Genomic DNA, 55,361 nt, shown 5'->3' with positions numbered 1-55,361 from the left:
CAGCTGGGTGTCAATGCAGCGATCGATGTGCCAGCTGAGCCAGGCAATGTGGTTCGCCTGGGGCCCCGGACGCCACAGCAGCTGATCGCGGTCCAGTCCCTGCAGTGCGGTGGGCAGACCCTCGAGGACCCGTTCGAATGCGTCAGTGATGATGTCGATCGCGTCGATGCTCATGAACCCATTGTGCGCAGTCACCGGAGTGTCCAGATGTTCTGGGGCGGGCCTGCGCTCATCGGTAGAGTGCCTGCGAGAACTCTCGAGAGGACCCGCCATGCGGCACGAGATCCACCGCCACGCCGACCGCGCCAGCCACGATCGGACGCGGCTCGACGCCCTGCTGGACGCGCAGTGCTTCGGTACCTTGTCCGCCGTCTCGCCGGACGGCGATCCCTGGGCCGTTCCGATGGGCTATGCCAGAGTCGGTGATCTCATCGTCATGCATGGCTCGACCGGTGGCGGACTGCTGCGTCTCGCCGCGGCGGGTGCTCCGGTGGTGCTCACCGTGGCTGCCATGGACGGCTATGTCGTGGGCCACAGTGCACAGGCCTGCTCGGTGAACTATCGCTCGGCCACCATCCGCGGGCAGCTGGTCAGCGTCACCGGCGACGAGAAGGCCGCGCTGCTGGACGCCTACACCGATTTCTACTTCCCGGGTCGTATGGCCGAGGTCCGTCCCCACACCGCCAAGGAGCTCGCCGCCACGTTGTTGCTCACCTTGCAGATCGGCGGGGAGAACTGGCTGTTCAAGCAGCGGTGCGGTCAGGCCAGCGATCCGGGCGAACCGAGCGAGGTGTGGGGAGGCGTCGTCGGATTGCGCACCCTGCCGGCAGAACCCGAGCGGGCGCCGTGGTCCACTGCGCCGCTGCCGTCGTCGGTGGCGCGCCTTGTCGAACGACTCAGCCGCGAGCCCGGTACTGGGCAGTGAGATGACTGCCGGCATGCAGGGCCGTGTCGGCGGGCAGGAGGTAGTGCACCTCACCGCTCACCTCGAGCACCGCTGCGCGCCGACCGCGCAGTCGTAGCGTCCACGAGGCCCTCGGTGCGCTGCGGTCCACTGGAAGGTAGTCGTGCTCGTCCAGCCATGTCACCAGCGCTTCGAGCGTGGGGACCAGTGCCGGATCGATCTCGGCGCGGTTGTCGTCCTGCGCCTCGTCGGGCATCGTCGAGCGGTCCAGGCTCACCGTTCTTCGGCGCCAGTCCTCCTCGTCATCCTCATCGTCCGCAGCGGTGCCGGGGGTGTCGCCGTGTTGGCCGGCGCGGGCTGCCCACACAGTGGTGATCCCCGAGACGATGAGCGCCGCTGCCAGCACCAGGCCCAGCACCTCCCGGTTCGTGGCCCACGCCAGGACCAGGATCGCGCCGGCTGTGATCTCGGCGACCCCGGCAATGCGGATCGTGACCGGGCGAGGAGGACGCAGCGCACGCATGGGGGCAGTATCGCATCGCCGGGGAAGCCCGTGGCCACGCACCTGCCGGCCCCTCGCCGAGGCCGTGCTCCCGGGTGGCAGGTGATCGCCAAGCGGTGTTGCGCTGACAGGAGAATCGAGCCGACAACACTAGAAAGTTTACGTTTCAACGATATAGGCTCGGCGCCGGCACACGGCATGAGCGCTGTCATGACCGGTTGAGGTCAACGTCAGGAGGAATGGCATGAAGGTCGGAATCATCGTCGGAAGCGTGCGTACCGAGCGTCTTGGTGAGAGCGTGGCCCAATGGGTGTACGAACTCGCAAGTCAACGGGGCGACGCCGAGTACGTACTCATTGATCTCGCCGATTTTAGGCTTCCGGTGTTCGATGGCGACTCGCCCATGCGCTCGCACAAGCAGTACGCCAAGCCCGAGGTGCAGCGCTGGAGCGACGCGATCGACGCGTGCGATGGATACATCGTCGTGACTCCGGAGTACAACCACTCGGTGCCGGGCGCATTGAAGAACGCGGTGGACAGCCTCGGGCCCGAGTGGCTCGGCAAGACGGTCGGCTTCGTCTCCTACGGCGCAGATGCCGGCGTGCGCGCCGTGGAGCACTGGCGCCAGATCGTGGCGAATTTCGAGATGCATGACATCCGCTCTCAGGTCTCCCTCGGCCTGTTCACCGATTTCAACGAGAACGGCTTTGCTCCGCAGGAGCGCCGCTCGGGCGAGCTCACCCGTGTCCTGGACTCTCTTGTCCCCGTCTCGGTGAGCTGAATCAATCGGCGGCCCGGCATCCGGCGGATTCTGCGATCGGATGCCGGGCTGTGCTGCGCCCAGTTCAGGCTGTGCACTTGACGCCGGTGGCGTGCACCGGGCAATAACCGTTCGGGTTCGCCTCCAGATACTGCTGGTGATAGTCCTCCGCGAAATACCAGGTCGGCGCCGGCTCGATACTCGTCACCGGAGCGCCGTATCCAGCCGCGCCCAGATTGCTGGCATAGGCGTCGCGTTCGCGCACGGCGATGGCCATCTGTTCCTCGCTCGTGGTGAACAGGGCTGAGCGGTACTGGGTACCCACGTCATTGCCCTGCCGGTTGGCCTGGGTGGGGTCGTGGTTCTCGAAGAAGACTCTCACGAGGGCCGCATAGGTCGTCGTCGAGGGATCGAAGACGACGCGCACCGTTTCGGCGTGCCCGGTGCGTCCGGTGCACACCTCCTCGTAGCTGGGATTGGGTGTGGTCCCGCCCATGTAGCCGGCGGCAGTGCTCAGCACCCCGGGCTGGCGCCAGAACAGTTTCTCGACGCCCCAGAAGCAGCCTGCCGCGAAGTAGGCGGTCTGGGATCCGGGGAAGGCCTTGTCCAAAGGATCACCCGTCACCCGGTGAAAGACCGGCATGGCCAGCACCGGGGTGGCGCGCCCGGGCAGGGCGTGGGCAGCATCACCCGGATGGGTTCTCTCAAAACGAAGCATTCGACAAGCGTAACCCGCGCCCTGCGGCCCGCCGGGATCACGCGCGCGAGCGCGCAGCCGCTTCACGGCGGGCGAGAACCCGCTTGATGACGAACGCCCCGAGCAGCCAGCTGCCGAGCGCCCCGACACACCACACGAGCAGAACGCTTGCCGCCCAGGCCGTGAGCCCACTGATGCGCATCCCACCTGGGAAGCGGGTGGCGATGAACAGCGAGAGCAGGGTGGATACGAGCCCTATGCCGCCGAGGATGGCAGGCGCGTGCTTGCGGGCGAGGTTGAAGATGAACGGCGACAAGATAGCCTGGGATGCGGTGAACACCCCGACCGCCAGCAGGAAGCCCGCCAGCGCAACGCTCACACCGTCGATGAGCCAGGCGGCGAGGAGCAAGGCCACCGCCGAGGTCACCAGATGTGACGCGACGGTGAGCAGAAACCTCATCATGTCCCTTCCCCCTGTCGTCGATGCGATCGGGACCGATGTCCCGCAACCGGATCCACTTCAGGGCACCGGCACCGCCCACTGCGGGCGATGGGCCGCCCGGGCGCCTGCCCGTCAGCTGGCCGGAACAGGCTGCGGTGATACTGAACTGAGCATAGGCACCCCCAGGGGTGCGGTGGGCTACTTTCCGTTGAGGTCCCAGTCGATGGGTGCGCCGCCCTGTTCGCCCAGGAGAGCATTGGCCCGGCTGAAGGGGCGCGAGCCGAAGAATCCGTGGCTCGCGGACAAGGGGCTGGGATGCGGGGATGCGATGATCGGTACGTTGCCTGCCCTCAACAGCCCCGACAGGGACTGGGCGTCGCGTCCCCACAGAATGGCGACGAGCGGGCCGCCGCGGGCCACCAGGGCATTGATGGCGGCCTCGGTGACCGGCTCCCAGCCCTTGTTGCGGTGCGACGCCGGCCGGCCTGGACGCACTGTCAGACATCTGTTGAGCAGCAGGACACCCTGCTCGAACCACCCGGTGAGGTCGCCATGGGGCGCCGGGGAAATGCCAAGATCGGACTGGAGCTCCTGGTAGATGTTCACCAGGCTGCGCGGCAGGGGACGCACGGAGCGTTCCACGGCGAAACTCAACCCGATGGCATGACCTGGTGTCGGATAGGGGTCCTGCCCGACGATGAGCACCCGCACCGCTGCCATCGGGCGGCTGAACGCGCGCAGCACCTTGTCGCCCGACGGGAGGTAGCCCGCTCCGGAGGCGATCTCGGCACGCAGGAATTGCCCCATCCGGTGGATCTGGTCCTCCTGGCCGGCCAATGCCTGCGCCCAGTCAGCGGCCATCAACGAGCTGATCGGTTGGACAGACACGCAACCTCCTGGTGGGCCGCCCCGAGGAGCGGACGGGGCTGGAATGGCGCTGACATGGGTACTGGGCCCGAACAACGCTAGTCTCTCGCAGCGCCTGCGCTGCGCCGCGATGCCCCTTGGCGTCGTCGACGTGGCCCGTGCACAGGGTGGGGCACACTGGGGAACGACCATCCGTCATAAAGCGAGGAAACCCATGCCTGCATTTTCTCTGGGCCGGCGCAACAACTGGCGTAATCGTCTGGCTCGCCTCGATGACGCGGTCGACCCGGATGATCCCGCTCTGTCTCCTGCAGGACGGCGCCGGACGGGAACAGATCCCGGAGGCGAGGACAGCTTGGTTCCCAGATCGCTGCGCGCTGCGGCGGCGTGGTCGTGGCGCCTGCTCGCCGTGGCGGCGGCGGTGGGGCTGGTGTGGTGGGTCGGCGGTGAGCTGTCCGAGGTGGTCGTGCCGCTCATGGCCGCCCTCCTGCTCAGTGCTGCCCTCGCGCCGCTCAACAGCTTTCTCCGCAAGCACCGCTGGCCCGCCTGGGCCTCCTCGCTGTTCAGCCTGTTCGTGCTGGTGCTCATCCTGGGGGGCCTGCTCACATTGGTCGGCACCCAGATCGCCGTTCAGTGGAGGGAACTGACCCAGCAGGCGGTCAGGGGACTGCAGAGCTTCCTGACCTGGCTGGGCACGGGCCCGCTGCACATCAGCCATGAGCAGGTCAACGGCTGGCTCGAACAGGCCCGCCAAAGACTCGTGACCTCGCAGAACGAGATTGCCAAGGTCGCAGCCGCGGCAGGATCAAGCATCGGACGGTTCTTCACCGGCCTGGCCATGGCGCTGTTCGCCACCTTCTTCTTCCTCAAGGACGCGCCGATGATGTCGGCCGGGATCAAGGCGAGCGTGCCGAAGGGCTCGCGGGCGGCCCTCATCCCCGGCCTGGACGCCGGCTGGCACTCGCTGGTCAGCTATGTGCATGCCGCGGTCATCGTGGCAGCGGTCGACGGTGTCGGTGCAGGACTGGGCGCGCTGTTCCTCGGCTCAAACCTATGGCTGGCGATCACGGCGCTCACCTTCGTGTGCGCCTTCATCCCCATCGTCGGCGCCCTCCTGTCGGGCGCCGTCGCGGTCCTTGTCACGCTCGTCACCCTGGGGCTGGTGAAGGCGATCATCATGCTTGTCGTCTTCATCGGCGTGATGGAATTGGAGGCCCACATCCTGCAGCCGCTGCTGCTGGGACGTGCCGTCTCGATCCACCCGCTCCTCGTGCTCGTCGGCATCGCGGTGGGCATCAACGTGGCGGGCATCGTCGGCGGTGTCTTCGCCATTCCGATCGTTGCCTTCGCAACCGGCGTCGTGCGCTCGCTGCGCAATGGCGATCCCGACAGTCCGGCATCCGATACGGCGATCGGCAGCGCTGCACCACCCGGCACCCCACAGGATTCCACTGCCCGGCCGGCGTCCGCCGCAGATCTGGACACGCCCGCTGCGCCACCGGCGACCTCGCCCTGAGGCCACCCTGAACGCCCGCCTGCTGCTGGGTAGGGGCAGTGGTGGGCCCTATATTGGCGCCATGAGCCAATCGCCCGGGCTGGAAGCCATCTTGGCCGATCTTGCCGCTGGAGTCATCGACACCACCGAAGCTACCCGACGCATTGAGGCGTTGAGCAGCAGGAGCGCACCCGACACCGATCCCTACGACGACCCGGCCCCAGCCCGGGACGAATATGCTGCTGGGCGTGCGCAGTACGCCCAGCACGCAACCGAGCGTGCAGGGCAGGCCGGCCAACAGCCGGCACGGGACCAGTCCGAGAGGCAGACGGACGGCTCCGATGAGCCGGCGGCCCAGCAGGCGAGCACCGCACGGCCCGAGGCGCAGCACGCCGCCGAGGCAGCGCCGAGCCCGGCGGCCAGCACCTCGGCGGGCACAGTGCGCCGCATCGTCATCCGCGCCACCGGTCGTCTCGTGCGGGTGATCGGCGACCCCTCGGTGCCCAGCGCCGAGGCGCACGGGCCGCACACGCTGCGCCGAAATGGTGAACTGCTCGAGGTGACGAGCGAGTCCGACATCGGTCCGAGCCTTCGGGGTTTCTCGATCGTCAATCCCCCCAGGTCTGCCGAGGATCTGCGCCGGCTCGGTTTCGGCCCTGAGCTCGTGGTGCGCGTCAACCCGAAGATCGACGTCGACGCGGAGATCACCGGCGGCGGCCTCACTACCGTCCAGGTACCGCGGCTGGGACGCATCCGGGTCACGGCCGGCGGGGCGAATCTCGCAGATGTCGTGGCCGTTCGCGATGCCCTCGTGCAGGCCGGCGGGGCGACGGTGCGGGGTCCGATCAGCGAAGGACGCAACCGGGTGAGGGTGGAATCGGGCAGTCTCAGCGTGGGCCTGTACCCGCAGGCCAATGTGACCGTCACGGCACAGGCTCGGCTGGGCATGGTGAGCTGGCCCGAAGGCCAGCCCAAGCAACTCGACGAGTACGTTGCGGGCAATGGCGCCGCCCGCCTGGACTTGAGCGTGATGATGGGCCACATCAGCGTCCGCGACGAGCAGGCGCCCCAGGCCGAGACCGATGACCAGGAGTCCCAGCATCAGTGGTGGGAGGTCTGGCGGCACTGAGGACGAGCGCCACCGGACCGGGAGCCGTCTGCCTCCCGGTCCGGTGGCCTGTCGGGGCCCTTGCGAAATCGGCCAAGGACCCGGCCGTGATCGCGGTGCACGCCCTACGGTGACCGAGTACCCGGCCCCCTCTGTTTTGATCAGGCCTGCTTGTCTTGGTCAGGCCTGCTTCTTGGGCTTGCTCGCGCCACCCAGGCTGACGAGCAGCAGGCCGCCAGCCAGGGCGAGGTTCTTCTGGAATGCGATCCGCTCGCTGACCTTCTCCGAGCCCTCCTTCTCCCAGAAGCGGTGGCCCGCGAGGGTGGTCGGGAGCAGCTGGGCTGCGAGCACCAGCGCTGCGGCGCGCGGGAACACGCCGAGGGCCAGGGCAGACCCGGCCACCGTCATCGTGATTCCGTTGATCTTGGTGAGCTGGGCGGCGGGCAGATCGGGAAGCGCGTCGGTCACCTCGCGAGGCAGGCTGGCGAACAGTGCCTCGGTGGCCGGTGCGATCGCCTCGGCGTGCTGGGCGGCATTGAGGCCGCCGGTGACGAACATGGAGGCCAGCATCGAGCGAGCCGCGAACCGGGGAAATGACATGGAGAATCTCCTTCTCAGGTGAACGGGACAATCCTGCCGTGCGTTCTGGCACATTGGAAAGCCGAGTTCGGACGAATCGGCAGGCTTCGCTCCCGGCTCACCGGGAGAGGGCCTCGACCTTGATGATGGTCACGGACAGCTCCTTGCCGTTCGGGGCCTCGTAGCTCACGGCGTCGCCCACCTTATGGCCCATCACTGCTTGTCCCAGGGGTGACTGCGGGCTGAAGACCTGGGTGGTCAGCGAATGGTCGACACCCATCATCTCGCGGCTGCCCAGCAGGAAGACATCGGAGTCGTCGGGGTCGCCGTCATAGGCGACTGTTACCGTGCTGCCGGCTGACACCACATCGGGAGCTCCCTGCGGCTCGCCCACCTGGGCTTCGCGCAGCATCTGCTCGAGCTGGCGGATGCGCAGTTCCATCTGACCCTGCTCTTCGCGGGCCGCGTGGTAGCCACCGTTCTCCGACAGATCGCCCTCGGCCTTTGCCGCACCGATCTTCTTGGCAATCGCGACGCGACCATCGCCCTTGAGGTAGTCGAGTTCCTGTACGAGCTTGTCGTACGCGTCCTTCGTCATCCAGACGGTCTGCTTGTCGGTCATTGCCCCAGTTTAACGAGACCGGGATCCGTCTCCCTCCTTGATTCGTCTCCTCGAATCGGTATCGGTAGGAGGGCCCCGCCCAAGGAAGGCACAATGGGTCCATGTCACGTAGTGCCCTCAGCCCAGACGGAGACGGCCTCCGGCTCATGCACGTGCACGCCCACCCCGACGACGAGTCGAGCAAGGGTGCCGCGACGACGGCGAAGTATGTCGCGGAAGGCGTTGCGGTGATGGTCGCCACCTGTACCGGGGGCGAGCGGGGCAGCGTGCTCAATCCGGCGATGGACCGGCCGGAGATTTGGGCGGACATGCCGCGCATCCGCGAGCAGGAGATGCGGCGGGCGCGGGCGATCCTCGGCGTGCAGCAGGTCAGCCTCGGATATGTCGATTCCGGGCTGCCCGAGGGCGAGGATCCCGATCCGCTGCCCGAGGGCTGCTTCGGGCTGATGGATCCCGAGGCGGCGGCTGCGCCCCTGGTCCGGGCGATCCGCAGTTTCCGTCCTCAGGTGGTCACCACCTACGACGAACACGGCGGCTATCCCCACCCCGATCACGTCCAGTGCCATCGGGTGACGATGGCGGCGCTGCGGCAGGCTGCCGACCCCCAGCTGTTTCCCGAGTACGGTCCGGCATGGACGGTTGACAAGCTCTATTACCAGCTGGGCTTCAACCGCAAGCGGTTCGCTGCGCTCGACGCCGAGATGCGCCGGCGTGGTCTCGAGTCGCCTTATTCCGAGCGACTGGCTGCCTGGGAGAACTTCGACTACGAGCAGCGCATCACCACCCGGGTGGATTGCGCGGACTATTTCGAGGTGCGCGACGACGCGTTGCGCGCCCACGCCTCCCAGATCGATCCGAACGGCCAGTGGTTCGCCATCCCACTCGACATCCAGAAGGCGGTGTGGCCCACCGAGGACTACCAGCTGGTGTACTCCCTTGTCCCGGTGTGCCTGCCCGAGGACGACCTGTTCACCGGGCTGCGCTCGCAGTCACGACGTCCCCAGCTGGCCGATCTGCTGGTCTCCTGAGCCGGTCGTGGGCGGCTCGTGGGCGGGAATCGCGAACTCCTGATCCCCGCCCACGAGCCCTAGTCTTGACCCATGGCCAACCGACTCGCTGCGGCGTCCTCCCCCTATCTGCGTCAGCATGGCGACAACCCCATCGACTGGTGGCCATGGGGCCCCCAGCCTTTGGAGCAGGCGCGTGTCCGCCAGCTGCCGCTGCTCATCTCGATCGGCTACTCGGCCTGCCACTGGTGTCATGTCATGGCAGCAGAGAGCTTCAGCGATCCCGGCATAGCGGCGTTCGTCAACGAGCATTTCGTGGCCATCAAGGTTGACCGCGAGGAGAACCCCGATGTCGACCAGGTTTTCATGGCGGCGACCCAGGCGCTCAACGGCCAAGGGGGCTGGCCGATGACGGTCTTCTGCACCCCCGACGCCCAGCCCTTCTTCGCCGGCACCTATTTCCCGCCCACCGCCCGCGACGGCCTGCCCAGTTTCGGCCAGGTGTGCCAGGCGATGGCCCAGGCATGGCAAGAGCGCCGCGACGAGGTCCTGGAGACGGGGGCGCGGATCGCCACGGCGCTGTCCACGCCCACTCCCGAGGCGGGCCAGGCCACGCATGACGACGAGGACGAGGCACCCGACGCCGGGATCCTCCTTGGCCAGCTGGTCGGCGGCGTCGACCACGAGAACGGCGGTTTCGGTACCGGCCCCAAGTTCCCCCAAGCCCCGGTGCTCGATGCGCTGCTCGTCACCGGCGATCCCCATCAGGTGGAGGTGGTGCAGGGCACCGTCGATCACATCCTGCGCGGTGGCATCCATGACCTCGTGGGCGGGGGCTTCCATCGCTACGCGGTCGACGCCGCATGGCAGGTGCCGCACTTCGAGAAGATGCTCTACGACAATGCCCTCATGCTCGGCACGCTCACCCGCACCTGGCGGCGCACCGAGCTGGACAATACTGACCTTCGCGACCACATCGAGATGGCCGCGCGGGGCATCGTGCGCTGGCTCGACGAGCAGATGCGCATCGACACCGAGGCCGGCTGCGGATTCGCAGCCAGCCTAGACGCCGACTCCCTCGACGAGCACGGCGAACACGACGAGGGCGGCTACTATCTGTGGACCCCGGGGCAGATGGACGAGCTGTTCGACCGCCGCGACTCGCTGTTCGCCCAGGCCTGCTTCCATCTCACTCCCAAGGGCACGATGCCCGATCACCGCTCGACCTTGCGTCTGCACGGCGACCCGGACATGCCCCGTCTCGCACGCATCCTCGACACGATCCGCGACGCGAGGAATGGGCGACCCGCCCCGCACCGTGACGACAAGATCGTGGCCGCCTGGAACGGTCTGCTCGTGGACTCACTGGTGCAGGCCTCGATGGTCTTCGGGGAACCCGACTGGCTGAGCTGCGCGCGGGGGATCGTCGACCTGCTGTGGACCCTGCACGGATTCAGCGGCGAGCAGGCGGCGCGCACATCGCTGGACGGACATGCCGGGACAGCGCCGGCCATGCTGGACGACTGGGCTGGCTTTGCGCTGGGCTGTGCCCGGCTGGCCGGCGCCACCGGCGACCAGGAGCTGCTCGAGCGCGCCAGGCACGCCGTGGAGACAGCCTGCCGCCAGTTCGGCGCCGAGGACGGGACCTTCTTCGACGCCCCGGCCGGCGGCCCGTTGTACACCAGGGCTGCCGAGCGCACCGACGAGGGGACGCCTTCGGCGACCAGCATCATGGTGACGGCACTGGAACTCGTCGCGCTGCTCAGCGGCGAGAGGCAATGGTCGCAGCGCGCCCGGGCCGCCTCGCGCAGCCTGTGGCCGGGCCTGCGGATGAGCCCACTGGCCAGCGGCTGGGGGCTTGCCGACCTCGCAGTCGAGCAGGCCGCACAGGCCGGCATGGGCAGGGCCCAGGTGGTTGTCGTCGACGAGTCCGCCGAAACCCACGGCCTGCTCGCCCGGGCCGCCTGGCGACTCGCGCCCGAGGGCTCGGCCATCGTCGTGGGGCGTCCCGGCACACCAGGCTTCGGGGGGCTCTTCGCCGAGCGCGAGGCAATCGGGGGGCGGCCCACCGTCTATGTGTGCCGTAACCAGACCTGCTTCGAGCCGATCACCGACTACACGGCACTGCGTGACCCGCTGTGGCGCCGCGTCGTGCAGGCGACGCTATCGGGACATTCCGTGCGCGGACGCCGGATTGCCGATCTGGTGGCTGCCCGCGCCAAGGCTGCGGCCACCCTCAACCCGAACCGGCCGGCGTCCGGCGAGCTGCCCTCGGCCTGAGCCCTGCTGGAGGCTTACTTGCCGAAGCGCCGCTCGCGGCGCTGATAGGAGCGCAAGGCTCGGTAGAAGTCGATTCTGCGGAAATCGGGCCACAGGGCCTCGCAGAAGTACAGCTCGGAATGGGCGCTCTGCCAGGGAAGGAAGCCGCTGAGACGCTGCTCACCAGAGGTCCTGATGATGAGATCGGGATCGGGCTGTCCCTTGGTGTACAGGTGATCGCCGATCTGATCGACCTCGAGAGTGCGCGAGAGCTCCTCGAGGGTCGTGCCCTTCTGCGCCTCGCAGGCCAGCAGCGAGCGCACAGCATCGCGCAACTCATGGCGTCCGCCGTAACCGACGGCGACATTGACGTGCGTTCCCGCCCGCCCGCGGCTGGCCTGCTCGGCGTTGCGCAGCGTCTGGGCCAGCGCTGGCGGCAGCAGTTCGAGGTCGCCGACCGGCATGACGCGATAGTTGCTTCGGTCCACGAGGTCGCGGGTCAGGTGCGCAATTACCTCCATGAGCGGCCCCAGCTCGTCCTTCGCGGAGCGGCTCAGGTTGTCGGTGGACAACACCCACAAGGTGACCACGGCGATGCCGAGCTCGTCGCACCAATCCACGAACTCCAGAAGCTTGTCCGCCCCGGCCCGGTATCCGACATCGAGGGGTTGACCAGGGGCATTGGTGCGTGCCCATCGGCGATTCCCGTCGGCCAGGACGGCGATGTGCTGGGGCATCCGGGCCGGGTCGAGCTCGGATCGCAGCCGGTTCTCGTAGGTGGCGTATACCAGCCCGCTGGACGTGAGGCGGGTCCATGCCTCATTCACCAGTTCCCGCTTCGCCATGGGAGCAGCCTAGCCGCAGCATCGTGATGCAGGCCTGCTGGCGGGCCTGCCGTGAGTCGCCGGCAGGGCTGGCCGGCGGCCGATGACGCTAGCGTAAGTGCCATGACCAGGAGTGCGCTCCACCACACCGGAACGAAGCCTGCCGCGGTGCCGGTGACGGCCGGCGGGGTGCCCACGAAACCGCGGCTGCGGGGTTGGCTGCATGCCGCGATGACGCCTGTGATGCTGGTGGCGATCCTCGCTCTCATGGTGCGCACCGATTCCCGCCCAGGGCGCGCCGCGCTGGCGATCTACCTTGTCACGGCGCTCCTGCTCTTCGGGAACTCGGCTGCCTACCACCGCATCGTATGGAGCCGGCGGGTCTCGGCGCTGCTGCGGCGGTTCGACCACTCGAACATTGCGCTGTTCATCGCGGGCACCTACACGCCGCTGGCGGTGCTGTTGCTCACCGGTGCCCCCCGCGTCACTCTGCTCGGCGTGGTTTGGGGGTGTGCCCTGGCTGAGGTGGTGAGCCGCAATCTGTGGATGGAAGCGCCGCGGATGCTCTACACCGGCTTGTACATCGCCATGGGATGTGCGGCAGTGGGCTGGCTGCCGCAGTTGTGGCAGGCGGGCGGACCTGCCGTGGTGCTGCTCATTGCGGTCGGCGGGCTGTTCTACATCCTCGGTGCGATCGTGTACGCCCTGCGGAAACCCGATCCGTGGCCCAGCTGGTTCGGCTTCCATGAGCTGTTCCACACCGGAACGGTCATCGGGGCGCTGTGCCACTTCGCCGCCATCTGGGTTGCTGTGGGCCGCTGAGTGCCCCGATGGGCAATAACCCCTGGGTCGCAGGGGTCCGGGACAGGGGTGAACGCTGCGGGTCCGGGATGTGAACACTGGACAGTGCCGCCGTGGACACTTCCCCTCGACGCCTCCCGGCGCTTACCGTCGACGTGTGGAGGCAGCCAGTCTCCACCACGCCACCGATCGCGCTAGCCGATGCGCAGGTCGCTTCGGGAGCGCAGAAGGAGTCACCGTGCTCGCCGAAGACTCGACCGTCAGCGTCGATGCCCTTGCCCCCATGACGGCCGCCGCAGGGCAGGTCACCACCACCTATGTGCTGGACACCTCTGTGCTCATCGCCGACCCCCGCGCTCTGCAGCGTTTCGCCGAGCACGATGTTGTCGTGCCGCTCGTGGTGATCACCGAGCTGGAGGGCAAACGCCACGACCCGGAGGTGGGCTACTTCGCCCGCAGCGCTCTGCGGCTGTTCGACGAACTGCGCCAACGGTTCGGCCGTCTGGACGAACCCATCCCGGTGAACGACCATGGCGGGCACATGCATGTCGAGCTCAACCACACGAGCCAGGAGAAGCTCCCGGCGGGCTTTCGCCTCGGCGACAACGACACACGCATCCTCGCGGTCGCGCTGAACTACGCCAGTGAGGTCGATCGCGTCGTGCTCGTGAGCAAGGATCTGCCGATGCGCGTGAAGGCGGCCTCCATGGGTCTTGAGGCCCAGGAATACCGCAATGACCAGGTCACGGACTCCGGCTGGACGGGAATGGCCGAACTCGAGGTCGATGACGAGACGATCAACGCCCTGTTCGACGAGAACTGGGCCGAGATTCCCGAGGCGGCCTCGCTGCCGGTTCACGCCGGGCTGGTGCTGCATGGGCCGAACGGTTCCGCGCTGGCGCGCCGGATGCCGGACGGCAGGGCACGGCGGGTCCGCACAGACCTGGAGGCGTTCGGGCTCAAGGGACGCAGCGCCGAGCAGCGGGTGGCGCTCGACATCCTGCTCGATCCCGAGGTGGGAATCGTCAGCCTCGGGGGACGCGCCGGTACCGGGAAGTCGGCACTCGCGCTGTGTGCTGGCCTGGAGCAGGTGATGGAGACGCACCGCTACCAGAAGGTGATGGTGTTCCGCCCGCTGTACGCCGTGGGAGGCCAGGATCTCGGCTACCTGCCCGGATCCGAGTCGGAGAAGATGAACCCATGGGGCCAGGCCGTCTTCGACACGCTCGGCTCGGTGGCCAGCAAGTACGTCATCGATGAGGTGATCAGCGAGGAGATGCTCGAGGTGCTCCCGCTCACCCACATCCGGGGGCGCAGCCTGCACGATGCCTTCGTGATCGTCGACGAGGCCCAGTCGCTGGAACGCAATGTGCTGCTCACCGTGCTCAGCCGGATCGGCCAGAACAGCCGCGTCGTGCTCACCCACGACGTCGACCAGCGTGACAACCTGCGGGTGGGTCGCCATGACGGGGTGGCGGCCGTGGTGGAGCGGCTCAAGGGCCATTCACTGTTCGCCCATGTCACGCTGACCCGGGCCGAACGGTCGCCGATCGCCGCGCTGGTCACCGAGATGCTGGGCACCGAGAACTGAGCCTGGTGGATCAGCTCTCGTCGCCGGTCCGCGGCAGCTCGTCGTGGGGGCCGTGTTGTGCGCTGCGGGCCTCGTCGATGGTGGCCCGCGCACCGTCGAGCCAGCGCTGGCAGATGCCGGCCAGTTCCTCGCCACGCTGCCACAGCTTCATGGATTCGGCGAGCGGAACACCGCCTGATTCCAGGCGCTGCACGACCTCGGCGAGCTCGGCCCGGGCCTGCTCGTAACTGAGCTCGGGATCGGCTGGTTCGGATGCCGGTGAATGGGGTGTTGGGGGTTGTGACATGAGCAGTCCTTTCGGCCGCGATCAGCAAATGGGATCAGCGGATGGGAGATGAGGGGTCTTCGGCGATGGTCTGGTCGACCTCGACGACGAGCCGGCCGTCGGACAGATAGGCCATCAGCTGGTCGCCGGGTTCGGCATCGGCCACCGAGGCGATGGAATGGTCGTCGGGGTCGGTGAGGATGGCGTAGCCGCGCTCAAGGGTGGCCTTGGGCGACATCGCCCGGATCCGGGCCAGCGCATGGTCGAGCTCGGTACGCTCGCCCGAGAGCGCGCGGTCGATGGCGGCCTCCAGCCGGAAACGCGCCATGGACAGCTGCTCGACGTGGCCACCGAGCGCCGCGCCGGGGTCTCGCAGCACTGGGCTGGACTTGAGCCGCGACAATTCCTGCTGCTCGGCGTTGAGGTGGTTGAGGATGGCGACGCGCAATCGGTTGAGGTGCTGGGTCAGCTCGCGGGACTCCTCGGCGGCGTCGGGCACCACGCGCTTGGCGGCGTCGGTGGGAGTGGAAGCGCGCAGGTCGGCCACCAGATCGAGAATCGGGGTGTCGGGTTCGTGGCCGATGGCGCTGATCACCGGAGTGTCGGCGCCAGCCACAGCCCTCACCAGGGACTCGTCGCTGAAGGGGAGCAGGTCTTCAAGGGACCCGCCGCCGCGGGCGATGATGATCACCTCCACCTGCGGGTCGGCGTCCAGCTCGGCAAGGCCGGCCAGCACATCGGAGACGGAGTTTGGGCCCTGCACGAGAGCGTGACGCACCCGGAACCGTGCGGCAGGCCAACGGCGGGCGGTATTGGTGAGCACATCGCGTTCGGCCGCGGAGTTGGCGCCCGTGATGAGCCCGATGACATGCGGCACGAGGGGAAGACGCTTCTTGCGGCGCGGATCGAACAGTCCCTCGGCCTGGAGCTTGCGTTTGAGCTGTTCCAGCCGGGCGAGCAGCTCACCCTCCCCGGCGATGCGGATCTGGGCACATTCGAAGCTGAGACGCGCCGACTTGTTCCACACCCGGGGACGGATGCACGCCAGTACCGTGGTCCCCTCGGTGAGCGGTCCCGCCTCGTCGAGCACCGCCGTGGTGGCGGTGATGCTCGCGGACACCTCGGTGCTCACGTCGCGCAGGGTGAGGAAGTGCAGCGAGGCCCCGGCGCGACGGCGCAGTTCAATGACCTGGGCCTCCACCCAAACCCAGCCGCACCGCTCGACCCAGCCCTTGAGCATTCCCACCACGGCGCTGAGCTGTTGAGGGGTCTCCGGGGTGTTCTTGGGTGCCTGGGCACGCAAGGATCCGAGATCGACCATGACCCCACGCTAGCGGGCCGCTGTGACAAAGCAGTTGGGACGAGCGGTTGGGGCGAGCAGCAGGGACGATACGGCGGCGCTCCTACACTTGGCCCATGAGTGATGAGACGGGGCTGCCCCCAGACCGGCGAGTCCTCGTCGCTGCGCCACGGGGCTACTGCGCCGGGGTGGACCGCGCCGTCACCACCGTGGAGCGAGCGCTGGCCAGTTTCGGGGCTCCCGTGTACGTGCGCAAGCAGATCGTGCACAACAAGCACGTCGTGGAGACCTTGGAGAGCAAGGGCGCCGTGTTCGTCGACGAGCTGGCGCAGGTTCCCCGCGGGGCGCTGCTGGTCTTCTCGGCGCACGGCGTGTCCCCGGCAGTGCGTGCCGAGGCTGCACAGCGCGGCCTGCGCACGATCGACGCCACCTGTCCCTTGGTCACCAAGGTGCATCACGAGGTGACGCGCTTCACCGGGCGGGGACTGCCGATCGTGCTGGTCGGCCACGCCGGCCACGAGGAGGTCGAGGGGACGAGCGGCGAGGCGCCCGACAATGTCACCCTTGTCCAGAACGTGGGCGACGTCGACGCCCTGAGCCTGGACCCCGACAAGCCACTGATCTGGCTCAGCCAGACCACGCTGAGCGTCGACGAGACCCGAGAGATCGTGGAGCGGCTGAGGGCGCGCTTCCCGAAGCTGCTCGATCCCCCCACCGACGACATCTGCTATGCCACCCAGAATCGCCAGTCCGCGATCAAGCAGATCGCGGCGCGCTGCGAACTGGTGATCGTGGTGGGTTCGGCCAACTCCTCCAACTCCATGCGGCTGGTCGACGTGGCACTGGATGCCGGGGCGGGAGCGGCACACCGGGTCGACGATGCCGATCAGCTCGATCCAGCCTGGTTCGAGGGAGTCGCCACGGTCGGGGTGACAAGCGGTGCCTCGGTACCCGAGGAACTGCTCGACGCAGTGCTCATGCGCCTGGTGGAACTCGGCTACCCGCCGGCCACCGAGGAGGTCCTCACCGAGGAGACCATCGCCTTCGCGCTCCCGACCCAGGTGCGCCCGCCCATTCCTCGAGGGGACCGTCATCGCGGGGTTGCCCGACCCGACCCTGCCGCCCAGCTGCGCTAACCGGCCTGCGATGCGTCCTGGGCGCGCCCGGGGGTGGTGGCGTGCTCGACGCTGCTGGGCACAGGACCATCCCCGGTGGCGCTCTCGTGCCGGGCGCTGTGCGCCGCCCGCGGCAATCGGCCAATGGTGTCTTCGAGGAGGCTCGCGTTCTCGACGAGTTCGGGTGCAGTGAGCACCCTTGTGGAGGCCTCAACCGGGGAAGGCTGGGCGAGTTCCCCACTCGCGATGTCCAGATCCGTGAATTTCCGGGCGGTGACCAGAACCCGCTGCTCGAGCGAACCGACAGTGGAGTTGTAGGCGTTGACTGCGCCAGAGAGCGAGCGTCCGAGCTTGTCGAGGTGGCTGCCCATGACGGCCAGCCGCTCGAAGACCTCGCGGCCCAACGCAGCCACCTGCTGGGCCGACTGCGCGAATGCCGCCTGGCGCCAGCCGTGCTGGACGGCGCGCAGCATCGGGATGAGAATCGAAGGTGAGGCCAGGAAGATGCCGTGGGAGGCCGCGTACTCGTGAAGATCGGCCCGCCGGTCGAGTGCCACCTGAAGCAGCGCATCGCTGGGAAGGAAGAGGATCACCATCTCCGGGCTGGCGGCGTCGAGGCGCCAGTAATTCTTGGCGCCCAGCTGGTTGATGTGCGCGACGACGTTCTTCACGTACTGGTCGAGCAGCGCCTCGCGCCGGTCCTCGTCGTCGGTGGCGAAGGCGTCGATGAAGTTGCCCAGCGGGGTCTTCGCATCGACGAAGATCACCTTCCCGTCAGCCATCGTCACCCGCATGTCCGGTCGCTGTCCGCCGTCGTCCGTGTCGAAGGCCACCTGGGTGTCGAAATCACAGCGCTCCACCAGGCCGGCGATCTCGGCGACTCGCTTGAGCTGGGTTTCTCCCCAGGCCCCGCGCACCTGCGGCCTGCGCAGGGCAGTGACCAGCGCCTGGGTCTCCCGGCGCAGGCTTTCGTTGCTGAGTCGCACGGTGTCCACCTGGCGACGCAGGTCGGCGGCACTGGCTGCTCGCTCCCGGTCGAGCTGGGAGAGCCGTTCGGTCATCGCCGTGACGCTCTGCGCGAGGGGCGTCATGATTGCGCGGGTCTCGTCGAGCCGCTGGCGAGCCGTGCGATCCACCGACTCGGCCTGGCGCTCGGCTGTCTGGGCGGACAGCCTCTGGAACTCTTTCGACATGGCCTCCCGGTCGGCACGCAGCTGGTCGAGCTGGGATCGTGCCGCGTCGCGTTCGGCTCGGGCACTGGCCAGCTCGGCCGCTCCCGAGGTGCCACCGGCCTGCGCCTGCAGGCGTCCCAGCAGATAGCCCAGCACGACACCGATGACGAGCACGACCAGCGCGATGACCAATGACGTGGTGTTCATGGCTCAAGCCTGGCAGGCGGCACCGACAGTTTCCGCTGTCGGCCGACTCGGCCGGGCTGCTTCAATGGGAGCCATGGCACCGCGCAACGAGTTCACCGAAGGTTTCATCGATTTCCTGGCGGCCAGTCCCACCAGCTTTCACGCAGCCAGTGCCATGGCGCATCGGCTTGATGAGGCCGGATTCACTCCGCTGGACGAGAAGCAGGGCTGGGGCCAGGTGAGTGGGAGACACTACTTCGTTCGTGGTGGTGCCCTGCTGGCCTGGGTGGCCCCGGAGCAGCTCTCGGGCAGGGCGGCGTTCAGGATCGTGGGGGCACACAACGACTCCCCGGCTCTCAAGCTCAAGCCCGATCCCGGCTACACCGCTGCGGGCTGGCAGCAGCTCAATATGGAGGTCTACGGCGGGCCGCTGCTCAACAGCTTCCTCGACCGCGAGCTGGGTCTGGCCGGACGCATCGTCGAGCGCGATGGGAGCGAGCACCTGGTCCGTACCGGGGCAATCATGCGGGTGAGCCAGCTGGCGCCGCACCTGGATCGCAGCGTCAACGACAAGCTGAGCATCGACCGGCAGTTCCAGCTCATGCCATCCTTCGGGCTGGGCGAGGAGCCCGACATCATCGAGTTGTTGTGCGGGCAGGCGGGCATTGGGGTCGGCGATCTCGCCTTTGCCGAGGTCTTGAGCTATCCGACCCAGGAGCCCGCCGTGTTCGGCAACCACGAGGAGTTCCTGGCCTCGGCGCGGCTGGACAATCTGTCGTCGGTGTATCCCGCGCTGGTCGCCCTCGAGAGAATGACCGACAGCTCTGATGTGGCGGTGCTCGCCGCCTTCGATCACGAGGAGGTGGGCTCGGCGACGGCGAGCGGTGCCGCTGGCCCGATCCTTGCCGACGCGCTGGCACGGATCGCGCGCGGGCTGGGGGTCAGCGGTGATGCGTGGTACGCCATGCTTGCCCGCAGCTCGTGCATCTCCTCGGATGCCGCGCACAGCGTCAACCCGAATCACCTGGCGAAGTACGATCCGCAGACTTGGCCGATGATGAACCAGGGCCCGGCGCTCAAGGTGAACGCCCAGCAGCGCTATGCGACCGACGGGCCCGGCGCGGCACTGTGGCAACGGGCTTGCCGGGCGGCGGGCGTGCCGAGCCAGGTCTTCGTCTCCAACAACGACGTGCCGTGCGGCTCCACCATCGGGCCCATCACGGCCACCCGTCTGGGCATCTCCACAGTCGATGTCGGTATTCCCATCCTGTCGATGCACTCGGCCCGCGAGATGTGCGGAACGGCTGACCCCGGATATCTCTCGGGCGAGCTGGGGGCGTACTGGCAGGGTGCCTGAGCGGGCCACGGGAGCGGTGCCGGTGCGGGGCACGGGAGCGGTGCCGGTGCGGGCACGATGGCTTTGGCGTTGCGGGCACGGCTTCGGCGTCGCCCAGCGCCCCGGGTGGACGGGGCGGGGGAACGGTAACCTAGTCCGACGTGGCACTCACCATCGGAATCGTCGGTCTCCCCAATGCCGGCAAGTCAACCCTGTTCAATGCGCTCACCCGCAACGACGTTCTCGCGGCGAACTATCCCTTCGCCACGATCGAGCCGAATGTCGGCGTGGTCGGCGTGCCGGATCACCGGCTCGCCGTGCTCGGGAAGATGTTCAATTCGGCGCGGCTCGTGCCGGCCACGGTGAGCTTCGTCGACATCGCGGGGATCGTCAAAGGTGCCAGCAAGGGTGAGGGGATGGGAAACGCCTTTCTCGCCAATATTCGCGAGGCCGATGCGATCTGCCAGGTGACGCGGGTTTTCGAGGACGCAGATGTGAGCCATGTCGACGGCTCGGTCAATCCGGCCTCCGATCTGGAGACCATCACCACCGAACTGGTGCTGGCCGATCTTCAAACTGTGGAGAAGGCCCTCCCCAAGATCGAGAAGGAAGCCAAGATCAAGAAGGATTCGCGGCCACGCTACGAGGCATACCAGCAGGCCTACGACACGCTGAGCGAGGGCACGGGCATTTTCCAGGCCGGCCTCGACCCCGAGCCGCTGCATGATCTGTGGCTGCTCACGGCGAAGCCGTACATCTATGTCTTCAATTGCGACGAGGACGAGCTGGCGAACGAGGAACTCAAGGACCGGATGAGGACGCTCGTGGCGCCAGCCGAGGCGATCTTCCTCGACGCGAAGTTCGAGTCTGAGCTGGTGGAGATGAGCGAGGACGAGGCCCGCGAGTTCCTCACCGATTCCGGCGTCGAGGAGCCCGGCCTGGACCAGCTGGCGCGCGTGGGATATCAGACGCTCGGCTTGCAGAGCTTCCTCACCGCGGGGGAGAAGGAGTCGCGCGCCTGGACGATCCACCAGGGGTGGACCGCCCCGCAGGCTGCCGGCGTGATTCACACCGATTTCGAGAAGGGCTTTATCAAGGCCGAGGTGGTCAGCTTCGACGATCTGGTCGAATTCGGCGGCATGAAGGAATGCCAGGCTGCGGGCAAGGTGCGGCTCGAGGGCAAGGACTATGTGATGGCCGACGGTGACGTGGTCGAATTCCGCTTCAATGTATAGCTGCGCTGTGAGGATGACGCCCTCGGATGCGAGGTGGAACCATGGCCAGGCGGATCGGGGAGGGAGATCGGCATGACGTTGGCGTGAGCATGAGAGCCGGACAGAGTCACAGATGCAGACGATCTCCGATCTCAAGTCGCCCAGTCACCGTCCAGCGTCATCTTGCTGACGCCCGTCTCGACTGACGCAACGCGAGGCAGCTGCGCGCCAAGGTGTAGCGCACGTGCTACGTCCTAGTCATGAGTGCGACGGTGCCGCCGGAGGAGAGCCTTTCGCAGCGCGAGTTGCGCAACGAGTCCGGTCGCGTGCTCCGGGCTGTCAGTGAGGGGCGGTCCTTCGTGCTGACCAATCGCGGAGTACCGGTCGGTCGGATCGTTCCGCTCGATGCTCCGGCCCCCACCTTGCCGATCACGCGGCCAGCGAAGCGTCTCGGTGGCTGGGCGGCGCTGAGGCCTCCGCAGACCGAGAGCGATCGCGCGATGGCGCAGATCCCCGATGAGCTGCGTGAGGATCGAGTGTGAGCGACGTTCCGCTCGTCTATGCCGACGCCTCGGCGCTCGGGGCGCTTCTCGTCGCGCAACCGGATACTGAGGCATTGGCGGCTTGGCTCGACGAGGCGAACGTGCGGCTCGTCTCGAGCGATCTGCTCGAGACCGAATTGCGACGCATGGCCGTGCGGGAGGGGCGGGACCAGGCGAAGGTCAGCGCGATCCTCGACGGCGTGGGGCTTGCTGTCCTCGACAGGGCCACATACCGCTCGGCAGGATTCTTGCCGATCGCTATGCGCGTACGCTCGACGCCCTGCACCTGGAGGCGGCGATACGCCTGGACGCCCAGGCCGTTCTCACATACGACTCACGTCTTGGCGACGCGGCACGGGCGGCGGGGCTAGATGTCATCGCTCCGGGCACGACTGCACACCGTTCACGCTGAGGCAGTCTGATCGAGTTCCGCTTCAACCCCTGGTTGTGATGTCCGGACCGGTTGCCGAGGAGAGACGAGGCGAGGCCTCGTCCTGATGCTGCAGCGCGGTGAGTACCTCTGCGAGCAGCGGCTCGAGGGTCAAGATCGCCTCGTGGTCGTCGACTCCCGCGCCGTGCTCGAGGGCAGACAGGCGCACGAGCAGATCGGAACTCCTCCCGGCACTGAACTCGTCGGGAGCAACGTCCGGAGAAGCTGATGAGCTCGGCGTGGAGACGATGCTGGCCACTCCTGTGAGGAAGCCGACCGCGCGCTCGTATGAGGCTCCGCCGAGATACATCCCCGGACGCTTGGCGATCACCCGAGCGAGGTCCTCGGCCGAAGTCGACCACAGCGGCGCGTCCCGTGAGCGCTGATCATCGTCCATTACGATCTACTCCATCCCGTCCCGGTCAATGCCAGCGCTTCCGGTCTCGGCTGACCGCGATCTCAGTGCGGCCCGAGCGCCGAACTTGATCGCCTCACGCGGGATCCTCGCCGGGGGGCAGGCCGCGCTCGCGAAGGCCGCTGCTCAGCGGGTAGGCGTTCACTCGCCGGGCGGCTCAGGTAAGGTGTCGACCCTCAAGTATATCTCGCTCACGACGAACTCGCTATGTCTCGTCAGGCGAGCTGTACGCGCTGATCGCCCATCACGTACTCGATGGTGAGCCCGCCGCCGACGGCCTCGAGGTAGCTGCGGATCGTGCCGATCTTCGCGCTGTCGGGGTCACCGTGTTCGATCTTGGAGACCTGGCGCTGGCCGACGCCGATGCGCTCGGCGAGCTGTGCTTGGGTGAGCCCGGCTTGTTCACGCAGCTCGCGGAGGCGGTAGGCGCGGACCTCGGTGAGCATCCGCTCCTTGTGCGCCTCGACGCGCTCCCGAGCACCTGCGCGAGTTGGCCGACGAGGACAGCGCCGCGACCCTGGCTGAGCACTGTTCGTTCCTCCTGGAGAAAGCGATGCTCGCGTGGCCGAGCTCGCCCTGTCTAGACTTGCCGGATGCAGCTACCCCTGGATGGCCGGGTTGCAGTGGTGACCGGCGTCAGTCGCCGCCGCGGGATCGGCGCAGCGGTGGCGCGAGTGCTCGCCGAGATGGGGGCCAGCCTTGTCGTGCAGCATCATCGGCCCCACGACATGGCACAGCCGTGGGGTGCCGATGATCTCGGCGAGGTACTCGCGGACCTTCGTGACCACCTCGTTCCGGGCGCCGACCTGCACCATCTCGCGGCGGATCTGGCCGCCCCGGACGCTGCCGGCGAACTGATCGAGCACGCCCGCGAGCTCGCAGGCCCGCTCGACATCCTCGTTTGCGTCCACGCTCGATCCGGGGGCGACGCCTGCCTGGCCGAGATCACGGCCGAGCAGCTGGATGGGCACTGGAATGTCGATGCGCGCTCGGTGCTGCTCCTCACGCAGGCATTCATGCAGGTCCATGACCCCCATCGCGTCGGCGGACGGGTCATCTGGATGACCTCCGGGCAGCAGCAGGGAATCATGCCCGCAGAGATCGGCTATGCCTCGGCAAAGGCCGCGCTGGCGGGAGTCACGCGCACGGTCGCGGACGAGCTCATCGAGCAGGGCATCGTGATGAACACCGTGAATCCCGGGCCTGTGAACACCGGCTATCTCGATCCGGGGCAGGGTATCGACGACACCTCCCTGGAATCCCTCAAGCGCCGATTCCCCACTGGGCGGTTCGGCACTCCCGAGGATCCCGCCCGGCTCATCGGATGGCTCGTCAGCGATGACGCGCAGTGGATCGTCGGTCAGGTGATCAACAGCGAGGGCGGCTTCCGCCGGTGATCGGCTCGCGCCTGGAGCCGGGCGCCCCCCGGCACCGCCCTTGACGCCCGCCGGGGCGAGGGCAACCATGAGTTCTCGAGGCCCCACGGCCCCGGCACCCGACGCGGATGGCCTGCGCCCGGACACGCGACGGAGGATTCACCACAGATGCCCACCGACAAGCTCGTCACCGCTGAGACCGAGATCGCGGCGCCTGCTGGCGTCATCTTCGAGTTCATTGCGGACCCGGCTCGTCAGCCGTCCTGGGACGGCAACGACAATCTCGAGTCCGCAGACCCGGGCCAGCGGATCTACCAGCTCGGCGAGTCATTCGTGACGCTCATCACTTCAGGAGATGCCCGCGAGAACCACATCGTGGAATTCGAGGAAGGCCGGCGCATCGCATGGTGCCCCGGTCCTGTCGGTGGGGCACCCTTCGGTCAGCTGTGGCGCTGGGAACTCGAGCCGATCGACGCAGATCACACCCTCGTGCGCCACAGCTATGACTGGTCCGGTCTGCCCCCGAGCGAGGAAGCGCGCAGGCAGCGGGCGGCCAGGACCCGCCCGGAGAACCTCCAGGCCTCGCTCACTCGACTCAAGGCCTTGTCCGAGACCAGCAGCGAGTGAGCACGCCCGGGGACGCGCCAGAGCGCCGCCGGGGCGGATGTCCAGGCACCACCCGACGGAGCAGGACAGTACAGCGGAGCGGGGCAATACTCCGGAGCAGGGCAATACTGCGGAGCAGGACCGTACAGCAATGACCACATCCCCGCCTGTACCTCACCGGACCCAGCTGAGGCGCGGGCTGAAGAACCGCAACATCCAGATGATCGCGCTCGGGGGCGCCCTCGGCACCGGCCTGTTCTACGGCTCATCGGATGCCATCTCGGTGGCCGGTCCCTCGGTGCTCCTCGCCTATCTGGTGTCTGGAGCGGTCATCTTCCTCGTCGTGCGGGCGCTTGGTGAAATGTCCGTGCACGAGCCGGTGGCGGGGGCTTTCAGCCACTACGCCTACACCTACTGGAGCCCACGTGCCGGATTCGTCTCGGGCTGGAACTACTGGTTCAATTACATCGCCGTGTCGATGGCCGAGCTGTCGGTGGTAGGCATCTATATCGACTACTGGCTGCCCGGCGTGCCGCGGTGGGCGACGGCGGGGTTTTTCCTCGTTGTCATGACGGGGGTCAACCTGTTGGGGGTGAGGGCCTTCGGCGAATTCGAGTTCTGGTTCGCCGTCATCAAGGTGGTCGCGGTCATCGGCATGATCATCCTCGGTCTTGTCGTGGTGGTCTTCGGGATCACCAGGAATCCGAACTTGCCAAGGCCCAGTTTCGCGCATCTGGTGTCCGACGGCGGGTTTTTCCCGTTGGGGGCAAGGGGACTCTTGCTGGCCGTCCCGGTGGTGGTGTTCGCCTTCGGGGGCGTCGAATTGATCGGCATCACGGCAGGGGAGGCCAAGAATCCCCGGCGCACCATCCCTCGGGCGGTCAATCGGGTGATCTGGCGCATCCTCATCTTCTATGTCGGGGCGCTCGGCGTCATCATGGCGGTCGTGCCGTGGCGCCAGATCACTGGCCAGATGAGCCCGTTCGTCCAGATCTTCGGCACTGTGGGTGTCCCGGGTGCCGCCGATGTGCTCAACTTCGTGGTCATCACCGCCGCGCTGTCGGTGTACAACTCGGGGCTGTACTCCAATGGGCGGATGCTCTACTCCCTGGCCGAGCAGGGCAATGCGCCGCGCTGGCTCAGCAGGCTCTCGCGCCACGACATTCCGGTGGCGGGCGTGCTCAGCTCATCGGGGGTAACCGCGGTCGCGGTGGCGGTGATACTCATCTGGCCCGATTTCGCGTTCACCTATCTCATGTCCGTGGCCGTGATCGCCGGGATCATCAATTGGTCGATGATCATGATCACGCAGTGGAAATTCCGGAACAGCCTCACTGCCGATGAGGCCGCCGGACTTCGCTTCCGGCTGCCCGGCGGCCGCTGCTCCACGGTGTTCGTCCTGCTCTTCTTCGCCTTCGTCATCGTCCTCATGGCGCAGTCCCCCGGCTATCGTCCCGCCGTGATCGCCGGGCCACTGTGGGTGGGGGCGCTGGCGCTCGCCTATCAGCTGAAACGACGCCACCAGGAGCGGCGCGCCATCCCGTGAGCCCGTGGCCTACCGCCCTCAGGGGCTCACTGCCGCGGCAGTGCCTCCGGCGTCTGGGCACCTGCCGCCTGCGCGGCACGCAGGAATGCCACGGTCTGGGGCCCGGCCTCGGTGGGGACGCGCGCCTCGATCGTCTCCCCGCCACCCACGCAGCGCACGAAATAGCTGCGGGTCCCACCGGAGTCCACGAGCGCCACCGTGATTCGACAGTCGCGCGGCGCGATGGCGCGGAAGCCGTCGGTGACCAGCCCCTCGGTGAGTGCCAGTGCATCGCCCAGCTGTGCACTCGGCGCATCGACGCTGCGGCGCGGCCAGGCGCGGTACTGGCGCCGGGCGACCGGCAAGGTCCACCAGGAGAACGGCGTGATCACCGCGAACAGGAAGCCGATCGGCCACTTGCCGATGGCGAACATGAGGATGGCGAACAGGGGCGCGGCAATGAACCAGATCCACACCGTCACGAGCAGCAGCCTCGTCACCCGCGAAATCGTGATGGGGCGGGCCGAGGCGCGCCCCGGGCTGGAGCGGCGGAAGGGATTGCGTGGTGGCATGAGGGACACCCTACTGATGCCAGCGTGCGACGCGGCCGGCAAGCAGGCCGGTCGAAGACAATCCGGGTCTTTGCCAGGGGGCGGGGAGCCCGCTCACGGCGCCTGGCTCATGCCACGTCGTAGGTGACGCGCAGCAACCCGTCGGGTGAACTCACGTGGCTTCCGCGCACGGTGAGCAGGATGTCGGAGCTCACCTCGCCGAACAACCGGATCCCCTTTCCTAGGAGCACCGGCGCGAAGGCCACGGTGAGTTCGTCGATGAGCCCCGCGGCCAGGAATGACTGAATGGTCTGGCCGCCGTCCACGTAGACCCGGCGTCCCTCGTGACGCTCGATGGCGCGCACCGCATCGTCCACCGAGCGCGCCACCTCGACGTGACCCTCCTGCTCGGCGAGACCGTGGCTGAGCACAATCATCGGCCGCTCCTCATAGGGCCACTGGCTGAAGCTCATCGCCAGTTCATAGGTGGCCCGTCCCATGACGATCACGTCGATGCTCGGAAAGAAGTCCTCCCAGGTCAGGGCCGGCAGACTGCTCGTGGGCTGGGCATGAATCCTCGGGCGTGGCCGGCTCAGCCACGCGATGTCGCCGTCATCGCGGGCGATGAAACCGTCCAGACTCGCGCCGACAAAAACACAGCCCTGCCACGTGCGATTACTGCTCATCGTGCCTCCATCACAGTGCGCGTCATTGCGCCGTATCGGCACCGCCGGCCCGGAAGTCGGCGATGACGATCTTGTGCATCCGAAGCAGGGCCTCGTAGCTATGGGGAATCGCCATGAGTTCATCCATGTTCTGCGGCACGATCTGCCAGCTCACCCCGAATCGGTCCTTGCACCAGCCGCACTGCTCGGCTTCCGGCACAGCTGACAGGGCATCCCACAGCCTGTCGATCTCGGCTTGGTCAGCACAGTTCACGACGAGCGAGACTCCCTCGTTGAAGGTGCACTCCTGGGGGCCGCCGGCATCCATGATGACGAACCACTGACCTGCGAGCTGGAAGTCGGAATACATGATCGAGCCGTCCGCCATCTCGGCCTCGGGTGGATAGGGCGCAACGGTACCCACTCTCGAATTCTCGAACAGTGAGGTGTACAGCTCGATGGCCTCGTGGCCCTGGGCCTTGTTGTGGGGGAACATGAGGCTCGGGGTGATGAAAGGACGCGGTTCGGAGTCGGGATTGCTGAGGATGAGCTGCCAGGTCATTCCGTAGCGGTCCCGAAGCCAGCCGTAATGGGCTGAGAAATCGTAGGAGTCCAGCTCCATGAGCGCCGTGCCCCCCTCCCCGAGGGCAGCCCACAACTCATCGAGATGACGGCGGGCATCGGCGTCGGTGCGGGGATCGAAGTGAAGCATCATCGAGATGGAGTGATTGATGGCGAACTCCGGGCCGGCATTGATCGCGGAGAACGTCATGTCGCCGAGGCGGAAGGTGATCTCGAGTTCCTGCCCGGCGAACTCCTGCTGGAAATCGAGGAGTCCCTCGTGCGGATAGCGGGTGACCGTGATCTCCTCGGCGTCGGGGAAGGCTCGCAGGTAGAAGTCGACGGCCTCGCGGGCGGTGTGGTCGAACCACAGGCTGGGGATGATCTTCTGGGGCATGCGGTGACGTTACCCAGGACATGCCGGGCCATCGGTGTGACGGCGATAAATGTTGGCTGATTTCGCAGGAATCAGCGCACCCACAGCCACACGGCCAGCCCGAGCCCAGCCACCCCGATGCTCCAGCGCAGCGCTGGCTCGGGGATGAGCCGTTGCACCATCGGCCCCAGATAGCCTCCGGCCGTGCACCCGATACCGAGGGCCAGCGCCGCCCACCAGTTGATCGAGCCCGAGAACACGAACAGCAGCATCGCCGTGAAATTGCTGATTCCCAGCAGCAGGGACTTCACGAAGACCGACTTGTCGAAGGACATCTGCGAGGCCAGGGCCGTGACCGCAAGGTAGATGACACCTGCACCAGCGCCGAAATAGCCGCCGTAGATGCACGTCATGAACAACAACGCAGGGTAGATCCAGGCGGGGAGGGGACGCTCGCCGTGCAGGGTGAGGATGGCTGGCGAGAACACCAGCAGCCCTGAGGCCAGCAGGACGAGCCATGGCACGATGCTCTGGAAGCTGGCTTCCCCGCCTGCCAGCAGCAGCCCGCCCCCGGCCAGCCCGCCGACAGCGGCAATGCCGCACTCGCGAAGTGTTTGGCGACGTTCCGTCTTGAGATAGAAGCGCGCCCCGCGTATCGTCGACCCGGCGCTCGCCCCGACCAGCGCCACCGTATTGGTGACATTCGCAGCGATAGGAGGCAGCCCCACTGCCAGCAGCACGGGATAGCTCACGAGTGAGGCCAGTCCTGCGAGGTAGCCGACCAGGCCAGCTCCCACACCGGCGACGATGAGCAGGAGGAAGGTGAGAGCTGACACGGGGATCAGGCTATCCCGGCCCCGATTCGCCCACCGCACGCCGGACCAGCGTGGCTTGATTCGCCGCGACACCGGACGGCGACGTAGCCTGCCTAAGCGTGGATGAGCAGGAAGGCCGAGAGGACATTGGGCAGCTCGGCGAACAGATTCCCTGGGCAATGCAATTGGTGGTCTACCGGGACCGGCATCTACCTGCCCGTGAGGTCGATGTCTGCGAAGCTGCTGCTCGCGCCGTCGTCCGCGTGCTCGACGACCCGCGCAGCCAGCCCGGAGGTCCCTGGTACGAGTCCGTGAAGCACTGGTCGGACGGCCGCATCCGCAAGCTCGTGCGTCGCGCCGACGGCAAGCGCTGGACCGATGTGCAGGAGCTGGACGGTGTGACGGTGATCCAGCCCGGAGCGCGGGGATACGGCGAGGCGCGCGTGCGGGCCTTCGTGCCGGGGCCGGTGCGTCCGCTCGTCAAGGCGCTCGACAAGCTCCAGGTCTCGGGCACCCATTTCCCGCCAGAAGGTCTCAGCCTCGCCACCACGGCGCTGGCCGTCGTCGAGGTGACCCCACATGAGGACATGACCAGCGGGAAACTCGCCGCCCAGTGCGGGCATGCCGCCCAGGGGCTGTACGAGCTCGCCGATGCGGCGCAGCGTGCCAGCTGGCGCGCCGACGATTTCCGGGTCGAGGTCCGTCACCCGGGGGCAGGGCAGTGGGACCGCTCGTCACGGCAGGTGAGCATCGTCGACGCCGGCTTCACCGAACTGGACGGTCCGGCCGAAACCACCCGTGCCAGCTGGCGGGCCAGCCTGCGCTGAGGGTCGTGCTCGCAGGCATCTGCTGAGAGCGTACTCATCGGCCCATGCCGTGTGCCGGCAGATGCCCTCGGGCGCCGCACGCCCTCTAGGCTCGAGGGGAACCCCCCGAACGAAAGGTTCGACCATGAGACTCGATCGACGGTCCTTGTTGATGGCCGGGGCCCTGGTGACGCTTGCCGGCTGCTCCAGCTCGAATCCCGTGACCGGAGCATCGGCTGGCACCAGCGCATCGAAGGCGGGGCTGGTCGTCGGCTCCCAGCAGTACTACTCGAACGAGATCATCGCCGAGCTGTTCGCCCAGCGCCTCGAAGCTGCCGGTTTCACGGTGACCCGTCAGTACCAGATCGGTCAGCGCGAGGTCTATCTGCCCGAGATGGAGGCGGGTCGGATCGATGTGATGCCCGAATACGGCGGCAATCTGCTTCAGTTCTACGACAAGAACGCCACGGCCACCGATGCGGATGGCGTTCACGCCGCCCTGGCCTCGGTGCTGCCCAAGGGCCTGCGTGTCCTGGACCGGGCGGAGGCGACCGATCAGGACTCCTATACCGTCACCCGCGCGACGGCCGACAGATATCAGCTCGCCTCGATCGGCGACCTGGCCAAGCTGGGGCGCACTGTCACCGTGGCAGCGAACTCCGAGTTCGCATCCCGGCCCTACGGGCCCGATGGGCTCCGACGTGTCTACGGGGTGGAGGCCACGGTGACCGGTGTCGAGGATTCAGGCGGCCCACTCACCGTGAAGGCCCTCCTGGACGGAAAGGTGGACGCTGCCGACATCTACACCTCCGATCCGGCCATCGCCAGCAACAACCTCCTGGTGCTCCTGGACCCCAAGAACCTCATCCTGCCTCAGAATGTCACCCCGCTGGTCTCGACGGCGGTCGACGACAAGGCTGCCCAGGCGATTGGGTCCGTCACGGCCAAGCTCACGACGGCCGAGCTCCAGTCCCTCAATGCCCAGAGCACCACTGAGCAGAAGAAATCCTCCGAGATCGCGAAGGCGTGGCTGAGTTCCCACAATCTCGGCTGAGTTCTGGGACTGGCATCCGAGGTCAGTTCCCGGGGCCAGATTCTCCGCTTGCCCGGTCCGGGTGCGTGCCGGTCCCGTCGTGGTCCGTATCAGCGGCCGGGGTCTTGGTAGTGCTCGGCGGTCGTCCCGGTCTGGCCACCGGTGGCACATTGCTGGGCAGCCGGCCGGCGCGGCGCAGGGCATCGCGCAGCGCATATTCGACCTGTGCGTTCACCGAGCGCATCTCGTCGGACGCCCAGTGCTGGAGTGCCTCGTGAATTCTCGGGTCGAGGCGGACCAGAACGGCCTTGCGCTCGCTCACCCCTGGTCCGCCTCACTGGTACAAAGTGCCGGCATTGACGACCGGCGTGGCCCGCGACTCGGAGCACAGCACCACGAGCAGGTTCGAGACCATCGCTGCCTTCCGCTCGTCGTCCAGGTTGACGATGTTCTGGTTTTCCAGGCGCTCCAAGGCGTTCTCCACCATGGACACCGCGCCCTCGACGATGCGCTCGCGGGCCGCGATGAGAGCGGATGCCTGCTGGCGTTGCAGCATCGCCTGGGCGATCTCGGGTGCGTAGGCGAGCGTCGAAATGCGAGCCTCCACCACTCTCAGCCCCGCCAGCGCGATCCTGGCCCCGACCTCGTGAGCCAGCTCATCGGCCACCGAATCGGTGGCGCCCCGCAGCGTCTCCTCGCCGTGTTCCGCGTTGTCGTAGGGATGGTCTCCGGCAATTCGGCGAAGCGCCGATTCCGACTGCACGGCGACGAACTCCTCGGCCTCCCGCACGGCAAAGACACTCTTCGCTGTGTCGGCCACCTGCCAGACCACAATGGCCGCGATGTTCACCGGGTTGCCGTCCGCATCGTTGACCTTCAGATCATTGGTGGCGAAGTTGTTCACCTTCACCGAGACCTTGCGGCGGGTGGTGAACGGAACGGTCATGAGCAGGCCGGTGCGCCGGATCGTTCCGATATAGGCGCCGAACAGCTGGACGACACGGGTGTCGCCTGGACTGATGACAGTGATGCCGGTGAGCAGCAAGACCCCGAGGATGAGCAGGGCAACCCCCAGCCCGGTGCCCGACGAAGCAGCCAGCCAGGCGCCCACCACCACGAGGACGAGGCTGACAAGCAGGGCGAGGGCACCATTGACCGACCATGCCGTACGCTCAGCGATCTCGACGCCGCCGGGGGCCTGGGATCCGGCGCTCGGGTGGCTGTGTGGTGCCTGGCTTGTCGCCGGGGTGGGATGGGTCATGACGGACCTTTCGTCGAAGTGTTAACAACTAGATATCACATTTTGACGGCGGTCATTCCCGGCAGGTCCTGCCACGGCAAAGGCGCCGCTTCCGGAGAGGGGTGACGCCCCCCGGATGCGGCGCCCTGCGATCAAGAGTTTCCAGACGAGCAGATCAGAGTTCGACGTCCTCGTGGATGGGGAGTTCGGGGAACTGGCCCAAGGGGGTGGACAGATAGCGGTCGCCGGAATCGGGGAGCACGACGATGATCTGCTTGCCCTTGTACTCCGGGCGCTTTGCCAACTCGACGGCCGCGACGAGCGCGGAGCCCGAGGAGATGCCGACGAAGATGCCCTCGGCCGTGCCGAACAGCTTGGCGTGGGCGAAGGAGTCCTCGTCGCTGACATCGAGGACCTCGTCATAGACGGACTTGTCGAGGGTCTTGGGCTCGAAGCCGGTGCCGATGCCCTGCAGGCCATGCGGGCCGGGCTTGCCGCCGTTGAGAATGGCGCTCTTGGCCGGCTCGACGCCGATCACCGTGAAGCTGGGCTTGCGCTCCTTGAGGTACTTTCCGGCGCCGGACAACGTGCCGCCGGTGCCAATTCCGGAGACGAGCACGTCGGCCTTGCCCTCGGTGTCCTTCCAGATCTCCGGACCGGTGGTCTCGTAGTGGATCTTCGGATTGGCCGGGTTGCTGAACTGATCGGGGACAAAGGAATCGGGATCCTGCTCGTGCAGCTTCTGGGCGTAGGCGATGGAGCCCTTGATGGCCAGCGGTCCGGGAGTGAGAATGACCTCGCCGCCATAGGCCTGGATAAGTGCCCGCCGCTCGACGCTCACGCCGGCCGGCAGCACGATCTTGACCTTGTATCCACGGGCGGTGCCAACGGCAGCCAGGCCGATCCCGGTATTGCCGGAGCTGGGCTCGATGATAGTTCCACCGGGCTTGAGAACACCACGCTCCTCGGCATCGGTGATCAGCGAGAGAGCGATACGGTCCTTTACCGAACCCGCCGGATTGAAGTATTCCAGCTTGAAAGCGATGTCGGCCTCCGGGACACCAGCAGCCTCAAGGTAGTGCGGGGCACGGACCAGCGGGGTGTTACCGATGAGTTCGGTGATGGATTCGTGAATTCCGGACATGCGTAACCTTTCGAAATGTATTCAGCGATTTGTGAAGCATTGGGGGGGAGTGTCACAGCACCACGAGGATCGAGCTGTGGGCTGTGAACAGGACCAGTGGTTGTGTCGGTTCCTCGCGACATGAGCTCAGCCCCGGGTGTGCAAGCACGCGGAGCGGGCTGGCGATCGACCGTTCAGCCGATGAACTCCCTGCGGTATGAATCACCGATCGGGTCCGGCGTCAAGGGCCTCGGAATGTGGAGTTTGCCCAAGGCGGTGAGAACTGCCCGAGAGAGGAACCGCGGCTGCGATCAGAGGCAGCGACAACACATCATGGCAGCCTCGACACGCACCAGCACGATGTGGCGTCGGGCATTCACATTAGCCATGCCCGAAATACTAGCCCACGACAAGGCGATGTCAATCCAGGGCTCGCCGCGGGTCGGCCGTGCTCAGCGATAACGCGGCGTGGCGTGCTGGTCGACGAGAGGTGGCCGCAAGTCCTTCGGGCTGGTGATCGACGGGTCGAAGCGCAGCGCCTGGGGGCATTTGCTGGGTGAATCCGCCTCGTGAGCGAGCATCGCACGCGGGCTACAGCGGGTCTGTGGGGGGCTTCACGGCGCCGGCCGGCGGCACATCTCGCAGGCGAGCACTGCGAGGGTGACGCCGAGCGTGGTGCCGGGGATGGGCGCCGAGGGGATGACGGTGGCGGCCGCAATGACGAGGACGCCGGCGATGACGAGCGCGGAACCTGTCCTGTTGAGCCCCCGGCGCAAGGTGAGCCACCAGACGCTGGCGATGAACAGCGCCACGGGGACTGTCAGAGTCCCGGCAGCCACCGGTGCCGAAAGGTGCGTCCGGTCGTCGGCAGCGTCGATGGCGACCTCGATCCCGGCAGAGAAGGCGCCGGCCGCGGCGAAGATGACGTAGTGGAAGTAGCCGAACAGGAGCGATCCGCGCAGGCCATCGCCGAGCTCGTGCTCTGTGGCGAAGTAGACCCACCACATCCCGGCAGCTGTCGCGAGCCCGCCTGCCGAGATGGCGAGCAGACGTGGCAGGGAGTGGCCCTCATTGAGTGCCTCGACGACGGCATTCGTTGCAGCGAGGATCGACTCCCCCAACAGGATCAGGGTGAACAGCCCGTACCGCTCCGTGATGTGGCGCGCATTCCAGGCAGTGTTGCCCCGTCGTTCGGCCCAGACCGGGACGAGCACCTCCGCCGCAGCGAGTACGAAGAAGACGGCGAATCCAACGGCCGGTGGACACGCCAGCCGGCCGATCCAGGCGGCCTGCACTACGGCAATGCCAAGAGCGTATCGGCGGGCCGTGCCCCGCAGGGCCGGGTCGCCGTGGCTGGCCCGGAGCCACTGCCCGACAAGGGCCAGCCGCATGATGACATAGCCGAAGGTGACAAGAGTGAAATCGTGATGCGCCATCGCGGACTGCGCGCCCGCGGCCAGAACGAGCACACCGCCCATCTGGAGGATCGTCATGATCCGGTAGAGCCAGTCGTCGACCGCGAATGAGGTGGCGAACCAGGTGAAGTTCATCCACGCCCACCAGATCGCGAAGAACACCATGAGATACGAGAGGGCTCCCGCGGCGACGTGCCCCTCGGACTCGATGTGGTGCAGCGTCTGGGAGGACAATGACACGGCGACGACGAAGACGAGGTCGAAGAACAGCTCGAGTGGGCTCGCGGCGCGGTGGGGCTCATCGGGGTCCCGTGGACGCATCGGCTGCAGGAGGAGACGAGGCCGATTCGTCGGGGACTTCGTTCGCGGGGCAGTGGTCATGGGTCTTCCTCGTGCTCGAGGGGTGTTGTCAGGGCAGGTTCGCATGGTGTGCCGCATGATGAGGCAGCTGCGCGTCCGTCCCGATCATCTCGGATTCTGCCCACCGAGGTGAATGCTCGAGGGGCCCTCGACGCCATGCGATCCGGACCCTCGCTGTGCGATCCGGACCCTTGCATCGTGGCGCTCGGCCATGGCGGCATCAGAACCTCAGGGCATCCAGATAGGCCATCACATAGCTGGGCGTCATCGAGTCGTCGATGCTCGGCAGGGTACCAAGCATTGCGCGCGCCTCGTCTCGCTGCCTGGGGCCTTGCAGCGCCGAATAGAGCAGGAGCAGGTCCCCGTAGGTCTGCTGGTAGCCCTTCGTGCCGAGCGCCTCGGTGAGATTGGCCCCGATTCGGCCCGGATCGGCGCCGAGATAGCCCGACGAGGGGCTGATCGGGAGGAGCAGGATTGCCAGCGCGGCTGCCGGTTCGGGTGAGAACCAGGTGGCGTAGTCGCGCTTGCCGCCCCAGTTAACAGGGGTGATCTCGTGCTCGAAACCGCGATACAGCGGGGCCGATGTGTCGATATTGGTCCAATAGGCCAGTGCCGAGGAAACCTCCAGGGCCTGCATCCACTGCGCCTGCGCGTGAAGGCCCGGATCGCCGCTCGCCTGTGCCCACAGGCTCAGGCCGGCCCAGGCGTTGACCGCTTCGCTGACCGATTCCTGATTGTTCCCGTCGGCGAACGGGGCTGTACCCGATGCCCACGAGTGGGAGGCGTAGGGGTCGAAGACCCGGCGCTGGGGGAAGGTGCCGGAATCCGCCGGTGAGGCAATATCGGCGGCCAGCAGCGTCATGACCGGACGCAGACCCTCGACGAGCCCCGGATCGTCGAGCGCCATCACCGCTGCCGCATAGAGGAAGTAGCCGTAGTGGAAGTGGTGGTCGTTGTACTGCTCGGCACCGAATGACGGGCTCAGGCCGACGATGCCCTTGTTGGTGGAGTCGTAGAAGAAGCACTCGCTCGTGCGCCCGGTGCAGCCCGAGGGTGCCGTCCAGGCGCCGAGCTGGGCCATGATCCGGGTCTTCAGCGCTGCCGCCTGCGATTCGGCCCCGACCTGCTTGGCCACCTCGTAGAGCTGGGTATCGCGATACAGCGCCTTGGAGCCGAAGTAGGTGTCGGACGGGTAGGGCGGCAGGGCTGCCGTGTCCACCCCCACCTGCTGGCGCAGGGCCGCCCTCTCGTCGTCCGACAGGCCCGACAGGTCGAGCGCGGCGCGGGCCGGGCGCCGCGTCGTCGTCCACTGCAGCGAGGTGCCCCGGCACAGCGTGAGGAGGCCATAGATGCTGTCATAGCTGCCGAGCGAGCAGCTGGTGCTGGTCAGCGCCGCCTGCTGGTGCGGCATGGCTGCGATCGCCGTCGGCGAATGATCGGCAGTGAGATAGCCCAGGGTTGTCGTCACCGAGGACTCATCGAGTGAGAACCCGGTGCTCGTGGAGACCAGCGGACTTGCCGCGAGTGCCGCGACGCTCGCCGCATCGCCACCGTCCGGCACCGGGAACCAGGTGGCGTGCGCACCGTCGGGAATGGTGAGCCCGGTGCCCGACAGTTCCAAGCCGGTGCCGGTGAGCGCATACTCGTGCGGTCCGGCGCCGAAGGTCCACAGATTCTGGGCCAGCTGCCTCATCTGGCCCGCCGGATTCGGCGAGATGCGCTGGGCGCCATGGGCCGTGAAGCTGACGAAGGGCGAGCCCTCGGCAATGACGACGGTGCCGAGCTCGGCTGTGCTGCGGCTCGCAGTGAGTGTGATGGACATCTCGTCATATCGGGTGAGCTTCCAGCTGTCGGCGCCGAGGTCGACGCGGACAGCGGGTTCATGGCCGCCCACGATCGATTTCGCCGAGGTGCTCACTGTCGGCAGACCGAAGGAGAAACCGGTGCCACTCAGCGCGAAGCTGAGCGGTAGCGGGAACACCGGCTGCGGATCGGCACCGAACACCAGGCCGGAGAACCAGCGGTTCGTCGGCTCGGTGAGTCCCTCACCGAGCCGGGCGGGCGCCAGATCTGCTCCCGGTCTGGCGCCCAGCATGGTGATCAACGGACTCAGCTGCGCTGCCGACAGGCTCGTCGCCGCCGGCCCGAGGCTGCCCCCCAAGGTCGAGGAGCCCGTGCGCCCCGAGGGGGTGCGCGTGGAGCCAGCAGGGCCTGCGCACCCGTAGACGAGCATCGCCAGGGCCAGGCAGCGCCCGAGCACGGAGCCGAACCGACCAGAGGTCACCGCAGACCTATCTTCGTGAGGAACTTCATGAAGCTGTCGGTCGGCCCGGCCAGGAACCCGTCGTCGCGCAGTGAGACGATCGCTGTCACGGGGCTGCCCTGCCGGGCCATCGCAGCATAGCGAGGATGGTTGAGGTCCTCGCAGGCGATGGTCACGTGCGTGGTGGTGCGGTATCCCTCGCTCGTCGTCACCGAGATGTCGCGGACCGTGCCGCCCAGAATCGTGTTGTCGGGCAGCACGATCTCCGCGCTGGCGCCTACTTCGACGCGCTGATACTGGGTCGGGTCCAGGCTGAAGATGGCCTCGACACTGCGGTCGCCATCGCCAATCACGGTTGCGAGCTGGGCTCCTGCGGACAGATAGGAACCCACCGTGGCGTTGAGATCGTGAACGTATCCATCGCGTACGGCCTTGTATGTGACGCTCGCGCTCGCCCGGTCGACGGCGAAGGCAATGTTGTCGCTCGGCTGAGCTCCCAGCGCGATGTCCTGCTTCAACTCCTGGCTCACCATGGTGAGCAGAGGCTGGCCGACGCTCACGCGCTGTCCTTCGCTGACCATCAGGTCGGTGACGACACCGCCGTATGCGGCGCCGACGGCGGCCGCGGGGGCGACCACCCGGGCCGTTTCGCTGGTGACCCGCGCCTGACGGTGGTTGAACAGGAGCACGAGCGCGCCTCCGATGAGGAGGATGACCACCAGGCCGATGACGAGCTTGAGGCGGTTTGCGATGGTCATCGTCAGTTCCCCCTTCGTGGGCTGTACTCGGAAGGCTGTTCGGGGTGACCCTGGTCGGGCGGTCCAGACCCCCGGTACGCGGGGTCTTCGTGCTCCGGTGCGCTACGAGGGGGCCCCTCATCGTGGGATCTGAGCAGCGGATCCGACTCTCCTTGGCTGTTGAGCGTGCCGGGTGCGGCGGTGAGCGCGGGCTGCGCGTGTCCCTCGGCGGCCGTGAGCTCGGCGTGGTCGTCGGGTGCCCACGAACCTTCCTGGGCCGCCATCGAGATGGACTCCTTGGCACGCACGATGGCACTGCGATCGAGTTCGGGCATCGGCTCGATGAAGGGATCCCCCGGCCGAAGCGGCTCGCGTGCGAGTTGTCCCCGTGCCAGGGCGCGCGCCTCCGCGGACTCCTGGATCCCGATGGACAGGAACGCTCCCAGTGCCACCGTATTGATGGCGAGCCACATCGTGGCGATATTGAAGAACCCGAGTGTGACGTCGCGCCAGATGGAGGTGCCCAGACCGATGAGCAGGATGGCGAACATGTAGATCTGGGGGATCATGAAATTGAAGGCCGATGCCCGCTTGCGCAGCGCACCGGTGGCCGACCATCGGGTGTCGATCCCGAGCAGGCCGTTGAACAGTGCCTTGGTATAGATCGGGAACGAGCACATCGACAGCACCAGCACCTCCCAGCGGAACTTCCCGAGCACCACGGTGGCCAGCGCGATCTGCAAGACATAGAAACCGGAATAGAAAAGCGCCCACTGCCACCATGTCACCGACATCATGTTCATAGGATGCAGGTCGAAGAAGATCTCGAGCAGAGGTACGGCCATGAGCAGTCCCGGTGCGATGCCGAGCAGGTAATAGCTGGCCGTCACGAAGTACATGATGCGCTGGCCCAGATCCAGGGTGCGCCGCGGTGCGAGCGGGTTGTGGGTGAACAAGATCTCGAAACCGCCGGTTGCCCAGCGCAATTGCTGCTTGCTGTACGACTCCACTGTATCGGGCACGTCGCCGACGGCCACCGTGATAGGGGTGTACACCGAACGCCAGCCCTTCTCGTGGAGGAACAGCGAGGTCCACACATCCTCTGACTTGGATCCGGTGTACATTCCGCCGATCTCCATGACAGCAGCGCGCCGGAACACGACATTCGTGCCGACGCAGAACGCCGCATTGAACTGATTCCTGCCGGTCTGGATGTATTTGTAGAACATCGTCTGCATGAATCCGGCGCCCCGCGACAGAATGTTGTGCATGTTCCCGTACACCTGGGGAGTCTGGACGAAGGCCACCCGGTCGTCGTGCATGAAGGGCAGGGTCTCCTCCAGCAGGTTCGGGCGCGCCACGAAGTCGGCGTCCACGATGACGAAGAATTCGCCCTTGGCCACGGTGAGCGCGCTGTTGAGGTTTCCCGCCTTCGCCCCATGGTGGGTGAGCCTGCGCAGATACGAGCAGCCCAGTCGCTGCGCCAGCTCGCGCACCTCGTCGGAGTCGCCGTCGTCGAGGATGTACGTGCCGTGGCGGCCCCTGATGTCCAGTGCCGCCCGAGCCGTCCGTTCGATGACGTCGAGGGCCTCGCCGTAGACCGTGATGAGCACGTCCACCGAGCGCACCCGGCCGCCGATCGTGATGGGCCAGCTGCGCGGATCGCCAGGGTTTGCCGAAGTGGCACCGATCACCGCGGGATCGAACATGGCGCGCTGGACCGGGTAGAAATAGCTCGGCCGGCTGCCCCGGGCCCCGGAAAGGATGATCCACATGGCCATCAGGGCATGGAAGATGAGGATTGTCTCGGCGATGATGACCAACGAATAGGGCAGTACATCGCCGCGATTCATCGGATTGAAAAGAAATACCGCGTAGGCAAGGATTCCGATCATGGCGAGCAGCGAGATGAGGCGCATGATCGGCGGATACATGAGGTGCGTCCGCTCCCGCTCCGCACTGATCGCGTCCGCGGTGACTTCGTTGAAGTGCTGCTCAAATCCTAAAGACACGTGTCATCACATCCGTCGATCGAGGGGTGAATGAACAGCCGAAAGGCTGTGGACCCTTGGTCGAATACCTGCTTCTCCCGGACGGGAGGAGAATCTCCAGACTCCAGACCATGATCCGGCTGCCGGAGACACGTGATACATCCGTAGCGTGGGCGATGCCCATTGCTCCATGCCGGAGCCCATGAATTGACGTAACGGTAGCATGCACTAACAGTTGATCAGCCTGTTCCGCTTCCTGAGAACTGGGAGAAACACCCAAGAATCAATCGTTTCGTGGACCGGGCAGGAGGGTAGCGAGCATGCGGTGCAGGGTCGAGGTGCACAATCGAGGAGTGGCGGATGTACCGATGACTAGGAACTCGGTCCTCGCCGACGTGCGTCTTCCCGCCACCCGCCGGCGCCCCACGCTGGCCGATCCGCGTCGCGCTGACAGCCCGCGCTGCGTGGGGCTCATCATGCACTCATTGGCCTCGCGGCCCGGCCGGATCGTGTCGATGGCCCAAGACATCGCAGCACAGCTGCACGCCCGCCTGCTCGTGGAGTTCACCTCGCTCGCTGACCCCGGCCATCTGCAGGCGGTACGCCTCATCGAGCGCGGCGCGGATCTCGTGGTGGTGGCCGGCGGCGACGGGACGATACGCCAGGTCCTTCCCGAACTGCTGGGCAGCCCCATTCCCCTGGGCATCATTCCGGTGGGCTCGGGGAACGTTCTCGCCGCGGCACTCGGCCTGGCGCCGGGGTCCCTGGCCGACCAGGTGGGCGCAGCCATCGCGGGCAGACTCCTCGACATCGACGTCGGAGAGGTCGTGTGCACCGAGGACACCGGCCGGACCACCGGGCCCGCGCTGTTCTGCTGTATGGCCGGGATCGGCCGTGACGCCGAGACGGTCCGAGCCACCTCGCGAACTCTCAAGAAGCTCCTCGGCCCGGCGGCCTATGGGGTGGTGGGGCTGGGCCAGGTGCTGCGCAGACCCCGGCCCATGAGCTGGCGGGTGGACACGGATCACTGGCAGACGGGACGGCACTGGACAGTGCTCGCGACCAACACACCGCTGGTTCCTGGCGCTCATATCGTGCCTGGCGGAGTGCTGCTCGCCGAACAGGCCCGGATGGACGACGGGCTGCTCGACGTCGTCGCCGTGGCGCCGCAGCGGCCCGATGAGTGGGCCGGTATCGCGGTCAAGGGGCTGTTCGGCAGCCCTGCCCGGGTGCCGGGCCTGGATTATGCCCAAGGGCCCACCATTCAGGTCCATTCGCCCGAACCGGTGGCTGTCCAGGCCGATGGGGACATCGTCTCGGCACGCTGCGTCGATTTCCGGGCCCGGATCGCTGGACGGATCAGGCTGCGGGTGGCCTGATCGGCTGGGCGGACGATCGATGAGCCCAGCTCAGCCGCCCCGCACGGCGGCGTGCACGATGTCGGCCAGCGCCGCTGCCCGGTGGCAGGACTGGTCGGGCCGGATGTCGATGCTGAGGACATCCTCGGGCCAGCCGGCATCGGCGCGAAACCAGCTCGGCCGAGGCCAGTACTGAGGCGCGAAGGCGCCTCGCCTGCCCAGTTCTTCGTCGATCTGGCTGGCCAGTTGGTGCCGCAGCAGCGGAAAGCAGGCCCGCCCAGGGTTGAGTGCCCCCAGCTGTGGACCCAGCAGGGCGCAGAACTGCGCATTGGCGTCGCGCCAGCGCCGAGCCCAGTGGAGCAGATCCAAAGACGCCAGGGCGGCGAGCGTTCCGGGCGCGGGTGCGGCCGGTGCCAGGGCTGCATCGAATGCCTCGTCAGCTGCGGCGATGGCCAGCCGCAGCGCGTGCGTCGCGCCGGGCGCCCCCTTGCCGCCGCGCTCGGGCAGCTGTTCGCGCTGTGCCCACAGCTGCTGCTCGCGCAGCAGGCGCGCGCCCCCAAGAGTCATCTGCTCGTGGCAGGTCCGGCGCCCAGGCAGCGGGCCAAGGTCGATCCCGGCGCCGTGGCGGGCACCAGCAGCTGCCGCGGCGTCGGGCGATGTGGCGATCCAGGCGCCTTCGGGCACCGGGAGGAGCTTGCGCAGGCTGGCCATCCGGATGTCGGCCGGCAGTGCGGGAGCCGGATTCACCAGTTCATCGAGCAGGCAGTGCGTGGCGTCCTCGACGACGAGATGTCCGGCGGCGCGAGCCCTGCGGAGCACCTCCACCAGGCCCGGTGCCACGTCGATGGCGCCGGTCCGGCAGATGAGGATGACGACGGGAGAGGGCTCCTGCGCCAGGGCCCGCGCCAGCGCCCTGGGATCGGTGCGCAACTGATGGTCCACTGGAACGGCACGCACGGCCATCGCCTCGAGCCAGAAGGGCAACGCCATGGTCTCGCAGTGATAGGCCGGTAACAGGGCCGTCGTCATGGCGTGGGCGCGGCACCAGCGGGCCACCAGGGCCAATGCCTGGCGCCCCGAGCCCACGCAGCGCGCCGAGCGCCAGCCACCCCAGCCATCGGCCGAATCGGCGGCTGTCATATCGGCATTCTCCCACCCACTGTGCGGCCGAGCCGTCCGCCCGCCGGACCCCAGGTGCGACCATGGCGGTATGCACAGCGATACCCGCGAAGACTCCACACCTGATTTCGTGGCGATGGGAGCTGCCCTGAGCAGCGAACTCATCGCGCTGCGGCGGGAGCTGCACCAGATCCCCGAACTGGCCTTCGAGCTTCCGAGAACCCAGGCTCGCCTGCTGGCGGCGCTCAAGGGTCTTCCGCTGGAGATCCACCCCCTCGACGGGGTGAGCGGCTTCTGGGCCACCTTGCGCGGCGGGCGGCCCGGACCGACCGTGCTGCTGCGCGCCGACATGGACGCCCTGCCGGTGACCGAGCAGTCCGGCGAGAGCTTCGCGTCCAGCAATGGGGCGATGCACGCCTGCGGTCACGATCTGCACATGTCCGGCATGGTGGGCGCAGTGAAGATCCTCAGCCAGCTGCGCGAGCAGATCGCCGGAACGGTGCTGTTCATGTTCCAGCCCAACGAGGAGACGCCGGCCGGGGCGCGTCTCATGCTGGAGCAGGGGCTGCTCGACGCCACGGGCGAGCGCCCTGTGGTGGCCTGGGGCCTGCACGAGATGCCCTATCCGGCAGGCACCGTGCACATCAGCCAGGGGGCCCAGATGGCCAGCAACTGCCAGTTCACCGCCACCTTCACCGGCTCGGGCGGGCATGGTTCCGCCCCGCATGCCGCCATCGACCCGGTGCCGGCCGTGCTCGACCTCGGTCAACAGCTGCAGAACCTGGTGACCAGGGAATTCAGTGTCTTCGACCCGGTCGTGTGCACCGTCACCCAGCTGCGGGCCGGTGAGGCGATCAATGTCATCCACGACACCGCCAGCCTTGGAGCCACCGTGAGGGCAGTGTCGCGCGAGGCCACCGAGCGCTTCGCCCGGCGCAGCGTCGAGCTTGCGAGGGCGGTTGCCGCAGCCCATCGCTGCGAGGTCGAGGCAGGTTTCCGGGTGAACTGCCCGACGACGATCAACGATCCGCGGGCCGCCCGGATCGCGGCCGCAACTGCGCAGGAGCTGTTCGGCGCCGAGCGTGTCGTGGGCATGGAACATCCCGTGATGGCCAGCGAGGACTTCAGCTATGTCCTGGAGCAGGTGCCTGGCGCCTTCTTCTTCTTCGGTGCCCTGCCCGAGGGGGTGGACCCGGCCGGTGCACCGCAACTGCACTCGCCCCTGGCTCGCTACAACGACGCGGTGCTGGGCGATCAAGCAGCCCTGCTGGCCGCCCTGGCCTTTAAGGGTGCCTCGTCACAGCGCGACTTCGAGGGTGCCTCGTCGCAGGGCGGCTTCGAGGGCGCCTTGTCGCAGCGCGACGAAGACTGAGCGATGCGGGCTCTCAGGCGCTGGGAGTGGACACCGGTGGTAGCGCCGACCACGGGAAGACGATCCAGCGGTCGGTGCGCCGCCACAGGTAGTCCGGCAACACCACCGTTGTGGGCTTGGCATAGAGCACGGCACTGCGCACCTTGGCGCCGAAGCCGCGCAGCTGTCTCATCACCAGCTGCATGGTGCGCCCCGTATCCACCACATCGTCGACCACGAGCAGTCTCTTGCCTGCCATGGAGCCCGTGTCGAGCAGGGGGGCGAGCAGCACCGGATCAGGCAGTGTGATCCCCACGCCCGTGTAGAACTCGACATTCATGGCGTCGCTCAGCTTCACGTCGAGGGCATAGCTCAGTGCACCGGCCGGGATGAGGCCACCGCGCGCCACCGCGACGATGATCTCGGGCCGGAAACCGGATGCGGCGATCTGGGCAGCCAGTTCGCGCTGCGCCCGCCCGAACAGCTCCCAGCTCAGCACCTCCTTGGCCGCCAGATCCCCGGCTTGTGGGTGCTCGGCCAGCCGTGGAACCGGTGGCACGCTGTGCCCTGGCTCATCGCCGGGGGCGGCAGCCTCGTCGAGCAGCTTGACGCAGTAGACCACGTCGAGCCAGCGTCCGAACTTGTGCCCCAGCTCGGTGAACTGGCCTTGTTCGACGAATCCGAGCTCGCGATGGAAGCGGCGGCTCGACTCGTTGTCGGCATCGATGACGCCGACCATGGCGTGCACTGTCTGACGGCGTGCGCGCCGGATCAGCTCGGACATGAGTGCGCGTCCGAGGCCGCGGTGCTCCCAGCCGGCCGCCACATAGACGCTGTGCTCGACAGTGCGGTCGTAGCCCTCCTCGTCTCGAAAGGGACCGAAGCTGGCGAAGCCCACCACCCGCTCGTCCGCACATGCCACGAGGACAGGAAGCCCGGCCTCCACCTGAGATGCGAGCCAGCCCAGCCGCCCGGCCAGCGTGCTCGGCTCTCGCCGATAGCTCGCGGTGCCCGCCACGCCCTGCGCATTGTGGATTTCGACGATGGCCGGGACATCGCGAGGCTGTGCATCGCGGACGGTTGCGGGGGCACTCACGCGGGATAGGGTACGCGCGTGGCTACGATGGTCGCGGAATCTCGCCGATGAGCAATTCACGGCGCGAATGATCTGGAGGGTTGTGCGTGAGTGAATTGAACTGGACCGACGAGGACCGCCGTGCCGTGGATGTGGCCAGGATTCTTGCGGCCGACGCCGTGCAGAAGACGGGTAATGGGCATCCGGGTACTCCGATCTCACTGGCGGCGGCTGCGTATCTGCTGTATCAGCGCGTCCTGGCCGTGGATCCGGGCGATCCGGACTGGCTGGGGCGTGATCGTTTCGTGTTGTCGGCCGGGCACGCCTCGATGCTGCAGTATGCGCAGTTGTATCTGGGCGGTCTGGGTCTGGAACTGGAGGACATCGAGTCGTTGCGTACGGCTGGTTCGCTGACTCCTGGTCACCCCGAATACGGGCATACGCGATTCGTCGAGGCGACGACGGGTCCGCTGGGTGCTGGGTTGTCGATGGCCGTGGGGATGGCGATGGCTGCTCGCCGTGAGCATGCCCTCTATGACCCGGCAGCGGAGCCGGGGCACAGCGTTTTCGATCACATGGTGTATTCGATCGTCGGTGACGGGTGCCTGCAGGAGGGTGTTGCCTCCGAGGCGGCTTCTCTGGCAGGCACACAGGAGCTCGGTAACCTCGTGGTGCTCTACGACGACAACCGGATCTCGATCGAGGGCGGCACGAAGATCGCGTTCACCGAGGACGTGGAAGCCCGCTTCGCGGCATACGGATGGGATGTCCAGCACGTCGATTGGACGCAGGGTGGCACCGGGTACCGCGAGGACGTCGAGGCGTTGTTCGCAGCGCTGCAGGCCGCGAAGGCGCAGCATGACAAGCCGAGCATCATCCGGCTGACGACGGTGATCGGCTGGCCTCTGCCGAATCTGCGGGGCACGGGCAAGGTGCACGGCGCGGCGCTGGGCGAGGACGAGATCGTCGCAATGAAGAAGGAGCTGGGCTTCCCGACCGAGCCGTTCGCGTTCGATCGTGAGATCGTGGAGTACACCCGGGGGGCACTGGCGAGCCGTGGTGCGCAGCTGCGTGCCGCCTGGGACGAGCATTTCGAGGCGTGGCGGGCCGCGAATCCGGAGTCGGAGGCGCTGCTCAACCGGGTGCGGGCGGGTCGCCTGCCCACTGGGGTGGAGTTCCCGGTGTTCGAGCCGGGGAAGATGAGCACGCGCAAGGCGTCTGGCGCGGTGCTGAGCGCGCTGGCGGATCAGCTGCCCGAGTTGTGGGGCGGGTCGGCGGACCTGGCGGGTTCGAACAATACGACGATGTCGGGCGAGCCGAGCTTCCTGCCGGCCGACCGGGTGACCAAGGAGTGGCCGGGCGGGCCGGGAGGCCGTGTGCTGCATTTCGGGATCCGTGAGCATGCGATGGGCGGTGCCCTGAATGGCATCAACCTCTCGGGGCTGACGAGGGCCTATGGTGGCACCTTCTTCGTCTTCAGTGACTACATGCGTCCTGCAGTGCGGCTCGCCGCTCTCATGGGCGTGCCCTCGGTGTTCGTCTGGACGCACGATTCGATCGGTGTGGGTGAGGACGGTCCCACGCATCAGCCGGTGGAGCACCTGGCTGCCTGCCGGACCATTCCGGGTCTGGACGTGGTGCGTCCGGCGGATGCGAACGAGACCTCGATTGCGTGGCGGGAGATCTTGCGTCATACGGACCGTCCGGCCGGGCTGGTGTTGAGCCGCCAGGACCTGGTGAGCCTGGATCGTGAGGGTGAGGGTTTCGCGTCGGCCGAGGGCGTGGCGCGAGGCGGCTATGTGCTGCGTGATGCGGGTGAGGGCGTCCCGCAGGTCATTCTCATCGCGACTGGTTCCGAGGTCGAGGTCGCGGTCGGCGCGCAGGATCTCCTGACCGGACAGGGGATCTCTTCTCGTGTGGTCTCCATGCCGTGCCAGGAATGGTTCCAGGAGCAGGACCAGTCATATCGCGATGAGGTCCTGCCTGCGCAGATCACGGCGCGGGTGAGTGTCGAGGCCGGTATCGAGATGGGCTGGCGTCGCTACATCGGTGACAGGGGAGTGGCAGTCTCGCTCGAGCACTTCGGTGCCTCGGCCAAGGGCAGCCTCCTCATGACCGAGTACGGCTTCACGCCCGAGAACGTCGCCGCCGCCGCGCAGGGCCTGCTCATTGAGGACTGAGCCCACGGCAAAGCGCCCAGTGCCCCCGCCACCGGCTGACCGGAGGCGGGGGCACTGGAGCGACGACGGCCCGTGGCGCGTCCAACCCCCGCGACTCGTTCACTTGGTTAATGAGTTATCATAATTAACTGTGTTAATGATCAAGCGGTCGTCGGGCGATGCGCTCACAGCATCGGGTGACGGGGCGGCACGGCCTGCCGAACCATCGAGGCCACCCATCGCTCCCGGTGCTCAGGGCCAGGGCGCCGCAAGCCCGGCGCTGCGCGAGCAGGAGCTCAACACCTTGGCCAACGATCTGCGGCGCGCCTGCCAGCATGTGGCGCGACGGGTGCGCTTCGAGAGCACGAGCGAGCTGCCGCCCCACCAGATGAGCGTGCTGATGTGGCTCAACCACGCCGGCCCGCAGACCCCCACCCAGATCGCCGAGCGGGAGCGCGTGAGCACGCCGAGCGTCACTCGGACCCTCAACTGCCTCGTCGAGGAGGGTTGCGTGCTGCGCAGCCCCCATCCCGACGACCGCCGGCAGATCCTCGTGAGCGTCACACCGCGCGGCGCCGAGCTCGTGGAACGCACCATCGCCGAGCGCGATACCTGGATGCTGCGGCGCCTCAGCGAGCTGGGCAGCGAAGACCTCGCGCTGGCGCGCGCTGCCGCAGACCTGCTCTCACAGCTCGCCGACGGAACGGTGGGGCGATGAGCGCCACGACCGCAACCGGAACCATCCGCGCGCTGAGCAGCGGTTCGCGCACCTTCGCGTCCTTCGCGCAGCGCAACTACCGGTACTATTTCGCCGGCGCTCTGGTCTCGAACACCGGCACCTGGATGCAGCGCACCAGCCAGGACTGGCTCGTCCTGACCCAGCTGACCAATCACTCCACGAGCGCCCTGGGCATCGTCTCGGCGCTGCAGTTCCTGGCGATGCCCTTCCTGGCCCCGCTGGCCGGCGCCGTCACCGATCGCTTCCCCAAGCGCAAGCTGCTCCTGGTCACCCAGACTCTGCTCGGGCTGACCACGCTCATGCTCTGGGCACTCGTGGCCAGCGGCACGGTCGAGCTGTGGCATGTCTATCTGTTCGCCTTCGTGCAGGGCATCGTCGCCAGCTTCGACAATCCGGCACGCCAGGCGTTCGTCTCGGAGATGGTGCCCGACGCGCTCATCTCCAATGCGGTGGGGCTCAACTCGATGTCCTTCAATGCTGCCCGGCTCATCGGTCCGGGCATCGCAGGACTGCTCATCGCCGCCTTCGGGGTGGCTCCGGGAATGCTCATCAACACCGTGAGCTTCCTCGCGATGATCCTCGCGCTGGTCAGCATGAACGCCCATCATCTGCATCCGGCAGCTCCCCGTCGCGGACGAGGCTCGGCGCGCGAGGGGCTTGCCTACATCGCCCACCGGCCTGACCTCATCATGGTGATGGTCATGGTCTTCATGCTCGGCACCTTTGGCATCAACTACCAGATCACCAATGCCGCGATGGCCACCCGGGTCTTCCACAGAGGCCCGGCCGGTTATGGGATGCTCGGCACGATCATGTCGGTGGGCACGCTGGCCGCTGCTCTCATCGCAGCCCGGCGACGTCGTCCGCGGCTGTCGACCCTGGTCATCGGCATGACGGGATTCACGCTCTCGACGATCGCCTCGGCGCTGGCCCCCAGCTATCTGAGCTTTGCCATCCTGCTGATTCCCGCAGGGCTCTTCGGCATCGTCACGATGACCTGCGCGAACTCAATGGTGCAGATGGGCACCGAAGCCTCCAAGCGTGGCAGGGTGATGGCCGTCTACATGGCGATCGTCATGGGCGGAACGCCCGTGGGGGCGCCCATCATCGGCTGGGTCGGCGATGTGCTCGGACCTCGCCAGATGGTGCTGGTCGGGCCGTTGGCCACCGGGCTCACAACGCTCGGAGTGCTCGGCTTCCTCATGGTCCATCGCGGATTGCGGGTGCGTCTCGAGCGCGGCTGGCCCCCGCACCTTCATGTGTGGACGAGCGAGGAACTGGAGGCCGCCCAGCAGTCGGCCGAGCCCGGGCGCTGAGTCCCGGGCCGACCGGCGACCGGCTGGCTCAGTCCTTCGCGGCGGAGGGGTGGGTCATGTCGGCAGGCACCACCCAGGCGTCGAACTGCTCGGCGCTCACGAAGCCAAGCTCCAATGCCGACTGGCGAAGGCTCAGACCCTTGTGGTGGGCGTTCTTGGCAATCTTCGATGCCTTGTCGTAGCCGATGTGGCGGTTGAGCGCAGTGACCTGCATGAGATTGATCGACAGGTCGTGATCGATTTTCTCGCGATTCGGCTCGATGCCATAGGCACAGTGCTTGTCGAAGCTCTCGCACGTGTCCCCGAGCAGCTTGATCGACTCCAGCACGCACCAGGCCATGACGGGCTTGAAGACGTTGAGCTGGAAGTTCCCCTGGCTACCGGCGAAGCCGACCGTGGCGTCGTTGCCGAAGACCTTGGTGGCCACCATGGTCATGGCCTCGCACTGCGTGGGGTTCACCTTGCCGGGCATGATCGAGCTGCCGGGCTCGTTCTCGGGAATGAGCAACTCGCCGAGGCCGTCGCGCGGGCCCGAGGCATACCAGCGCACATCATTGGCGATCTTCATGAGCGCGTCGGCCAGCACCCGCAGCGAACCGGAGACCAGTACGAGGGCATCGTGGGCGCTCAGCGCGGCGAACAGGTTCTTCGCCTGGGTGAACTCGATGCCGGTCTGCTCACTGATCTTCTGGGCGGTCAGCGGCCCGAAATCGGGGTGGGCATTGAGCCCGGTTCCCACGGCGGTGCCCCCGATGGCCAGTTCGCGGGCCTGGGAGTCGGCGTGGCGGATCGCATCCAGCGCGAAGTCGATCTGGGCGACCCAGCCACTGATCACCTGGCCCAGGCGGATCGGTGTTGCGTCCTGCAGATGTGTCCGGCCGGGCATGATGACGTCGTTGTATTGCGTGGCTTTCGCATCCAGGGTGTTGCGCAGCCGCTCGACGCGCGGATACATCTCGGCCAGCTCGCAGACCACCGCGACGTGCATGGCAGTGGGGAAGGTGTCGTTGCTGGACTGACCGCGGTTCACGTGATCATTGGGATGCACGGGCGTCTTCGAGCCGATCGTGCCGCCGGCCAATTCGATGGCACGGTTGGCGATGACCTCGTTGGAGTTCATATTGGATTGGGTGCCCGATCCGGTCTGGAAGACGACCAGCGGGAACTCGTCGTCCAGCTTGCCCTTGATGACCTCGTCGGCAGCCTTCACGATGAGCCCGGCGATGTCCTCGGGCAGCTCACCGAGCTGGCCGTTGGCCTGAGCGGCAGCTTTCTTCAGCGTGCCCAGAGCCTTGATCATCGGCCGGCCCCAGACGAAGGTGGGGCGACCGATGTCGAAATTGTGGAGACTGCGCTCGGTCTGGGCGCCCCAGTAGTGGTCAGCGGGCACGTCAATGGTGCCCATCGAGTCGGATTCAGTGCGCTTGCGCGCTCCGTTGCTGTCAGCCATGAGGTCACCCTAGTTGTTCGCATCTGGGGGGCTCGGCGCGGGTTCGGCCCAGCGGTCGATGACGCGACCGGCAGGTTCGGTGCGCGGCCAGGGGATGGCAGCGGGCTGATCAGAAACCGGGTACGGGCGTGAGCGCCGGGCGCCCAGCGAGCACGGCATCCACATTGTCGGCGGCGAGCTGGGTCATCGTGGTGCGCGTCTCGACGTTGGCCGAGCCCAGATGGGGCAGAAGCACCACATTCTCGAGTCCGAATAGGCCCGGGTTGATGGTGGGCTCGTCCTCGTAGACATCGAGTCCCGCGCCGGCGAGTGGGCCACTGCGGAGGGCCTCCACCAAAGCTGCCTCGTCGACGCAGGCGCCGCGCGCCGTGTTGATGAGATAGGCCCCGGGCTTCATCGAGGCCAGCCGGGAGGCGTCGAGGATGTGGCGGGTCTGGGCAGTGAGCGGGCAGTGCAGGCTCACCACATCGCAGCTGGCGACCAGCTCGTCCACCGGCAGGCCGACTGCCCCGAGCTCGCTTCGGGCAGGCTCCTTCATGGGGTGTTCCTGCGCGTAGTAGATCGACATGCCGAAGGCGTGGCAGCGACGGGCCATCGCAGTGCCGATCTGGCCGGCACCGATGAGCCCGATGGACTTGCCCTCGATGGAGTGGCCGAGCATGAAGGTGGTGCGGTAGCGCCACGGCTGCCCGGCCCTCACCAGACGTTCTGCCTCGCCGAATCTGCGGGTGACCATGAGCAGCAGGCCGAAGGCCGTGTCGGCGGTTGCGTCGAACAGCACACCGGGGGTGGTGGTGGGCACAACGCCGTGGCGCCGGCAGGCGTCCACGTCGATGTTGTTGTAGCCGGCTGCCACATTCGCGACCACCTTGAGCTGGGAGCCGGCGGCGGTGAGGAACTCCTCGTCGACCTCATCGCTGAGGACACTCAGCACGCCCTCGGCGCCGTGGACGTGATCGAGCAGCTCATGGCGACGGGGGGCTTCAGCGCCGGGCCAGCGAACCACCTCGTGACCGTGCGCGACAAGCCTCGCGATCCCCGCCTCGGGTACCGCGTCGGTGATACAGATCTTCGACATCCGGGCCTCCTCATTGCTGCCGTGGGCATGCGCTGCGACCCTATCGCGCGTGACGGCGCTGTGGGCCCATGAGTCCCCGGCAGGGCCGCTGTCAAGGGCCAGCTCGGTTTGTCCATCCGGATGCCAGGACCGTGTCCGGGTGGTAAGGCCCGTTGTATTGTGACGTCAGCATCGGCCCTGCCCGGTGCTGAAGCACCCCATCCATCCGTTTCCCAGGAGTGGCCATGACCTACGTCATTGCTTTGCCATGCGTCGATGTGAAGGACAAGGCGTGCGTCGAGGAATGCCCCGTGGACTGCATCTACGAGGGCCCGCGCTCGCTGTACATCAACCCCGATGAGTGCGTGGACTGCGGAGCCTGCGAGCCAGTGTGCCCCACCGAGGCCATCTTCTACGAGGACGATCTGCCCAGCGAGCTCGCCTCGTGGAAGAGCATCAACGCCAACTTCTTCAGCGAGCTCGGCACGCCTGGCGGGGCCGCGCGCCTCGGGCCCCAGGAGTTCGACGAGCCGAGCGTCGCAGCACTGCCCCCTCAGGCGTGAAGCTCTCCCAGTCCCTGCCCGACTTCCCCTGGGACTCCCTGGCGTCCGCCAAGGCGCGCGCGGCGGCCCATCGCGACGGAATCGTCGACCTTTCGGTGGGCACACCAGTCGACCCGACACCGCAGTTCGTCTGCGACGCCTTGGCCCGGGCCTGTCAGGCGCCGGGCTATCCCACCACGTGGGGCAGCCCTGCACTGCGCCACGCGGTGATCGACTATCTGCAACGGCGGTGGAATGCCTACGGGCTCGACGAGCAGTGCGTGACTACTGCGGTGGGCACCAAGGAGTTCGTCGGCTCGCTGCCCACGGTGCTCGCCCTCGGCCCCCGCGACACCGTGGTGTTCCCGCGGGTCGCCTACCCCACCTACGAGGTGGGTGCGGCGCTGGCCGGTGTGCACATCGAGCGCTGCGATGACCCGGAGCAGGTGAGCTCTCGTCCGGCGCTGATCTGGATCAACTCCCCGGCCAATCCGCACGGGGCCATCGCGAGCCGTGAGCTGTTGCGGCGATGGGTGGCATTCGCCCGTCACACCGGGGCCGTATTGGCCTCCGACGAGTGCTATGCCGAGTTCGCCTATGACGCGCCTGCCTACAGCGTGCTCGACCCCCGGGTCAACGACTCCTCCCTCGATGGGCTCATCGCCGTGCACTCGCTGTCGAAGCGCTCCAATATGGCCGGCTACCGGGCGGGTTTCGTCGCCGGCGATCCGTCAGTCGTCGGTGAGTTGCTGGCGGTGCGCAAGAACCTCGGCCTCATGATCCCGGCTCCCGTGCAGGCGGCGATGGTTGCCGCGCTGGGAGACGACGAGCATGTGGCTGCCCAGAAGTCCCGCTACCTCGCCCGGCGCTCGATGCTGCGGGATGCGCTGGAGACGGCGGGCTTCCGCATCGATCACTCGGAAGGCTCGCTGTATCTGTGGGCAACCCAGGGCACCGATGGGCGCCGCAGCGTCGACTGGTTGGCCGAACGAGGCATCCTGGCAGCTCCGGGGGACTTCTATGGTCCCTACTCCGGCGACCATGTGCGGCTGTCATTGACCGCAACCGATGAGCGAATCGGCGCGGCCGTCTACCGGTTGACCCACTGACGACGGACTCGGTGCCGCACGGGGCCCGCATGGTTCCCGGTATCGGCGCTCTTTGAACCAGGGGCTGACTGGCCGCTCACCCTGGCGGGATCGTTCAGGGGGTGCGTGTGCCCATCTGCACCTGGGTGGCCGAGGCGTCGTCGGTACCCTGCCAGGGATTTCGCGCGGTACCGCTGTTCTGCCAGGTCACCGGCCCCACCTGCAGGCTCACCAGGCCGGACGCCGGGCCGCGGCAGATGAGGAGCTGGGCCAGCGACCAGGCCGTCGTATGGTCGGGAGCCTGGATGTCCAGCCCGGACGCTGTCGGCGTCACCGAGAGCCCGCTCGGCCATACCCGTGCGAGGAACTCCCGCAGCGCCTCGGGATCGCCTGGCGCGTTGCTGCGGTCCACCATGGTCACCGCTGCAGGATCGTGGCCGGTCAGGGCACTGGCCCAGGCGCGACCGAGCGGTTCGTGTTCGGCGTAGCCGTCGGGCACTCCCGAACGCTGCACGGCCTGCGCGACGTCGTTGATGGGGTCGTTCTGCCAGTCGCGCACCTGCACCAGGGCGTCGTAGAACTTGCCGGCGGAGTACCAGGGGTCCATGATCTGCGCCGCGGTGCCCCAGCCCTGGCTCGGGCGCTGCTGGAAGAGGCCGACGGAATCCCGATCGCCGTAGTCGAGGTTGTACAGCTTCGATTCCTGCATCGCGGTGACGATCGCGATGGACACCGCGCGAGGAGGCAGGCCCCGGCGGATTGCCTCGCCGGTGATGATCGCCATATTCGCCGCCTGTTGTTCGTCGCGCAGATCGCGCACCCCGTTCGCCGAGACCATCGCGCCTGCGGCCGGGGGAACGGTGGTCGCTGTGGTGGAGCAGCCCGCCAGGCCCAGGGCGACCAGGCCCGCGCCGGCGGCCCCCAGCAGGGCCCGGCGTGTCGTGCGGGCGTGGCCGGACACGGTCAGTTGCGGTGCAGGGCGGCGTTGAGCTCGATTGTCTTTCCCTTGCGGGCGAGCACACGCACGGCTCCGGTGACCGAGTCGCGGATGAACAGCATATTGGCGCCGCCGGACAGCTCGCGGGCCTTCGTCACGGAACCGTCGGGCATCGTGACCTTGGTCCCGGCAGTGATGTACAGACCGGCTTCTATGACGCAGTTGTCGCCAAGCGCGATGCCACAGCCCGACTCGGCTCCGAGCAGGCATCCTCGCCCGATCCGCACCCGCTCCTTGCCGCCGCCTGACAGCGTGCCCATCGTCGAGGCGCCGCCGCCGATGTCGGAGCCGACGTCCACGATGACGCCCTGACTGATCCGGCCCTCCACCATGGAGGCGCCGAGAGTGCCGGCGTTGAAATTGCAGAAGCCCTCGTGCATGACGGTGGTGCCCTCGGCCAGGTGGGCACCGAGACGCACCCGGTCGGCGTCACCGATGCGCACTCCGCTGGGGATGACGTAGTCGACCATGCGCGGGAACTTGTCGATGCTCGTGACGACGAGCGAGCCCCTGGCCTGTTGCAGCCCTGGGCGAATCTGGTCGAAATCCTCAGGTGAGCAAGGCCCGGCGCTCGTCCATACGACGGTCGGCAGTACGGCGAAGATGCCCTCGAGGTTGATCGTATTGGGCTGGGCCAGGCGATGGCTGAGCAGGTGCAGCCGCAGATAGGCGTCGGGCGTGTTGGCCGGGGCGGCATCGAGGTCGATGACGACACGGCGGGCCTGCGTCGTCACATGGCGCAATTCGTCGGCGCCCACCGCCGCGGCCACCGAGTCCGGTGCGGGACGCTCATCGGGAGAGCCCAGCGTTGGCTCGGGGAACCAGGTATCGAGCACCTGACCCGAGTCGTGGATCGTCGTCAGGCCCCAGCCCCACGCCGTTCGGGGAGTCGCGCCACTCGTCTGCGTCATGGCGACAAGCCTAGTGGGCGGTCCAGTTGACGCCTGTCGGGAGGACCGGCATGATCGGGCCGCTCGACCCGGTTCGCGGACGGTGCACCACGAGAAGATGACGGCGCAGTGCTCGTTCCGGATGCACTCGACCGGGTCGTTGTCAAGGGTGCGGGCCTCCTACCAAAGGAGGATGGCGATCACCTGGGCGGATGCGGAAGGCTGCGTGTTGCGGACTTCATGCCAATGGGGCTCTTCCCAGATGAGGGTGTAGGCGACGCAGCAGCCGTGGTGGGAGGGCGCGGCGCGTCGGTGCCCGGATAGTGGCCGAGGCCTTCCGAGGA

General features: G+C 67.2%; 55 protein-coding genes and 1 pseudogene (1 of these 56 running past the window's edge). 25 read left to right on the top strand and 31 right to left on the bottom strand.

Translation table 11 applies throughout. The annotated features are described in order from the left end of the window. Positions 1-174 carry the 5' portion of a mycothiol transferase gene (locus BMX93_RS04825; protein ID WP_091968675.1) on the bottom strand. The gene continues 342 nt to the left of window position 1, outside the view, so the window shows 174 of its 516 coding nt (coding positions 1-174); the start codon lies at positions 172-174; its stop codon lies off the left edge, out of view. Positions 175-271: 97 nt separating this feature from the next. Between BMX93_RS04825 and BMX93_RS04820 the strand changes: the two genes are divergently transcribed. Further along, positions 272-925 (top strand): pyridoxamine 5'-phosphate oxidase family protein, encoded by a 654-nt coding sequence (locus tag BMX93_RS04820; protein WP_091968578.1) that lies wholly within the window; start codon positions 272-274, stop codon positions 923-925. Here BMX93_RS04820 and BMX93_RS04815 read toward each other — a convergent pair. Further along, positions 897-1,427, bottom strand: coding sequence for a hypothetical protein (locus BMX93_RS04815; RefSeq protein ID WP_091968575.1), 531 nt, complete (start codon positions 1,425-1,427; stop codon positions 897-899). The two genes, BMX93_RS04820 and BMX93_RS04815, sit on opposite strands and share 29 nt — an antisense overlap. 223 nt (positions 1,428-1,650) lie before the next feature. On the opposite strand from BMX93_RS04815, the gene BMX93_RS04810 reads away from it, so the two are divergent. Next, positions 1,651-2,187 (top strand): NADPH-dependent FMN reductase, encoded by a 537-nt coding sequence (locus BMX93_RS04810; RefSeq protein WP_091968573.1) that lies wholly within the window; start codon positions 1,651-1,653, stop codon positions 2,185-2,187. 64 nt (positions 2,188-2,251) lie between these two features. Here BMX93_RS04810 and msrA read toward each other — a convergent pair whose 3' ends face one another. From msrA to BMX93_RS04795, 3 genes are all read right to left on the bottom strand, one after another. After that, positions 2,252-2,884, bottom strand: a complete 633-nt coding sequence (msrA, locus tag BMX93_RS04805) for a peptide-methionine (S)-S-oxide reductase MsrA (protein ID WP_091968571.1) — start codon at positions 2,882-2,884, stop codon at positions 2,252-2,254. 37 nt (positions 2,885-2,921) lie between these two features. Further along, positions 2,922-3,326 carry a phage holin family protein gene (locus tag BMX93_RS04800; protein WP_091968567.1) on the bottom strand — a complete coding sequence of 135 codons (405 nt, stop codon included), beginning with the start codon at positions 3,324-3,326 and terminating at the stop codon, positions 2,922-2,924. A gap of 177 nt (positions 3,327-3,503) precedes the next feature. Beyond that, positions 3,504-4,193 carry a uracil-DNA glycosylase gene (locus BMX93_RS04795; protein ID WP_091968565.1) on the bottom strand — a complete coding sequence of 230 codons (690 nt, stop codon included), beginning with the start codon at positions 4,191-4,193 and terminating at the stop codon, positions 3,504-3,506. A gap of 193 nt (positions 4,194-4,386) precedes the next feature. Between BMX93_RS04795 and BMX93_RS04790 the strand changes: the two genes are divergently transcribed. Next, positions 4,387-5,688 carry an AI-2E family transporter gene (locus tag BMX93_RS04790; protein ID WP_091968564.1) on the top strand — a complete coding sequence of 434 codons (1,302 nt, stop codon included), beginning with the start codon at positions 4,387-4,389 and terminating at the stop codon, positions 5,686-5,688. A gap of 61 nt (positions 5,689-5,749) precedes the next feature. Further along, a complete protein-coding gene (locus BMX93_RS04785; RefSeq protein WP_143052814.1) occupies positions 5,750-6,796 on the top strand; it encodes a hypothetical protein in 1,047 nt (348 codons plus the stop codon). A gap of 159 nt (positions 6,797-6,955) precedes the next feature. Here the strand turns inward: BMX93_RS04785 and BMX93_RS04780 are convergent, their stop codons facing one another. Together BMX93_RS04780 and greA are read right to left on the bottom strand one after the other, a co-directional pair. After that, positions 6,956-7,375, bottom strand: coding sequence for a DoxX family membrane protein (locus tag BMX93_RS04780; protein WP_091968561.1), 420 nt, complete (start codon positions 7,373-7,375; stop codon positions 6,956-6,958). 97 nt (positions 7,376-7,472) lie between these two features. Then, positions 7,473-7,976, bottom strand: coding sequence for a transcription elongation factor GreA (gene greA, locus BMX93_RS04775; protein WP_091968559.1), 504 nt, complete (start codon positions 7,974-7,976; stop codon positions 7,473-7,475). 101 nt (positions 7,977-8,077) lie between these two features. Between greA and mca the strand changes: the two genes are divergently transcribed. Then, on the top strand, positions 8,078-9,004 hold the full coding sequence (gene mca, locus BMX93_RS04770; protein WP_091968558.1) for a mycothiol conjugate amidase Mca: 927 nt from the start codon (positions 8,078-8,080) through the stop codon (positions 9,002-9,004). Positions 9,005-9,076: 72 nt separating this feature from the next. Next, the gene (locus BMX93_RS04765; RefSeq protein WP_091968556.1) at positions 9,077-11,263 is read left to right on the top strand and encodes a thioredoxin domain-containing protein; all 2,187 of its coding nucleotides are present in this window, start codon (positions 9,077-9,079) and stop codon (positions 11,261-11,263) included. Between the two features lie 14 nt (positions 11,264-11,277). On the opposite strand, the gene BMX93_RS04760 is transcribed toward BMX93_RS04765, so the two are convergent. Beyond that, entirely contained in the window at positions 11,278-12,087 is an 810-nt protein-coding gene (locus BMX93_RS04760) for an isoprenyl transferase (protein WP_091968554.1), read from the bottom strand. Between the two features lie 102 nt (positions 12,088-12,189). Between BMX93_RS04760 and trhA the strand changes: the two genes are divergently transcribed. Together trhA and phoH2 are read left to right on the top strand one after the other, a co-directional pair. Continuing rightward, on the top strand, positions 12,190-12,888 hold the full coding sequence (trhA, locus tag BMX93_RS04755) for a PAQR family membrane homeostasis protein TrhA (RefSeq protein ID WP_091968552.1): 699 nt from the start codon (positions 12,190-12,192) through the stop codon (positions 12,886-12,888). A gap of 262 nt (positions 12,889-13,150) precedes the next feature. Then, positions 13,151-14,458 carry an RNA 5'-3' helicase PhoH2 gene (phoH2, locus tag BMX93_RS04750; RefSeq protein WP_091968673.1) on the top strand — a complete coding sequence of 436 codons (1,308 nt, stop codon included), beginning with the start codon at positions 13,151-13,153 and terminating at the stop codon, positions 14,456-14,458. Positions 14,459-14,468: 10 nt separating this feature from the next. Here the strand turns inward: phoH2 and BMX93_RS04745 are convergent, their stop codons facing one another. Further along, entirely contained in the window at positions 14,469-14,744 is a 276-nt protein-coding gene (locus BMX93_RS04745) for an exodeoxyribonuclease VII small subunit (RefSeq protein WP_091968550.1), read from the bottom strand. Between the two features lie 34 nt (positions 14,745-14,778). Beyond that, on the bottom strand, positions 14,779-16,044 hold the full coding sequence (gene xseA, locus BMX93_RS04740; protein WP_091968548.1) for an exodeoxyribonuclease VII large subunit: 1,266 nt from the start codon (positions 16,042-16,044) through the stop codon (positions 14,779-14,781). A 95-nt stretch (positions 16,045-16,139) separates the two neighbouring features. Here xseA and BMX93_RS04735 point away from each other — a divergent pair, with 95 nt between their 5' ends. Then, on the top strand, positions 16,140-17,159 hold the full coding sequence (locus BMX93_RS04735; protein ID WP_091968547.1) for a 4-hydroxy-3-methylbut-2-enyl diphosphate reductase: 1,020 nt from the start codon (positions 16,140-16,142) through the stop codon (positions 17,157-17,159). Here the strand turns inward: BMX93_RS04735 and BMX93_RS04730 are convergent. Continuing rightward, positions 17,156-18,517, bottom strand: coding sequence for a DNA recombination protein RmuC (locus BMX93_RS04730; protein WP_091968545.1), 1,362 nt, complete (start codon positions 18,515-18,517; stop codon positions 17,156-17,158). The two genes, BMX93_RS04735 and BMX93_RS04730, sit on opposite strands and share 4 nt — an antisense overlap. Positions 18,518-18,581: 64 nt before the next feature. On the opposite strand from BMX93_RS04730, the gene BMX93_RS04725 reads away from it, so the two are divergent. From BMX93_RS04725 to BMX93_RS04710, 4 genes are all read left to right on the top strand, one after another. Then, on the top strand, positions 18,582-19,853 hold the full coding sequence (locus BMX93_RS04725) for a M18 family aminopeptidase (RefSeq protein ID WP_425438758.1): 1,272 nt from the start codon (positions 18,582-18,584) through the stop codon (positions 19,851-19,853). 140 nt (positions 19,854-19,993) lie between these two features. Then, a complete protein-coding gene (ychF, locus tag BMX93_RS04720) occupies positions 19,994-21,067 on the top strand; it encodes a redox-regulated ATPase YchF (RefSeq protein ID WP_091968541.1) in 1,074 nt (357 codons plus the stop codon). A gap of 239 nt (positions 21,068-21,306) precedes the next feature. Beyond that, a complete protein-coding gene (locus tag BMX93_RS04715) occupies positions 21,307-21,588 on the top strand; it encodes a type II toxin-antitoxin system Phd/YefM family antitoxin (protein ID WP_091968539.1) in 282 nt (93 codons plus the stop codon). Continuing rightward, positions 21,585-21,959, top strand: coding sequence for a PIN domain-containing protein (locus tag BMX93_RS04710; protein WP_218139221.1), 375 nt, complete (start codon positions 21,585-21,587; stop codon positions 21,957-21,959). The genes BMX93_RS04715 and BMX93_RS04710 overlap by 4 nt, the downstream gene beginning before the upstream one ends. A 63-nt stretch (positions 21,960-22,022) precedes the next feature. On the opposite strand, the gene BMX93_RS04705 is transcribed toward BMX93_RS04710, so the two are convergent. Continuing rightward, positions 22,023-22,415: a hypothetical protein gene (locus tag BMX93_RS04705; RefSeq protein ID WP_091968537.1), complete on the bottom strand. Its 393-nt coding sequence runs from the start codon at positions 22,413-22,415 to the stop codon at positions 22,023-22,025. A 233-nt stretch (positions 22,416-22,648) separates the two neighbouring features. Continuing rightward, complete coding sequence (locus BMX93_RS04700) at positions 22,649-22,879, bottom strand: helix-turn-helix domain-containing protein (RefSeq protein ID WP_218139220.1); 231 nt, start codon at positions 22,877-22,879, stop codon at positions 22,649-22,651. 147 nt (positions 22,880-23,026) lie between these two features. Here BMX93_RS04700 and BMX93_RS04695 point away from each other — a divergent pair, with 147 nt between their 5' ends. From BMX93_RS04695 to BMX93_RS04685, 3 genes are all read left to right on the top strand, one after another. Next, positions 23,027-23,830 carry an SDR family oxidoreductase gene (locus tag BMX93_RS04695; RefSeq protein ID WP_091968535.1) on the top strand — a complete coding sequence of 268 codons (804 nt, stop codon included), beginning with the start codon at positions 23,027-23,029 and terminating at the stop codon, positions 23,828-23,830. Between the two features lie 147 nt (positions 23,831-23,977). Beyond that, entirely contained in the window at positions 23,978-24,436 is a 459-nt protein-coding gene (locus BMX93_RS04690) for an SRPBCC family protein (RefSeq protein WP_091968533.1), read from the top strand. Positions 24,437-24,566: 130 nt separating this feature from the next. After that, positions 24,567-25,961, top strand: coding sequence for an amino acid permease (locus BMX93_RS04685; RefSeq protein WP_245725731.1), 1,395 nt, complete (start codon positions 24,567-24,569; stop codon positions 25,959-25,961). A 26-nt stretch (positions 25,962-25,987) separates the two neighbouring features. Here BMX93_RS04685 and BMX93_RS04680 read toward each other — a convergent pair whose 3' ends face one another. From BMX93_RS04680 to BMX93_RS04665, 4 genes are all read right to left on the bottom strand, one after another. Then, a complete protein-coding gene (locus BMX93_RS04680) occupies positions 25,988-26,512 on the bottom strand; it encodes a hypothetical protein (protein ID WP_143052813.1) in 525 nt (174 codons plus the stop codon). A gap of 107 nt (positions 26,513-26,619) precedes the next feature. Beyond that, complete coding sequence (locus BMX93_RS04675; RefSeq protein ID WP_091968527.1) at positions 26,620-27,177, bottom strand: dihydrofolate reductase family protein; 558 nt, start codon at positions 27,175-27,177, stop codon at positions 26,620-26,622. 22 nt (positions 27,178-27,199) lie between these two features. Continuing rightward, positions 27,200-28,114, bottom strand: coding sequence for a VOC family protein (locus BMX93_RS04670; RefSeq protein ID WP_091968525.1), 915 nt, complete (start codon positions 28,112-28,114; stop codon positions 27,200-27,202). A 71-nt stretch (positions 28,115-28,185) separates the two neighbouring features. Further along, positions 28,186-28,929 (bottom strand): sulfite exporter TauE/SafE family protein, encoded by a 744-nt coding sequence (locus BMX93_RS04665; protein WP_091968523.1) that lies wholly within the window; start codon positions 28,927-28,929, stop codon positions 28,186-28,188. A 158-nt stretch (positions 28,930-29,087) separates the two neighbouring features. Here BMX93_RS04665 and BMX93_RS04660 point away from each other — a divergent pair, with 158 nt between their 5' ends. Beyond that, the gene (locus BMX93_RS04660; protein ID WP_091968521.1) at positions 29,088-29,735 is read left to right on the top strand and encodes an aminoacyl-tRNA hydrolase; all 648 of its coding nucleotides are present in this window, start codon (positions 29,088-29,090) and stop codon (positions 29,733-29,735) included. 124 nt (positions 29,736-29,859) lie between these two features. Beyond that, entirely contained in the window at positions 29,860-30,768 is a 909-nt protein-coding gene (locus BMX93_RS04655) for an ABC transporter substrate-binding protein (RefSeq protein WP_091968518.1), read from the top strand. Between the two features lie 22 nt (positions 30,769-30,790). On the opposite strand, the gene BMX93_RS04650 is transcribed toward BMX93_RS04655, so the two are convergent. The 7 genes from BMX93_RS04650 to BMX93_RS04620 all read right to left on the bottom strand — a co-directional run bounded on the left by BMX93_RS04650 (position 30,791) and on the right by BMX93_RS04620 (position 39,897). Beyond that, on the bottom strand, positions 30,791-31,069 hold the full coding sequence (locus tag BMX93_RS04650) for a type II toxin-antitoxin system antitoxin (RefSeq protein WP_091968516.1): 279 nt from the start codon (positions 31,067-31,069) through the stop codon (positions 30,791-30,793). A 12-nt stretch (positions 31,070-31,081) separates the two neighbouring features. Continuing rightward, complete coding sequence (locus tag BMX93_RS04645; protein WP_091968514.1) at positions 31,082-32,008, bottom strand: SPFH domain-containing protein; 927 nt, start codon at positions 32,006-32,008, stop codon at positions 31,082-31,084. A gap of 154 nt (positions 32,009-32,162) precedes the next feature. Continuing rightward, positions 32,163-33,131: a cysteine synthase A gene (cysK, locus tag BMX93_RS04640; RefSeq protein ID WP_091968512.1), complete on the bottom strand. Its 969-nt coding sequence runs from the start codon at positions 33,129-33,131 to the stop codon at positions 32,163-32,165. A 593-nt stretch (positions 33,132-33,724) separates the two neighbouring features. Beyond that, on the bottom strand, positions 33,725-34,906 hold the full coding sequence (locus BMX93_RS04635) for a low temperature requirement protein A (RefSeq protein WP_218139219.1): 1,182 nt from the start codon (positions 34,904-34,906) through the stop codon (positions 33,725-33,727). A gap of 199 nt (positions 34,907-35,105) precedes the next feature. After that, positions 35,106-37,169, bottom strand: coding sequence for a glycosyl hydrolase (locus tag BMX93_RS04630; RefSeq protein WP_091968510.1), 2,064 nt, complete (start codon positions 37,167-37,169; stop codon positions 35,106-35,108). Then, positions 37,166-37,906 carry an HlyD family secretion protein gene (locus tag BMX93_RS04625; protein WP_091968508.1) on the bottom strand — a complete coding sequence of 247 codons (741 nt, stop codon included), beginning with the start codon at positions 37,904-37,906 and terminating at the stop codon, positions 37,166-37,168. Before BMX93_RS04625 ends, BMX93_RS04630 begins: the two co-directional genes overlap by 4 nt. Before the next feature lie 2 nt (positions 37,907-37,908). Then, positions 37,909-39,897 carry a glycosyltransferase family 2 protein gene (locus BMX93_RS04620; protein ID WP_245725730.1) on the bottom strand — a complete coding sequence of 663 codons (1,989 nt, stop codon included), beginning with the start codon at positions 39,895-39,897 and terminating at the stop codon, positions 37,909-37,911. 347 nt (positions 39,898-40,244) lie between these two features. Between BMX93_RS04620 and BMX93_RS04615 the strand changes: the two genes are divergently transcribed. Beyond that, entirely contained in the window at positions 40,245-41,255 is a 1,011-nt protein-coding gene (locus BMX93_RS04615; RefSeq protein WP_177170070.1) for a diacylglycerol/lipid kinase family protein, read from the top strand. A gap of 30 nt (positions 41,256-41,285) precedes the next feature. On the opposite strand, the gene BMX93_RS04610 is transcribed toward BMX93_RS04615, so the two are convergent. Continuing rightward, complete coding sequence (locus tag BMX93_RS04610) at positions 41,286-42,374, bottom strand: hypothetical protein (protein WP_091968502.1); 1,089 nt, start codon at positions 42,372-42,374, stop codon at positions 41,286-41,288. Between the two features lie 70 nt (positions 42,375-42,444). Here BMX93_RS04610 and BMX93_RS04605 point away from each other — a divergent pair, with 70 nt between their 5' ends. After that, positions 42,445-43,725 carry a M20 metallopeptidase family protein gene (locus BMX93_RS04605; protein ID WP_245725729.1) on the top strand — a complete coding sequence of 427 codons (1,281 nt, stop codon included), beginning with the start codon at positions 42,445-42,447 and terminating at the stop codon, positions 43,723-43,725. Between the two features lie 13 nt (positions 43,726-43,738). Here the strand turns inward: BMX93_RS04605 and BMX93_RS12865 are convergent, their stop codons facing one another. Next, positions 43,739-44,245, bottom strand: coding sequence for a phosphoribosyltransferase (locus BMX93_RS12865; RefSeq protein ID WP_091968667.1), 507 nt, complete (start codon positions 44,243-44,245; stop codon positions 43,739-43,741). 90 nt (positions 44,246-44,335) lie between these two features. Then, positions 44,336-44,800, bottom strand: a pseudogene (locus BMX93_RS13075) (N-acetyltransferase family protein); the annotation flags it as partial. A gap of 80 nt (positions 44,801-44,880) precedes the next feature. Here BMX93_RS13075 and tkt point away from each other — a divergent pair. The 3 genes from tkt to BMX93_RS04580 all read left to right on the top strand — a co-directional run bounded on the left by tkt (position 44,881) and on the right by BMX93_RS04580 (position 48,993). Then, a complete protein-coding gene (gene tkt, locus BMX93_RS04590; protein WP_425438755.1) occupies positions 44,881-46,959 on the top strand; it encodes a transketolase in 2,079 nt (692 codons plus the stop codon). 136 nt (positions 46,960-47,095) lie between these two features. Beyond that, positions 47,096-47,656: a MarR family transcriptional regulator gene (locus BMX93_RS04585; RefSeq protein ID WP_091968498.1), complete on the top strand. Its 561-nt coding sequence runs from the start codon at positions 47,096-47,098 to the stop codon at positions 47,654-47,656. Next, entirely contained in the window at positions 47,653-48,993 is a 1,341-nt protein-coding gene (locus BMX93_RS04580; RefSeq protein ID WP_091968496.1) for an MFS transporter, read from the top strand. Before BMX93_RS04585 ends, BMX93_RS04580 begins: the two co-directional genes overlap by 4 nt. Positions 48,994-49,021: 28 nt before the next feature. Here the strand turns inward: BMX93_RS04580 and fumC are convergent, their stop codons facing one another. Both fumC and BMX93_RS04570 read right to left on the bottom strand, forming a co-directional pair. Then, positions 49,022-50,443, bottom strand: coding sequence for a class II fumarate hydratase (gene fumC, locus BMX93_RS04575; protein WP_091968494.1), 1,422 nt, complete (start codon positions 50,441-50,443; stop codon positions 49,022-49,024). Between the two features lie 109 nt (positions 50,444-50,552). After that, positions 50,553-51,521 carry a 2-hydroxyacid dehydrogenase gene (locus tag BMX93_RS04570; RefSeq protein ID WP_091968492.1) on the bottom strand — a complete coding sequence of 323 codons (969 nt, stop codon included), beginning with the start codon at positions 51,519-51,521 and terminating at the stop codon, positions 50,553-50,555. Between the two features lie 224 nt (positions 51,522-51,745). Here BMX93_RS04570 and fdxA point away from each other — a divergent pair, with 224 nt between their 5' ends. Beyond that, positions 51,746-52,063, top strand: a complete 318-nt coding sequence (gene fdxA, locus BMX93_RS04565; RefSeq protein WP_091968490.1) for a ferredoxin — start codon at positions 51,746-51,748, stop codon at positions 52,061-52,063. Continuing rightward, positions 52,060-53,151: a succinyldiaminopimelate transaminase gene (dapC, locus tag BMX93_RS04560; RefSeq protein WP_091968488.1), complete on the top strand. Its 1,092-nt coding sequence runs from the start codon at positions 52,060-52,062 to the stop codon at positions 53,149-53,151. The genes fdxA and dapC overlap by 4 nt, the downstream gene beginning before the upstream one ends. 94 nt (positions 53,152-53,245) lie before the next feature. On the opposite strand, the gene BMX93_RS13465 is transcribed toward dapC, so the two are convergent. Further along, a complete protein-coding gene (locus BMX93_RS13465; RefSeq protein ID WP_091968486.1) occupies positions 53,246-54,091 on the bottom strand; it encodes a hypothetical protein in 846 nt (281 codons plus the stop codon). 2 nt (positions 54,092-54,093) lie between these two features. Continuing rightward, complete coding sequence (gene dapD, locus BMX93_RS04550) at positions 54,094-55,038, bottom strand: 2,3,4,5-tetrahydropyridine-2,6-dicarboxylate N-succinyltransferase (protein WP_091968484.1); 945 nt, start codon at positions 55,036-55,038, stop codon at positions 54,094-54,096. Positions 55,039-55,361 lie beyond the last annotated feature (323 nt).

Origin of the sequence: Propionibacterium cyclohexanicum, assembly GCF_900111365.1 — a bacterium.
Lineage (GTDB): Bacteria > Actinomycetota > Actinomycetes > Propionibacteriales > Propionibacteriaceae > Propionibacterium > Propionibacterium cyclohexanicum.
This window is presented reverse-complemented; position numbering and strand designations above follow the sequence as displayed.

What these genes read in the sequence shown, in the direction of transcription:
- BMX93_RS04820 (WP_091968578.1), top strand. Translation starts at nt 272, where the DNA reads ATGCGGCACGAGATCCACCGCCACGCCGACCGCGCCAGCCACGATCGG.
- BMX93_RS04815 (WP_091968575.1), bottom strand. Translation starts at nt 1,427, where the DNA reads ATGCGTGCGCTGCGTCCTCCTCGCCCGGTCACGATCCGCATTGCCGGG.
- BMX93_RS04810 (WP_091968573.1), top strand. Translation starts at nt 1,651, where the DNA reads ATGAAGGTCGGAATCATCGTCGGAAGCGTGCGTACCGAGCGTCTTGGT.
- msrA (WP_091968571.1), bottom strand. Translation starts at nt 2,884, where the DNA reads ATGCTTCGTTTTGAGAGAACCCATCCGGGTGATGCTGCCCACGCCCTG.
- BMX93_RS04800 (WP_091968567.1), bottom strand. Translation starts at nt 3,326, where the DNA reads ATGATGAGGTTTCTGCTCACCGTCGCGTCACATCTGGTGACCTCGGCG.
- BMX93_RS04790 (WP_091968564.1), top strand. Translation starts at nt 4,387, where the DNA reads ATGCCTGCATTTTCTCTGGGCCGGCGCAACAACTGGCGTAATCGTCTG.
- BMX93_RS04785 (WP_143052814.1), top strand. Translation starts at nt 5,750, where the DNA reads ATGAGCCAATCGCCCGGGCTGGAAGCCATCTTGGCCGATCTTGCCGCT.
- BMX93_RS04780 (WP_091968561.1), bottom strand. Translation starts at nt 7,375, where the DNA reads ATGTCATTTCCCCGGTTCGCGGCTCGCTCGATGCTGGCCTCCATGTTC.
- greA (WP_091968559.1), bottom strand. Translation starts at nt 7,976, where the DNA reads ATGACCGACAAGCAGACCGTCTGGATGACGAAGGACGCGTACGACAAG.
- mca (WP_091968558.1), top strand. Translation starts at nt 8,078, where the DNA reads ATGTCACGTAGTGCCCTCAGCCCAGACGGAGACGGCCTCCGGCTCATG.
- BMX93_RS04765 (WP_091968556.1), top strand. Translation starts at nt 9,077, where the DNA reads ATGGCCAACCGACTCGCTGCGGCGTCCTCCCCCTATCTGCGTCAGCAT.
- BMX93_RS04760 (WP_091968554.1), bottom strand. Translation starts at nt 12,087, where the DNA reads ATGGCGAAGCGGGAACTGGTGAATGAGGCATGGACCCGCCTCACGTCC.
- trhA (WP_091968552.1), top strand. Translation starts at nt 12,190, where the DNA reads ATGACCAGGAGTGCGCTCCACCACACCGGAACGAAGCCTGCCGCGGTG.
- phoH2 (WP_091968673.1), top strand. Translation starts at nt 13,151, where the DNA reads ATGACGGCCGCCGCAGGGCAGGTCACCACCACCTATGTGCTGGACACC.
- BMX93_RS04745 (WP_091968550.1), bottom strand. Translation starts at nt 14,744, where the DNA reads ATGTCACAACCCCCAACACCCCATTCACCGGCATCCGAACCAGCCGAT.
- xseA (WP_091968548.1), bottom strand. Translation starts at nt 16,044, where the DNA reads ATGGTCGATCTCGGATCCTTGCGTGCCCAGGCACCCAAGAACACCCCG.
- BMX93_RS04735 (WP_091968547.1), top strand. Translation starts at nt 16,140, where the DNA reads ATGAGTGATGAGACGGGGCTGCCCCCAGACCGGCGAGTCCTCGTCGCT.
- BMX93_RS04730 (WP_091968545.1), bottom strand. Translation starts at nt 18,517, where the DNA reads ATGAACACCACGTCATTGGTCATCGCGCTGGTCGTGCTCGTCATCGGT.
- BMX93_RS04725 (WP_425438758.1), top strand. Translation starts at nt 18,582, where the DNA reads ATGGGAGCCATGGCACCGCGCAACGAGTTCACCGAAGGTTTCATCGAT.
- BMX93_RS04715 (WP_091968539.1), top strand. Translation starts at nt 21,307, where the DNA reads ATGAGTGCGACGGTGCCGCCGGAGGAGAGCCTTTCGCAGCGCGAGTTG.
- BMX93_RS04705 (WP_091968537.1), bottom strand. Translation starts at nt 22,415, where the DNA reads ATGGACGATGATCAGCGCTCACGGGACGCGCCGCTGTGGTCGACTTCG.
- BMX93_RS04700 (WP_218139220.1), bottom strand. Translation starts at nt 22,879, where the DNA reads ATGCTCACCGAGGTCCGCGCCTACCGCCTCCGCGAGCTGCGTGAACAA.
- BMX93_RS04695 (WP_091968535.1), top strand. Translation starts at nt 23,027, where the DNA reads ATGCAGCTACCCCTGGATGGCCGGGTTGCAGTGGTGACCGGCGTCAGT.
- BMX93_RS04690 (WP_091968533.1), top strand. Translation starts at nt 23,978, where the DNA reads ATGCCCACCGACAAGCTCGTCACCGCTGAGACCGAGATCGCGGCGCCT.
- BMX93_RS04685 (WP_245725731.1), top strand. Translation starts at nt 24,567, where the DNA reads ATGACCACATCCCCGCCTGTACCTCACCGGACCCAGCTGAGGCGCGGG.
- BMX93_RS04680 (WP_143052813.1), bottom strand. Translation starts at nt 26,512, where the DNA reads ATGCCACCACGCAATCCCTTCCGCCGCTCCAGCCCGGGGCGCGCCTCG.
- BMX93_RS04675 (WP_091968527.1), bottom strand. Translation starts at nt 27,177, where the DNA reads ATGAGCAGTAATCGCACGTGGCAGGGCTGTGTTTTTGTCGGCGCGAGT.
- BMX93_RS04670 (WP_091968525.1), bottom strand. Translation starts at nt 28,114, where the DNA reads ATGCCCCAGAAGATCATCCCCAGCCTGTGGTTCGACCACACCGCCCGC.
- BMX93_RS04660 (WP_091968521.1), top strand. Translation starts at nt 29,088, where the DNA reads ATGCAATTGGTGGTCTACCGGGACCGGCATCTACCTGCCCGTGAGGTC.
- BMX93_RS04655 (WP_091968518.1), top strand. Translation starts at nt 29,860, where the DNA reads ATGAGACTCGATCGACGGTCCTTGTTGATGGCCGGGGCCCTGGTGACG.
- BMX93_RS04645 (WP_091968514.1), bottom strand. Translation starts at nt 32,008, where the DNA reads ATGACCCATCCCACCCCGGCGACAAGCCAGGCACCACACAGCCACCCG.
- cysK (WP_091968512.1), bottom strand. Translation starts at nt 33,131, where the DNA reads ATGTCCGGAATTCACGAATCCATCACCGAACTCATCGGTAACACCCCG.
- BMX93_RS04635 (WP_218139219.1), bottom strand. Translation starts at nt 34,906, where the DNA reads ATGACCACTGCCCCGCGAACGAAGTCCCCGACGAATCGGCCTCGTCTC.
- BMX93_RS04625 (WP_091968508.1), bottom strand. Translation starts at nt 37,906, where the DNA reads ATGACCATCGCAAACCGCCTCAAGCTCGTCATCGGCCTGGTGGTCATC.
- BMX93_RS04615 (WP_177170070.1), top strand. Translation starts at nt 40,245, where the DNA reads ATGACTAGGAACTCGGTCCTCGCCGACGTGCGTCTTCCCGCCACCCGC.
- BMX93_RS04610 (WP_091968502.1), bottom strand. Translation starts at nt 42,374, where the DNA reads ATGACAGCCGCCGATTCGGCCGATGGCTGGGGTGGCTGGCGCTCGGCG.
- BMX93_RS04605 (WP_245725729.1), top strand. Translation starts at nt 42,445, where the DNA reads ATGCACAGCGATACCCGCGAAGACTCCACACCTGATTTCGTGGCGATG.
- BMX93_RS04585 (WP_091968498.1), top strand. Translation starts at nt 47,096, where the DNA reads ATGATCAAGCGGTCGTCGGGCGATGCGCTCACAGCATCGGGTGACGGG.
- BMX93_RS04580 (WP_091968496.1), top strand. Translation starts at nt 47,653, where the DNA reads ATGAGCGCCACGACCGCAACCGGAACCATCCGCGCGCTGAGCAGCGGT.
- fumC (WP_091968494.1), bottom strand. Translation starts at nt 50,443, where the DNA reads ATGGCTGACAGCAACGGAGCGCGCAAGCGCACTGAATCCGACTCGATG.
- BMX93_RS04570 (WP_091968492.1), bottom strand. Translation starts at nt 51,521, where the DNA reads ATGTCGAAGATCTGTATCACCGACGCGGTACCCGAGGCGGGGATCGCG.
- fdxA (WP_091968490.1), top strand. Translation starts at nt 51,746, where the DNA reads ATGACCTACGTCATTGCTTTGCCATGCGTCGATGTGAAGGACAAGGCG.
- dapD (WP_091968484.1), bottom strand. Translation starts at nt 55,038, where the DNA reads ATGACGCAGACGAGTGGCGCGACTCCCCGAACGGCGTGGGGCTGGGGC.